This window comes from Mesorhizobium sp. LSJC280B00 (assembly GCF_000502835.1).
In the GTDB taxonomy this organism is placed as follows: domain Bacteria; phylum Pseudomonadota; class Alphaproteobacteria; order Rhizobiales; family Rhizobiaceae; genus Mesorhizobium.
Map to the genome: position 1 here is coordinate 169,919 of NZ_AYVL01000006.1, position 51,232 is coordinate 221,150.

61 protein-coding genes and 4 pseudogenes (1 of these 65 only partly in view) are annotated in these 51,232 nt (G+C 62.3%); 29 read left to right on the plus strand and 36 right to left on the minus strand.

Going from position 1 to position 51,232, the window contains the following annotated elements:
- The 9 genes in view from X773_RS51190 to X773_RS0137655 are tightly spaced (at most 17 nt apart) and all read left to right on the plus strand, a layout consistent with a single transcriptional unit that may run on beyond the window.
- Nucleotides 1-234: the final stretch of a methanol/ethanol family PQQ-dependent dehydrogenase gene (locus X773_RS51190; RefSeq protein WP_156937325.1), read on the plus strand. 1,560 nt of this gene lie to the left of the window's left edge; the window shows 234 of its 1,794 coding nt (coding positions 1,561-1,794); its start codon lies beyond the left edge, outside the window; the stop codon is at nt 232-234.
- Nucleotides 215-1,084, plus strand: coding sequence for a substrate-binding domain-containing protein (locus tag X773_RS51195; RefSeq protein WP_023676151.1), 870 nt, complete (start codon nt 215-217; stop codon nt 1,082-1,084). The genes X773_RS51190 and X773_RS51195 overlap by 20 nt, the downstream gene beginning before the upstream one ends.
- A complete protein-coding gene (locus X773_RS51200; protein WP_023676152.1) occupies nt 1,081-1,614 on the plus strand; it encodes a cytochrome c in 534 nt (177 codons plus the stop codon). The genes X773_RS51195 and X773_RS51200 overlap by 4 nt, the downstream gene beginning before the upstream one ends.
- 17 nt (nt 1,615-1,631) lie before the next feature.
- Nucleotides 1,632-2,627 (plus strand): cytochrome c oxidase subunit II, encoded by a 996-nt coding sequence (gene coxB, locus X773_RS51205; RefSeq protein ID WP_023676153.1) that lies wholly within the window; start codon nt 1,632-1,634, stop codon nt 2,625-2,627.
- Nucleotides 2,624-4,591 (plus strand): cytochrome c oxidase subunit I, encoded by a 1,968-nt coding sequence (ctaD, locus tag X773_RS51210; protein WP_023676154.1) that lies wholly within the window; start codon nt 2,624-2,626, stop codon nt 4,589-4,591. Before coxB ends, ctaD begins: the two co-directional genes overlap by 4 nt.
- Nucleotides 4,588-5,193: a cytochrome c oxidase subunit 3 gene (locus X773_RS51215; protein WP_023676155.1), complete on the plus strand. Its 606-nt coding sequence runs from the start codon at nt 4,588-4,590 to the stop codon at nt 5,191-5,193. The genes ctaD and X773_RS51215 overlap by 4 nt, the downstream gene beginning before the upstream one ends.
- 1 nt (nt 5,194) lies before the next feature.
- Nucleotides 5,195-5,536 (plus strand): hypothetical protein, encoded by a 342-nt coding sequence (locus X773_RS51220; RefSeq protein ID WP_023676156.1) that lies wholly within the window; start codon nt 5,195-5,197, stop codon nt 5,534-5,536.
- Nucleotides 5,533-6,417, plus strand: a complete 885-nt coding sequence (locus X773_RS51225; RefSeq protein WP_023676157.1) for a cytochrome c oxidase assembly protein — start codon at nt 5,533-5,535, stop codon at nt 6,415-6,417. Before X773_RS51220 ends, X773_RS51225 begins: the two co-directional genes overlap by 4 nt.
- Complete coding sequence (locus X773_RS0137655; protein ID WP_023676158.1) at nt 6,398-6,967, plus strand: cytochrome c; 570 nt, start codon at nt 6,398-6,400, stop codon at nt 6,965-6,967. The genes X773_RS51225 and X773_RS0137655 overlap by 20 nt, the downstream gene beginning before the upstream one ends.
- Before the next feature lie 39 nt (nt 6,968-7,006).
- Here the strand turns inward: X773_RS0137655 and X773_RS51230 are convergent, their stop codons facing one another.
- The 6 genes from X773_RS51230 to X773_RS51255 are packed head-to-tail and all read right to left on the minus strand — an operon-like array spanning nt 7,007 to nt 11,113.
- A complete protein-coding gene (locus tag X773_RS51230; RefSeq protein ID WP_023676159.1) occupies nt 7,007-7,480 on the minus strand; it encodes a DUF2269 family protein in 474 nt (157 codons plus the stop codon).
- Entirely contained in the window at nt 7,480-8,766 is a 1,287-nt protein-coding gene (locus X773_RS51235) for an SDR family oxidoreductase (RefSeq protein ID WP_023676160.1), read from the minus strand. The genes X773_RS51230 and X773_RS51235 overlap by 1 nt, the downstream gene beginning before the upstream one ends.
- A gap of 34 nt (nt 8,767-8,800) precedes the next feature.
- Nucleotides 8,801-9,136: a hypothetical protein gene (locus X773_RS51240; protein ID WP_023676161.1), complete on the minus strand. Its 336-nt coding sequence runs from the start codon at nt 9,134-9,136 to the stop codon at nt 8,801-8,803.
- Entirely contained in the window at nt 9,136-9,498 is a 363-nt protein-coding gene (locus X773_RS51245) for a hypothetical protein (protein ID WP_023676162.1), read from the minus strand. The genes X773_RS51240 and X773_RS51245 overlap by 1 nt, the downstream gene beginning before the upstream one ends.
- Nucleotides 9,498-10,718, minus strand: a complete 1,221-nt coding sequence (locus X773_RS51250; protein WP_023676163.1) for a divalent metal cation transporter — start codon at nt 10,716-10,718, stop codon at nt 9,498-9,500. Before X773_RS51250 ends, X773_RS51245 begins: the two co-directional genes overlap by 1 nt.
- A complete protein-coding gene (locus tag X773_RS51255) occupies nt 10,715-11,113 on the minus strand; it encodes a hypothetical protein (protein ID WP_245274675.1) in 399 nt (132 codons plus the stop codon). Before X773_RS51255 ends, X773_RS51250 begins: the two co-directional genes overlap by 4 nt.
- Before the next feature lie 219 nt (nt 11,114-11,332).
- On the opposite strand from X773_RS51255, the gene X773_RS51260 reads away from it, so the two are divergent.
- Genes X773_RS51260 through X773_RS76325 form a run of 3 tightly spaced genes read left to right on the plus strand, consistent with a single transcriptional unit; the run spans nt 11,333 to nt 11,879 of the window.
- The gene (locus X773_RS51260) at nt 11,333-11,548 is read left to right on the plus strand and encodes a DUF2934 domain-containing protein (protein WP_023676165.1); all 216 of its coding nucleotides are present in this window, start codon (nt 11,333-11,335) and stop codon (nt 11,546-11,548) included.
- Nucleotides 11,549-11,553: 5 nt separating this feature from the next.
- Nucleotides 11,554-11,682 carry a hypothetical protein gene (locus X773_RS79005; protein ID WP_280952094.1) on the plus strand — a complete coding sequence of 43 codons (129 nt, stop codon included), beginning with the start codon at nt 11,554-11,556 and terminating at the stop codon, nt 11,680-11,682.
- Nucleotides 11,683-11,690: 8 nt separating this feature from the next.
- Nucleotides 11,691-11,879, plus strand: coding sequence for a hypothetical protein (locus tag X773_RS76325; RefSeq protein WP_156937321.1), 189 nt, complete (start codon nt 11,691-11,693; stop codon nt 11,877-11,879).
- Here the strand turns inward: X773_RS76325 and X773_RS51265 are convergent.
- The 6 genes from X773_RS51265 to X773_RS51290 form a co-directional block, all read right to left on the minus strand.
- Entirely contained in the window at nt 11,865-12,626 is a 762-nt protein-coding gene (locus tag X773_RS51265; RefSeq protein ID WP_084641055.1) for a GntR family transcriptional regulator, read from the minus strand. The genes X773_RS76325 and X773_RS51265 overlap by 15 nt on opposite strands.
- A gap of 70 nt (nt 12,627-12,696) precedes the next feature.
- Nucleotides 12,697-13,479 (minus strand): SDR family NAD(P)-dependent oxidoreductase, encoded by a 783-nt coding sequence (locus X773_RS51270; RefSeq protein ID WP_023676169.1) that lies wholly within the window; start codon nt 13,477-13,479, stop codon nt 12,697-12,699.
- Nucleotides 13,480-13,577: 98 nt separating this feature from the next.
- Nucleotides 13,578-14,492, minus strand: a complete 915-nt coding sequence (locus tag X773_RS51275) for a PfkB family carbohydrate kinase (RefSeq protein WP_023676170.1) — start codon at nt 14,490-14,492, stop codon at nt 13,578-13,580.
- Entirely contained in the window at nt 14,489-15,688 is a 1,200-nt protein-coding gene (gene uxuA, locus X773_RS51280) for a mannonate dehydratase (protein WP_023676171.1), read from the minus strand. Before uxuA ends, X773_RS51275 begins: the two co-directional genes overlap by 4 nt.
- Before the next feature lie 147 nt (nt 15,689-15,835).
- A complete protein-coding gene (locus X773_RS51285; RefSeq protein ID WP_023676172.1) occupies nt 15,836-16,495 on the minus strand; it encodes a ThuA domain-containing protein in 660 nt (219 codons plus the stop codon).
- Between the two features lie 11 nt (nt 16,496-16,506).
- Nucleotides 16,507-17,604 carry a Gfo/Idh/MocA family oxidoreductase gene (locus X773_RS51290; protein WP_023676173.1) on the minus strand — a complete coding sequence of 366 codons (1,098 nt, stop codon included), beginning with the start codon at nt 17,602-17,604 and terminating at the stop codon, nt 16,507-16,509.
- Nucleotides 17,605-17,844: 240 nt separating this feature from the next.
- On the opposite strand from X773_RS51290, the gene X773_RS51295 reads away from it, so the two are divergent.
- The gene (locus X773_RS51295; protein ID WP_023676174.1) at nt 17,845-18,753 is read left to right on the plus strand and encodes a dihydrodipicolinate synthase family protein; all 909 of its coding nucleotides are present in this window, start codon (nt 17,845-17,847) and stop codon (nt 18,751-18,753) included.
- Here X773_RS51295 and X773_RS51300 read toward each other — a convergent pair whose 3' ends face one another.
- From X773_RS51300 to X773_RS51325, 6 genes are all read right to left on the minus strand, one after another.
- Nucleotides 18,754-19,152 carry a DUF1801 domain-containing protein gene (locus tag X773_RS51300; RefSeq protein ID WP_023676175.1) on the minus strand — a complete coding sequence of 133 codons (399 nt, stop codon included), beginning with the start codon at nt 19,150-19,152 and terminating at the stop codon, nt 18,754-18,756.
- Nucleotides 19,153-19,243: 91 nt separating this feature from the next.
- The gene (locus tag X773_RS51305) at nt 19,244-19,714 is read right to left on the minus strand and encodes a DUF1801 domain-containing protein (protein WP_023676176.1); all 471 of its coding nucleotides are present in this window, start codon (nt 19,712-19,714) and stop codon (nt 19,244-19,246) included.
- Nucleotides 19,715-19,718: 4 nt separating this feature from the next.
- The gene (locus tag X773_RS51310; protein WP_023676177.1) at nt 19,719-19,949 is read right to left on the minus strand and encodes a hypothetical protein; all 231 of its coding nucleotides are present in this window, start codon (nt 19,947-19,949) and stop codon (nt 19,719-19,721) included.
- An 87-nt stretch (nt 19,950-20,036) separates the two neighbouring features.
- Complete coding sequence (locus X773_RS51315) at nt 20,037-20,429, minus strand: VOC family protein (protein WP_023676178.1); 393 nt, start codon at nt 20,427-20,429, stop codon at nt 20,037-20,039.
- A gap of 71 nt (nt 20,430-20,500) precedes the next feature.
- Nucleotides 20,501-20,911: an SRPBCC domain-containing protein gene (locus tag X773_RS51320; RefSeq protein WP_023676179.1), complete on the minus strand. Its 411-nt coding sequence runs from the start codon at nt 20,909-20,911 to the stop codon at nt 20,501-20,503.
- Nucleotides 20,908-21,231, minus strand: coding sequence for a metalloregulator ArsR/SmtB family transcription factor (locus tag X773_RS51325; RefSeq protein WP_023676180.1), 324 nt, complete (start codon nt 21,229-21,231; stop codon nt 20,908-20,910). The genes X773_RS51320 and X773_RS51325 overlap by 4 nt, the downstream gene beginning before the upstream one ends.
- A gap of 251 nt (nt 21,232-21,482) precedes the next feature.
- Here X773_RS51325 and X773_RS51330 point away from each other — a divergent pair, with 251 nt between their 5' ends.
- The 4 genes and pseudogenes from X773_RS51330 (at nt 21,483) to X773_RS51345 (ending at nt 22,886) form a co-directional block, all read left to right on the plus strand.
- On the plus strand, nt 21,483-21,725 hold the full coding sequence (locus X773_RS51330; protein WP_023676181.1) for a type II toxin-antitoxin system prevent-host-death family antitoxin: 243 nt from the start codon (nt 21,483-21,485) through the stop codon (nt 21,723-21,725).
- A gap of 50 nt (nt 21,726-21,775) precedes the next feature.
- Nucleotides 21,776-22,151 (plus strand): annotated as a pseudogene (locus X773_RS51335) (type II toxin-antitoxin system VapC family toxin).
- A gap of 107 nt (nt 22,152-22,258) precedes the next feature.
- Entirely contained in the window at nt 22,259-22,489 is a 231-nt protein-coding gene (locus tag X773_RS51340) for an AbrB/MazE/SpoVT family DNA-binding domain-containing protein (protein ID WP_023676182.1), read from the plus strand.
- Nucleotides 22,479-22,886: a PIN domain-containing protein gene (locus X773_RS51345; protein ID WP_023676183.1), complete on the plus strand. Its 408-nt coding sequence runs from the start codon at nt 22,479-22,481 to the stop codon at nt 22,884-22,886. Before X773_RS51340 ends, X773_RS51345 begins: the two co-directional genes overlap by 11 nt.
- Before the next feature lie 87 nt (nt 22,887-22,973).
- On the opposite strand, the gene X773_RS51350 is transcribed toward X773_RS51345, so the two are convergent.
- The 9 genes from X773_RS51350 to X773_RS51385 all read right to left on the minus strand — a co-directional run bounded on the left by X773_RS51350 (nt 22,974) and on the right by X773_RS51385 (nt 31,815).
- Entirely contained in the window at nt 22,974-24,230 is a 1,257-nt protein-coding gene (locus X773_RS51350) for a sigma-70 family RNA polymerase sigma factor (RefSeq protein WP_023676184.1), read from the minus strand.
- 86 nt (nt 24,231-24,316) lie between these two features.
- A complete protein-coding gene (locus X773_RS0137665) occupies nt 24,317-24,757 on the minus strand; it encodes a YciI family protein (protein ID WP_245274676.1) in 441 nt (146 codons plus the stop codon).
- A gap of 165 nt (nt 24,758-24,922) precedes the next feature.
- Nucleotides 24,923-25,705, minus strand: coding sequence for an ABC transporter ATP-binding protein (locus tag X773_RS51355; protein ID WP_023676185.1), 783 nt, complete (start codon nt 25,703-25,705; stop codon nt 24,923-24,925).
- A 10-nt stretch (nt 25,706-25,715) separates the two neighbouring features.
- Nucleotides 25,716-26,513, minus strand: coding sequence for an ABC transporter permease (locus tag X773_RS51360; RefSeq protein ID WP_156937326.1), 798 nt, complete (start codon nt 26,511-26,513; stop codon nt 25,716-25,718).
- A 97-nt stretch (nt 26,514-26,610) separates the two neighbouring features.
- Nucleotides 26,611-27,576, minus strand: a complete 966-nt coding sequence (locus X773_RS51365) for an ABC transporter substrate-binding protein (protein ID WP_245274677.1) — start codon at nt 27,574-27,576, stop codon at nt 26,611-26,613.
- A gap of 261 nt (nt 27,577-27,837) precedes the next feature.
- Nucleotides 27,838-28,569 carry a histidine utilization repressor gene (gene hutC / locus X773_RS51370; RefSeq protein WP_023676188.1) on the minus strand — a complete coding sequence of 244 codons (732 nt, stop codon included), beginning with the start codon at nt 28,567-28,569 and terminating at the stop codon, nt 27,838-27,840.
- Between the two features lie 31 nt (nt 28,570-28,600).
- A complete protein-coding gene (locus X773_RS51375) occupies nt 28,601-29,623 on the minus strand; it encodes an alcohol dehydrogenase catalytic domain-containing protein (RefSeq protein WP_023676189.1) in 1,023 nt (340 codons plus the stop codon).
- Between the two features lie 15 nt (nt 29,624-29,638).
- A complete protein-coding gene (gene hisD, locus X773_RS51380) occupies nt 29,639-30,961 on the minus strand; it encodes a histidinol dehydrogenase (protein ID WP_023676190.1) in 1,323 nt (440 codons plus the stop codon).
- A gap of 80 nt (nt 30,962-31,041) precedes the next feature.
- Nucleotides 31,042-31,815 (minus strand): 3-oxoacyl-ACP reductase family protein, encoded by a 774-nt coding sequence (locus X773_RS51385; protein WP_023676191.1) that lies wholly within the window; start codon nt 31,813-31,815, stop codon nt 31,042-31,044.
- Nucleotides 31,816-32,013: 198 nt separating this feature from the next.
- Between X773_RS51385 and X773_RS51390 the strand changes: the two genes are divergently transcribed.
- From X773_RS51390 to X773_RS51400, 3 genes are all read left to right on the plus strand, one after another.
- A complete protein-coding gene (locus tag X773_RS51390; protein ID WP_023676192.1) occupies nt 32,014-34,080 on the plus strand; it encodes a N,N-dimethylformamidase beta subunit family domain-containing protein in 2,067 nt (688 codons plus the stop codon).
- 315 nt (nt 34,081-34,395) lie between these two features.
- Nucleotides 34,396-35,031 (plus strand): dihydrofolate reductase family protein, encoded by a 636-nt coding sequence (locus tag X773_RS51395; protein ID WP_023676193.1) that lies wholly within the window; start codon nt 34,396-34,398, stop codon nt 35,029-35,031.
- A gap of 102 nt (nt 35,032-35,133) precedes the next feature.
- A complete protein-coding gene (locus tag X773_RS51400; RefSeq protein ID WP_023676194.1) occupies nt 35,134-35,679 on the plus strand; it encodes a dihydrofolate reductase family protein in 546 nt (181 codons plus the stop codon).
- Between the two features lie 46 nt (nt 35,680-35,725).
- Here the strand turns inward: X773_RS51400 and X773_RS79010 are convergent.
- A pseudogene (locus X773_RS79010) lies at nt 35,726-35,986 on the minus strand (hypothetical protein); the annotation flags it as partial.
- 796 nt (nt 35,987-36,782) lie between these two features.
- Nucleotides 36,783-37,679 carry a LysR family transcriptional regulator gene (locus X773_RS51410; protein WP_023676196.1) on the minus strand — a complete coding sequence of 299 codons (897 nt, stop codon included), beginning with the start codon at nt 37,677-37,679 and terminating at the stop codon, nt 36,783-36,785.
- 268 nt (nt 37,680-37,947) lie between these two features.
- Between X773_RS51410 and X773_RS51415 the strand changes: the two genes are divergently transcribed.
- The 5 genes and pseudogenes from X773_RS51415 to X773_RS78065 form a co-directional block, all read left to right on the plus strand.
- Nucleotides 37,948-38,682, plus strand: coding sequence for an SDR family oxidoreductase (locus X773_RS51415; protein WP_023676197.1), 735 nt, complete (start codon nt 37,948-37,950; stop codon nt 38,680-38,682).
- Between the two features lie 120 nt (nt 38,683-38,802).
- Nucleotides 38,803-39,432 (plus strand): NADPH-dependent F420 reductase, encoded by a 630-nt coding sequence (locus X773_RS51420; protein WP_280952096.1) that lies wholly within the window; start codon nt 38,803-38,805, stop codon nt 39,430-39,432.
- 3 nt (nt 39,433-39,435) lie between these two features.
- Nucleotides 39,436-39,942 carry an SRPBCC domain-containing protein gene (locus X773_RS51425; protein ID WP_023676199.1) on the plus strand — a complete coding sequence of 169 codons (507 nt, stop codon included), beginning with the start codon at nt 39,436-39,438 and terminating at the stop codon, nt 39,940-39,942.
- 36 nt (nt 39,943-39,978) lie between these two features.
- The gene (locus X773_RS51430; RefSeq protein ID WP_023676200.1) at nt 39,979-40,791 is read left to right on the plus strand and encodes an SDR family oxidoreductase; all 813 of its coding nucleotides are present in this window, start codon (nt 39,979-39,981) and stop codon (nt 40,789-40,791) included.
- Nucleotides 40,792-40,898, plus strand: a pseudogene (locus X773_RS78065) (alpha/beta hydrolase); the annotation flags it as partial.
- 896 nt (nt 40,899-41,794) lie between these two features.
- On the opposite strand, the gene X773_RS51435 reads toward X773_RS78065, so the two are convergent.
- Both X773_RS51435 and X773_RS51440 read right to left on the minus strand, forming a co-directional pair.
- Nucleotides 41,795-42,658 (minus strand): class I SAM-dependent methyltransferase, encoded by an 864-nt coding sequence (locus X773_RS51435; protein ID WP_023676202.1) that lies wholly within the window; start codon nt 42,656-42,658, stop codon nt 41,795-41,797.
- Between the two features lie 133 nt (nt 42,659-42,791).
- Nucleotides 42,792-43,685: an NAD(P)/FAD-dependent oxidoreductase gene (locus X773_RS51440; RefSeq protein ID WP_023676203.1), complete on the minus strand. Its 894-nt coding sequence runs from the start codon at nt 43,683-43,685 to the stop codon at nt 42,792-42,794.
- Between X773_RS51440 and X773_RS51445 the strand changes: the two genes are divergently transcribed.
- The 3 genes and pseudogenes from X773_RS51445 to X773_RS78070 all read left to right on the plus strand — a co-directional run.
- Entirely contained in the window at nt 43,684-43,872 is a 189-nt protein-coding gene (locus X773_RS51445) for a hypothetical protein (protein ID WP_023676204.1), read from the plus strand. The genes X773_RS51440 and X773_RS51445 overlap by 2 nt on opposite strands.
- A 101-nt stretch (nt 43,873-43,973) precedes the next feature.
- A complete protein-coding gene (locus tag X773_RS51450) occupies nt 43,974-44,621 on the plus strand; it encodes a TetR/AcrR family transcriptional regulator (RefSeq protein WP_023676205.1) in 648 nt (215 codons plus the stop codon).
- A pseudogene (locus tag X773_RS78070) lies at nt 44,614-44,844 on the plus strand (hypothetical protein); the annotation flags it as partial. The gene X773_RS51450 and the pseudogene X773_RS78070, both read left to right, overlap by 8 nt.
- A gap of 727 nt (nt 44,845-45,571) precedes the next feature.
- Here the strand turns inward: X773_RS78070 and X773_RS51455 are convergent.
- Nucleotides 45,572-46,228, minus strand: a complete 657-nt coding sequence (locus X773_RS51455; RefSeq protein ID WP_023676206.1) for a TetR/AcrR family transcriptional regulator — start codon at nt 46,226-46,228, stop codon at nt 45,572-45,574.
- Between the two features lie 87 nt (nt 46,229-46,315).
- Here X773_RS51455 and X773_RS51460 point away from each other — a divergent pair, with 87 nt between their 5' ends.
- Complete coding sequence (locus X773_RS51460) at nt 46,316-46,681, plus strand: VOC family protein (RefSeq protein ID WP_023676207.1); 366 nt, start codon at nt 46,316-46,318, stop codon at nt 46,679-46,681.
- A 578-nt stretch (nt 46,682-47,259) separates the two neighbouring features.
- Here the strand turns inward: X773_RS51460 and X773_RS51470 are convergent.
- The 4 genes from X773_RS51470 to guaA form a co-directional block, all read right to left on the minus strand.
- Complete coding sequence (locus X773_RS51470; RefSeq protein ID WP_023676209.1) at nt 47,260-47,997, minus strand: GDSL-type esterase/lipase family protein; 738 nt, start codon at nt 47,995-47,997, stop codon at nt 47,260-47,262.
- A gap of 37 nt (nt 47,998-48,034) precedes the next feature.
- Nucleotides 48,035-48,982, minus strand: coding sequence for a sigma-70 family RNA polymerase sigma factor (locus X773_RS51475; protein WP_198023550.1), 948 nt, complete (start codon nt 48,980-48,982; stop codon nt 48,035-48,037).
- A 19-nt stretch (nt 48,983-49,001) separates the two neighbouring features.
- Entirely contained in the window at nt 49,002-49,934 is a 933-nt protein-coding gene (locus X773_RS51480; protein WP_023676211.1) for an alpha/beta hydrolase, read from the minus strand.
- 331 nt (nt 49,935-50,265) lie between these two features.
- The coding region (guaA, locus tag X773_RS51485; protein WP_023676212.1) for a glutamine-hydrolyzing GMP synthase at nt 50,266-51,232 on the minus strand (967 nt) is incomplete at its 5' end.

Consider the following 51,232-nt stretch of genomic DNA (forward strand, 5'->3'; position numbering starts at 1 on the left):
TGGCAGTTCAAGACGTCGTCCGGCATCATCGGCCAGCCGATCACCTATCGCGGCCCGGACGGGCACCAATATGTCGCGATTCTTTCGGGCGTCGGCGGCTGGGCCGGCGCGATCGTATCCGGCGATCTCGATCCGCGCGACGCCACCGCCGCGCTCGGCTTCGTCAACGTCATGAAGGATCTGAAGGATGTAACCACGCCGGGAGGTACGCTGTATGTGTTCCGGCTCCCTTGAGACGACCGGTCGAGTTGCGCGCGCACGGAGAAAATCTTCCCGGCGGTTTGGCGCCGCGGTCGGCGCACTGGCACTCTCGCTCGTCGCCGCCGTTGCCGATGCGCGCGAATTGAGGATCTGCGCCGATCCCAACAACATGCCGTTCTCCAATGCCGCCAGGCGGGGCTTTGAAAACAAGATCGCCGAACTCATCGCCCGGGAGCTTGGTGCGACTGTTTCCTACACGTGGTGGGCACAGCGGCGCGGCTTCGTCCGCAACACGTTGAAAGCCGGCTTGTGCGATCTTGTGCCCGGCACGCCCGCCAATCTCGAGATGCTGCGCACGACCGCGCCCTACTACCGGTCTTCTTATGTGTTCGTGACACGCCAAGATGTGCCCGAAATCACGTCCTTCAACGATCCTCGCCTGCGCGATCTGCACATCGGCGTCCAGCTGATAGGCGATGATGGCGCCAACTCGCCCCCCGTCCAGGCGCTTGGCCGTCGTGGCATCGTCGGCCATCTCATCGGTTTCCCCGTCTATGGCGACTATTCGGCGCCGAACCCGCCAGCACGCATCATTGAGGCGGTCGCGAATGGCGACATCGATATGGCCGTCGTCTGGGGACCGTTGGCCGGCTACTTCGGTGCCAGGCAAAAAATGCCGTTGCGGATTACGCCGGTTGCGCCGCGCATCGACGGTCCGCTGCTGCCGATGATCTACGACATCTCGATGGGTGTGCGCCACGACGACGATGCGCTGCGCAGCGAGGTAGACGCAGCGCTCGCCAAGCACCGCGCCGAGATCGATGCAATCCTGGCGGAATATGGCGTGCCTCGCCTCGACGTCGCCGGGGCGGCAGTGCGATGAACCGCTGCCTTCCATGCTTGCTGTCGGCGATGCTCGTCCTTGCCGCTTGCCAGCGTGAGGAACGCGAAACGCGTCCACAGTCGGCGCTCGGCTCGGGCGATCAACCGGCAGCCGTGACGGCCCTCGAGCCGGGCGGCCAACGGCCGACCTCGTCCGACAACAAGGCCGGCGTGTTCGAGGCCAACGCCTTCCACCTCAGCGAGGGCAAGCGTCTGTTCAACTGGTTCAACTGTTCCGGCTGCCATGCCAATGGCGGCGGCGGCATGGGCCCGGCCCTCATGGACCAGAAGTGGCTCTATGGCAGCTCGATCGAAAGCATCCACGCCACGATCAGGGACGGCCGGCCAAACGGCATGCCGAGCTTCCGCGACACGATCCCGGATGACCAGATATGGGAGCTTGCTGCCTTCGTCCGGGCACTGAGCGGCAACGCACCGTCCTCCGCCGCGCCGGGCCGCGACGACGACATGATGCCCCATCCATCCGAGAATCGCCTGCCGGACGCCGCGACGCTGGGGAAGTCGCCGTGAGCCGCGGTGTCTGGACGATGTGCTGGTGCACGGCCTGCATCCTGCTCCTCGCAGGATGCAGCGGCTGGCAATCCGCGCTCGACCCAAAGGGCCCGGCCGCGAACGAGCTCGCATGGCTGATCTGGTTCTTCACAGCACTCTGCACGGTGGTCTGGCTTCTGGTGATGGCCGTGCTGATCGTGCCATTGGCCCGGCGCCCGGCGCCGGTCGGCGATCCGCTTGTCCTCGACGCTGCCGCCGAGCGCAGCAAGATGCGAATTGTCGTCGCCGCACTCGCCGCTACCGCCCTGATCCTGGTCGGCCTTACGCTGCTGAGCTACTTCGCTAACCGGACGCTCGCTGCTATCGGCTCGGATGCGGCGCTGACGATCCGGGTGACCGGGCATCAATGGTGGTGGGAGGTGCGCTACGAAAACGACCAGCCGAACCGCATCCTGACGACCGCCAATGAAATCCACATCCCGGCGGGCGAGCCGGTGCGGCTTGTGGTGACCTCGACCGACGTTATCCATTCCTTCTGGGTGCCGAACCTCTCGGGCAAGCTGGACGTCATTCCAGGCCACGAGAACGTTCTCGATCTGAAGGCGGACAAGCCCGGCGTCTATCGCGGGCAATGCGCCGAGTTCTGTGGCGCACAGCATGCCAATATGAGCACCTTCATCATCGCCGAACCTCGGCCCGTCTTCGATGCCTGGCTGAACGATCAGCTGCGGCCGGCGGCCGCCCCCGTGTCGGCCGAGGCCAAAACCGGCCACGACCTGTTCCTCAAACGGCCATGCGTGATGTGCCACAAGATCGGCGGCACCATCGCCGGCGGCACGGTCGCCCCAAACCTCACCCATATCGCAAGCCGGCAAACGCTCGCTGCCGGCACGCTGACAATGAGCCGCGGCAATCTCGCAGCCTGGATAGCCAATCCGCAGGGGATCAAGCCAGGCGCCCACATGCCCGTGGTGCGACTGGACGGGGACGAACTGAATGCGATCGTCGCCTATCTCGAGGGCCTGAAATGAGCAGCGCCCGTGAGCGTCGGCTCGCCGGCGAGGGAGCAGCGGCCGGCAAAGGAGACCTGGCCCCCGAGCGCGACGGTCCTCGCGATACCAGCCTCGACGACTCCAGCCTTGACCGCTGGCTGGCGCGGACATGGCAGACGGCGCCGGGCATCATCGGTGCGCTCTCGAGCGTCGACCACAAGATTGTCGCGCGGCGCTACCTGATCACCGCTTTCGCCTTCCTATGCCTCGGTGGCCTCAGCGCCGTTGCCATGCGCATCCAACTGTCGGGGCCGGAGCGCGGGCTGATCGGGCCCGACCGCTACAACCAGCTGTTCACCATGCATGGCGTGACGATGATGTTCCTGTTTGCGGTGCCGATCGTTCAGGCGACCGGCATCTACCTCGTGCCGCTGATGGTCGGCACCCGCAACATCGCCTTTCCGCGCCTCAATGCATTCAGCTTCTGGATTTATCTCTCCGGTGGCCTCTTCGCCTGGGTGTCGTTTGCTCTCGACATGGCGCCCGACGTCGGCTGGTTCTCCTACGTGCCGCTGTCCGGTCCTGAATTCGGGCCAGGCAAGCGTTCCGACGTGTGGGCGCAGATGATCACCTATACCGAAGTGTCATCGTTGGCGGTCGCGGTTGCCACCATCGTCACCGTGCTGAAGCAGCGTGCGCCGGGCATGTCGCTGGACAAGATTCCGCTCTATGTCTGGGCGATGCTGGTCACCTCCTTCGTCATCGTGTTCGCCATGCCGGCGGTCATGATCACGTCGACGTTCCTGATCCTCGACCGCCTGGTCGGCACCCATATCTTCAATCCCGCCGAGGGCGGCGACGTATTGCTGTTCCAGCACCTGTTCTGGTTCTTCGGCCACCCCGAAGTCTACATCATATTCCTGCCGGCTACCGGCATGGTGTCCTCGATCATCACCGCTTTCGCCCGGCGTCCGGTATTCGGCTATCTGGGCATGGTACTGGCCTTGATCGCGGTCGGCTTTCTGTCGTTCGGCCTGTGGGTTCACCACATGTTCGCAACCGGTCTGCCCAAGCTCGGCGCGAGCTTCTTCACCGCCTCGAGCATGCTGATCGCCATCCCGAACGGGCTGCAGATCTTCTGCTGGCTGGCGACATTGTGGGACGGACGCCCGATAATCAGAACGCCGCTGCTGTTCGTGTTCGGCTTCTTCTTCACGTTCGTCGCGGGCGGCCTGACTGGGGTGATGCTGGCGTCGGTGCCATTGGACCTGCAAGTGCACGACACCTATTTCGTGGTCGCGCATTTCCATTACGTGCTGATCGGCGGGTCGGTGTTCCCGCTGCTCGGCGCGACCTATTTCTGGTTCCCCAAGATCACCGGCCGGATGATGAGCGAACGTCTCGGACGCTGGCACTTCTGGCTTGCCTTCCTAGGCTTCAATGCGGCGTTCTTTCCGATGCACATTGTCGGCCTGTGGGGCATGCCGCGGCGGGTCTACACCTATCCGGTGGAACTCGGCTGGGGCAACATCAACCTGTTCATCACAGCCGGCGCGGTCATCCTGTTCCTAAGCTTCGTTCTGTTCACTATAAACCTGGTGTACAGCGCCTCGAGGGGCGCCCCGGCCGGGGACAATCCCTGGAATGCCGGCACGCTGGAATGGGCGACGAGCTCTCCACCGCCGAGCTATAATTTCGCTCGGATCCCGGTGGTTACCCACGCCGAGCCGCTCTGGGCCGAACGTGACACGCTGCCTGTCGCGACCGGGCTTCGCGTCGACGCGCGCGAACTTGTCATTTCGACCGTGGCAGAGGCGCATCCAGATGTGCGCGAGAAGTCGGCGACGCCGTCGATCTGGCCATTGTTCGCCGCGCTCGCCGTCGGCGCCACCTTTCTCTATTCGATCTTCAGCCCGTGGGCGGTGGTCTGGGGAGCCGGGCCGATCGCCATCACTTTGATCGGTTGGTTCTGGCCGAAAGGCGATCCGGAGGATGAGGAATGAAACAGCGTCCTGTCGCCGATCTTTCCAAACTCCCGACCTTCGGGATCGGACCGCGCAGCCCGACCTGGTGGGGCACTCTCGCCTTCATGGCGCTGGAAGGCACCGGCTTCGCGCTCGCCGCAGGCACCTATCTTTACCTCGCCTATCTGTCGCCCAAATGGCCATTGGGCGTGCCGCCGCCCAACCATTGGCCGGGCACCATCGTCACGCTGTTGCTGCTCGCCAGCGTGGTGCCCAATCACATACTGAACCGCTACGCCGAAGCCTGTGCCATGGTGCCCGTGCGCATCGGCCTGATCGTCATGTCGCTGCTCGGCATCGCACCGCTTGTCGTGCGGTGGTTCGAATTTCCGGCCCTCAACATTTATTGGGATACCAATGCGTACGGCTCGATGCTGTGGGTCCTGCTCGGCCTTCACACAACGCACCTGATTACCGACGTCGGCGACACGATGGTGCTGACGGTCCTGATGTTCACGCGCCATGGCTATAGCGGCCGGCGTTTCGGGGACGTTGGCGACAACGTCTTCTACTGGGATTTCGTGGTCGCGACCTGGATCCCGATCTACCTGTTGATCTACTGGATGCCGAGGCTTGACTGAGATGCGTGCGCTTCGCTTGGGCACATCATGGGGCGGGCTGTTGTCCGGGCCTTTGGCCTGGGCGATGTCGACGCAGCTGAATTATGCGTTCGTGGAGTGGCAGTGCGCCCACGATATTCCCGTCATACCGGTCATTGCGCTGGTGCTGACAGTGCTGGCCTTGCTCGGCGGCGTGCTTTCGTGGCGGGCGCGACAGCAAGGTGGCGCCGCCTTTAAACCGGATCGTACGCGCGGCACCGAGCATTTCGTCGCCAATATCGGCATTCTCAGCGCGGTGCTGTTTGCGCTGGTAATCGTCATGCAAGGCGCGGCTTCGCTCATTGTTGACGGCTGCCTACGATGAGCTTCGACGCGCTCTTCTCGACCTCGATCTGCTACGGTGCCGGCGCCCCGCAGGCCGGCTGGACGCTGGCGTTGCCGATCACGCTGCCGCTAACCATGGTCGCACTGCTTTACGCGGCAGGCGCCTTTCGGCTGTGGCGGCGGAGTGCCCGCAGCCGCCCGTTGCGGTTGCGGCAAGCCCTGCTGTTTGCGACCGGCTGGGCCATTTTGGCGGCAGCACTGGTCAGTCCGCTCCATGCATTGGGTGAGCGCGTTTTCACCGCCCACATGATCGAGCACGAGCTGTTGATGGCGGTGGCGGCACCCCTGCTGGTCGCCTCCCGTCCGGCGGCGGCGATGATGTGGGCATTGCCGACCAAGCTGCGGCTGGCATTTGGCGCAGCCGGGCAGGCGAAGGTGCTTCGAACCGTTTGGGCCGCCGTCAGCCGCCCTCTAGCCGCGACCTTCCTGCACGGCGTCGCGATTTGGGCGTGGCACGTTCCGGCGCTGTTCGAGGCGGCGCTTGCACAGGGTGTCCTGCATTATGCGCAACATGCCAGCTTCTTTGGTACGGGGCTGCTGTTCTGGTGGGTGCTGCTGCCGCGTTCAGGCCGCGAACAAGCCTACGGCAGCGCAGTCATGCACCTCTTTTTCACCTCGCTGCACACCGGCCTGCTCGGGGTGCTGCTGCTGGTCTCGCCAAGGCTGTGGTACCCGGTAAACGCAGCCGGCGCGGAATTGTGGAGCCTTAGCCCGCTCGAGGACCAGCAGCTCGCCGGCTTGGTGATGTGGGTTCCGGCCGGCCTGATTTATGGCGGAGCCGCGTTGCTGCTGGCCGGTCTGTGGATTCGCTCAAGTGGACAGAGAAGATGGGAGGCGTCGCATGCGCTCCAGGCTGTCTAAGCTGGTCATTGGTGCCGGGACGGCAATTGCCGTGCTGGCCGCAGCTTGGGCGGCGCTGACGTTGTGGCCGGAGCGGCTCGTCAGGGTCGCGCATAAGACGGACAATGCCCCTGGCAGCATCGGCGTGCGCGCAACATCGCGCTTCACTCCGTCCGGACCCATCCTCGGCGCCGCGGCAATTGTCGTGCTTGTTGCAGCCCTGGCCGGGATCGCGTTGTACTTCGAGCAAAGCCGTCGAGTGGAGCAGAAGGCCGACAATGCAACCGGCGGTGTTGGCGCCCGCGCCATACCAATCATCATGGCCAATGGCTGTGCCGGATGCCACACGATCACCGGCGTGCCCGGCGCGCAGGGACTGGTCGGTCCACGCCTCGACGCCAGCTTGGCCACCCGGGTCTATATCGGCGGCGTATTGTCCAACAACCCGCGAAACATGGTCCGTTGGATACGCGCCGCAAGAGAGATCAATCCGCACACGGCAATGCCTTCGACCAGAATTTCCGAGCAGGAGGCGCGGGATATCGCGGCCTATCTCTATTCGCTGAAATGAAAGTCATCGCTCATCCCGGCAGCTGCACGCGGCCTGTCTTCACCAGTCGATCGCAGGCCGAGTGATCATCAGCCAGAAAATCCCGAGTACCGCGGCGAAGGCGGGGAAGCCGAAGGCGAACCACAGCCAGAAGAGCCGATGATAGCGCGGCGGCAACGGCGCGCCTGCAGCGGCGGCTTGCGATGCCAGCTTGCGCATCTGCATTTGCATCCAGACGACCGGGAGCCAGAACATTCCGGTGAAGATATAGAGCGCGATCGAAAGTACGATCCAGCCCTCCGACAGCGAGTAGCCTGCCTGCCAGGCGAGCGCGGCTCCGGTCAAAGGCTGCGCGACCACGGCCGTCGCGGTGAAAAGGAAGTCGGCGACGACGACGATACGCGCCACGGCCGCAACCGTCGCGGCATTGCCGGTCCTGTGGGCGAGCAGCATGAAGAAAGCGATACCGGCGCCGGTACCAAGCAGCACGGATGCGCCGATGACATGCAGAAATTTCAGCAGGAAATAGAGCATCAACGCTCCTCCAGCACTGCCAAGGCCACAAAGTGCAGCACCAGGATCGGCAACACCTTGAGGAACGGCCCAAGCGGGTCGTTCCACAGATCGGGGCTCAGGAGGCTTCCGACGACCAGGTAGAAGAGCGAGAGCGCGATGCCGCCATAGAGGCCTTTTCGCGTCGCTGGCCGCCAGGCTAGGAGCGCGCCGACGGCGATGTCGGCAAGAGCACCGGCTATCACGGTCGGCGCCGACAAGATGCCAGCCCCCGTGCTTTGCATCAGCTCGATGCCACCGTTATAGCCGGTGGTCAGCGACACAATACCCGTCACGATCCAGAAGAAGGGCAGGACGACGAAGATCGCAGGCTTGATGAAATACAGCCGGGCAAACCATTTTTCCTGCACCGTTGCCGGATTGAGCGCGAGGAGGCCCGCCAGGGTTTGCGGGCGTATGCCGGTCGCGGCGGTCCAGTCCGAGGGATCTCCAACCGCTCCTCGGGCGATCTCTCTGGCCGCGTTGGTGCGCATCGGTGGACGCCAGCCGAACATCGCGGCAAGGTCGCCGAGGCGGTAGAGAAGCCTTGCAACAGCCGCCGGCAAGACAAACCTGGCTGCAGGAGCCCAGCCGAGCCATCGGCGATAGCTGCCGACGACCTCGTCCATGCTCAGCTGTTCGGGACCGACAAGTTCCAACACGACGCGAGACGGACTGTCGGGATCGAGAAGGAAGACGACTGTTGAGACCACATCGTCGAGTAGTACCACCTGGAGCCGGCCGGTGCCGGGCATGGACGGTAGCACCGGCAGCGAGGCGAGACCCCTAAACAATGCGCTGGCCCCAAACACCGGCCGGCCGAGCACCACGGACGGGCGCAGGATCACCCAATCCAGATCAAGCGCCATAAGCGCTTGGTCGCCGGCCAGTTTCGTCGCCGAGAATGCCGAAGGCTGCGCCCGATCGACGCCTATCGCCGAGAAGTGGATTACCCGGGCAACCCCTGCCCGCGCACAGGCGAGGAAGAGTGCTGCCGCCGCATCGCGATGGACTTCGCGCGTCTTTTCGCGAGGGCTGTCCTGCAGGACGCCGGCACAATTCACGACGGCGTCGACACCCCTGAGATGCGGTAGCCAGTCTTCGGGCTGCAGCGCCGCCGCCATGTCCAGCACCAGCAATTGATAATTGCCGGCCCGGTTTGCGCCGGGGCTGCGGACCAATCCGATCACCTCATGCCTTTCGGAAAGAAGGCGTGCCACGACGGAGGCACCGATCAGGCCGGTGGCGCCGGTAACCAGGACTTTCACTGGACCCCATTCTCCGACGGCGGGAAAGTATCGTTCATTCCGGTTTATCGCCCTCGATACTCCCCTTCATACCGGAAAGTTCTTCCGTCGTGCATAACAACCGCGGCCGCGCCGGGTCGGAGATGTCGAGCTTGTCCCAGGGAATGCGGTACACGCTGTCGCGACTGCGCAATCGAAAGACGTCGAGGACCGCAATGCCGATAGCCGAAGCGGACAGACGCTCGAAGGCCGCGTAGATGCCGACATGGTACTCGGTGACCACCAGGTCGTCGCCATCCGGTTCGGCGCGTATCTCCTCGATACGGCCGATGCTTTTGCCGTGCGAAAGCACATTCCTGCCAGCCAATTGCTCAAGATTGACGGTGGCCATCATCCAGCTCCCGGAATACGCCCAATGACATGATCGCGCAGCCAGTCCTGCCAGTCGAAAATCGCCGTTTCGCGGACGTCGATATCGAACTCGATGTCGACGCCGATGTCGCGCACCTTGTTCCAGGCGATGCGGTGCGGCTCGGCATGGCGCTTGCCGCCGAGCCTTGCCGCAACCCGCGCCATCCAGCGCCCGGGTCGCTCGCCAAGCCGACGCCCCAGCGTGATCGAGCCGAGCTCGACCGCAACGATTTTAGGCGGCTCGCCTGGCCTGAGCTCGGCCACCAGCCCGTCGACCTTGCCGATCTTGACCTGCTCGCGGTCGACTACTTGCTTGTCCAGGATGTCGCGCAGCAACTTCATCACGTGCCTCCGAATATCTGCAAAGGAATGGTCACGATCGCGAGCACGAAACCGAGCGCGATGATGAAGATGACCGCGGCATTCGCTATCATGCCATTGCGGTGCTCGCCGACATAACGCTCGTCATTCAGCAGGAAGAGGAACGGCACCACGGTCAGCGGCAGGCTGGCGGCCGTCAGCGCCATGGAAAAGATGGTGAGCTTCAGCGGATCGAGGCCCAGTGCGATCGGAATGGCGGCGAGAACCAACAAGATCGTATAGACGGTGCTGAAACCCGGGTCGTCGCGCGGTTTCAGGTTCTCGCCCCAAGTCCAGCCGAAACCCTGCGCCACAAGGTAGGCTTGCTGCAGGCCGATTTCGAGCGCGGCACCGAAGCAGGCAATGCCTAGTGAAGCAACGAACAGGACAAATCCCCAGAAACCGAAGATCGGAATCAGCATCAGTGGCAGTTGGTGGTAGTCATCGACCTGCTCTATGCCGTGCGCGGCCAGCACGAGCGCCGCCACAATCAGCACACCGATAGCGATTGTGCCGCCAAAACTCATGCCCAGGCCGGCAATGGCCCGATTGGCTCCGAGATAGCTCTTGTCCCACTCGTCCTCGATCGCTCCCGACGAATAGAACATGAACAGATAGGGCGAGATCGACGCACCAAGAATGCTGACCGCCATGAACCAGTAGTTGGCCGCGTCGTGATCCGGCAGTGTGGGCACGGCCCCGGCCGCGACCTGCTCCCAATCGGGCTTCAGCATGACTGCGCCAACCACGAAGCACAGCGTGACCAGCCCGAGGATCGCGACGCCTTTTTCGATGAATCCGAACGTGCCTTTCCAAAGGAACAGCCATGCCAGAAAAGCGACCGGCAGCGCCCACCACTGAAAGCCGATGCCGGTGGCGAGCTCGAGCGCAATGGCAACACCGCCGATTTCGGCTGCCATGACCAGGAAGTTGACCAGCAAGGTCGCAAGCAACGGCCACAGAAAGGCGTTGAAGCCAAACCGTTCCCGGATCCCGTCGGCGATGGTGTGATGGCTAACTGCGGCGAAGCGTCCGGCCATTTCGACCAGGAAGATGATGCAGAACGTGCCCAGGACGACGGCCCATATCAGCTGAAACCTGAACGCCGCGCCGGCCTGAGCGGCGGTCGCCACTGATCCGACCTCAAGAAAGCCGCCAACGCTGGTGACGACGCCGAGCGATATTTCGAGCAGCTTCTTCATGATTTCGGCGCGAAATATTTCGCGTAGGACGTGCTCAGATCGGCGGCGGCGGCCCGCAGATCCTGCTGCGCGTGTTCCACTTCCGAGCGGTTGCCGTTCTGCACGGCCGTCGCCGCGCGAATTACCGCTGCCGAAAGCCGTCCAACCGCCATCGTCAGACCGGCTTGCCCGCTGGGCTCAGGCGACTTGGCGGACTGGATTTGCGCACCGGCATCGGCGAGCGCCTTGCCGGCCGATTGCAAAGTGCGCGACGTGTATTCCGACGGGGCTCCCCCAGCGATCCAGCTCTCCAGGACCAGCGATGCAGTCTGTGTGGCGGAAGCCGCGGTTTTCGACTGCTGCTCGACCTGGTCGGAAGGCGAGCATGCCGTCAATACAAATATTATCAGCAGCAAGCACGGGCGGTCTGGTCGAAGACCGACGGCTGTAACGGCATTTACAATACGTGCTTGTAGCGTTGCTGCCACACGATTGTTCTCCCCGCACCAAGCGACTTCGGCGCGAAGTTTGATCTAGAGCGCTGGGTGATCAGGTCAACTGAACCGCGATGAACGGCGCTGGCACCGCGGAACAAACCAGCGATCGCCGGATTAGGGGCTGAGGAGGCAAAGGCCATGGATAGGGAAGAGCGTATCAGGCAGCGAGCCCATGAGATCTGGGAGCGCGAAGGCCGTCCGCAAGGACGCGAGCGCGAGCACTGGGATCAGGCCGTGCAGGAGATCGAAGCTGAGGGTTCCGAGGCCGAACGCGGCCCGGTCGTGCCCGATCCAACGGTCGAGGCCGGCTCCGATCCGGAGGCACGCGGCAGCAAGCGGCGGCGAGGGACATGAGGCCGATGCCTCGTTTCGTCGCCTGGATCGTGGTCGTACTGGTCGTGCTGTTCGCCGCCTGGCTGATGATCGGGCGCGACAGAACCGGCGGCGGAGGTCAGCCCACGCCGCACGCAATTGATCAAAATGGATAGGAGCCGACATGACGGGAACCGATACTCATCCTGAACAAGACCCGGCGGAAGGATCGCGATCGGTAGTGGAAAATCAGCTCCGCAAGGAGCAAGGCGGCGAGGGTCAAGATCGCAAAGCCGAGCCAGCTTCCGACAAATCCGGCAGCAAGACCAAGACGCCTTCGGAAGCGCGCAAGAAAGGCTCAGGCTTGGATTGAGCCGGCCGAAAGCGGGCTCACACTGCCGTTTGCCTCGAAATAATGGGGATAGCGCTCCCGGACGATTTCGAGCACCTCGAAGATGCGGCGAAGATGCGTTCGCATCGCCTCTTCCGCGGCAAGGGCGTCGGCCTGCTCGAGCGCATCGACAATCCGCCGATGCTGGCCGAGGACCACCGACATGCTGTCGAGGCGCGGAAAAGACAGGAAGCGGAAGCGGTCCATGTGCAGCTTCGCCGCGCTGATGTCGGCCCAGATTCCGGGAAACCCGGCATGACTGGCGATATGCTGGTGGAACAGCTCGTCCGACTTGAAGAAGCGCCTGTCGTCCGCGATGGAGGCGAACGTCTCCTGGACGGCCAGTTCGCCTTTTAGCACGGCAAGCAGGTCAGCACGGCGCGGGCTCTCGACCGCGCGCTTGATCAGGCCGACTTCGAGCGCTTCGCGCAGAAACTGCGATTTCTCGAGATCGGCAATCCGCAGCGGTGCCACCATGCTGCCGCGCTGCGGATAAATGTCGATCAAGCCAAGACCGGCCAGCCGGGCGAGCGCCTCCCTGACCGGCGTGCGGCTCACGCCGAGGGCTTCCGACATCGCCTTTTCAGAAATCAGCTCGTGCGGCTTCAGGCGGAAGGTCAGGATCTGGTCGAGCAAAACCTCGAACGTCCTAGCCGCAACCGAAGCGCCAGGGGCGGTTTCGCCGAGCCGCCCCTCGGTGATGGTCCGCATTCCCAAAAGCCCTGCCATCGGCGACCCCTTATAGGCTCTGCAGCTTCAAGCCGTTCATGAAATGCCTGCGCAAGCAGCAGCGCCGACGTTATTCCTTGCGCGGAGAACCGCCGATGCGCGCCAGCAGGCCGCCATCGACGCGTACGACCTCGCCGGTGACGAAGGAGGCATCGTCGGACAGCAGGAAGGCGACGACTGCGGCAATCTCTTGCGGCCGGGCGGTACGGCCGAGCGGATGCATATTGTCGAGGATGCGCAGGATCTCGTCGGGCTTATCGTTGAGTTTCACCGCATCCCGCAGCATCGGCGTGTCGACCGCACCCGGAGCGACGGCATTGACGCGCACGCCGAGCGGCGCATAGTCGACGGCCATCGATTTGACCAGGCCGATCAGGCCGTGCTTGGCCGTGCTGTAGGCCAGAACCCCTTCCTGGCTGGCCAGACCCTGCACCGAGCTCATATGGACGATGGCGCCGCGGCTTTGCCGCAGCAGCGGCATCGCCGCGCGGGAGAGCAGGTAGGCAGCCTTGAGGTTGACGTTCATCACCTCGTCCCAAAGCGCCTCGTCCGTGGTCTCCACCGTTCCGTAACGCTGGATGCCGGCATTGTGGGAGAGCATGTCGAGCCCGCCGAACGCGGACCGGGCAAGCTCGACGGCGCGGCCACAGGCCTCAGTGTCGGCGGTCGAGCCAAGCACGGTGTGCACGGTCACGCCGCGCGCCGAAAGCTGCGCCGCTACCTCATCCAACTGATCGCCCGCCCGGTCGAACAGGATCAGGTCGACGCCTTGCTCGGCCAGTCTTTCGGCGACAGCACGGCCAATGCCCATGGCCGCCCCGGTGACCAGTGCGCGTTTTTTGAACTCAGCCATTTATCCTCCCTCGAACAGTTGCGCAGCGACTGCCATGGTAGTCGACGGGCGCCACTTGACGTGCTCTTTCCACCGAGCCGGCCCAAGCGTGTTCGGCATCATGTCGATCCTTGCATGAAAGCCAGCGTTTCCGCGCGCGTCGGTGCGCCAAGACGTCCGCCAAAGCGCAGGCATTTCAGGGCGGCGGCGGCGCTGGCCACTGCTATCGCCCGCTCTTCGTCCCAACCTTCGGCCAGGCCGAGAGCGAAGGTGCCGTGGAACACGTCGCCTGCCGCCAGAGTGTCGACGGCTTCGACCCGCGGCGACGGCAGATGACGGACGTCATTGCTGCCCGAGTAGCGGAACACGGTGCCGTTCGCCCCATCGGTGACCGCCACGAAGGCGCCGGTCCGTTCGCCGAGAATGGCGACGGCAGAACCGGCGGATATCTCCGGACCGCAAAGGATGCGTGCCGCCGGCAGCGAAGCAACGACATGCGAGGCGAGCGGCAGCAGCCGGTCGAGCACCGGTCGCGACGCGACATCGGCGTCAAGGATCGCCGGGATGCCGCACTCGCGAGCCTTCGCCAGCGCCAGGGCCGCGGCTCCGGGCCAGCGGACATCAACCAGCACGGCGTCGAAGCGGGAAAAATCCGCGGGCGGAAGACGGTCAGGATCGGCTTGCGTGACTGCATCGTAGAAGGGCACAATCATACGCTCGCCGGCGGCATCGACCAGGATCGTGGCAATGGCCGAGCGGCCACCTTCAACCCTGCGCACCAGCGAACAGTCGACCCGCTCCGCCTCCATCTGGCCGATGACATCGCGGCCGACAGCATCGTCGCCGACGCTTGCCCATAGCCAGACCTGCCCGCCCTGGCGGCTGGCCGACGCGGCCGCGCTTGCTGCCATGCCGGCCGCGATCTGCACGGCCTCGCTTGGCAGGAACTTGCCGGCGCCGGAGGGCAGGACATCGAGGCGCAAGATCGTGTCGTAGGTGAGCGCGCCGACGCAGAGCAGGCGGGGCGCCGTCATTGCAGCCGGTAGCCGCGCTGATGGGCAATCGCCGTCATCACGCCTCTCAATTCGGCAAGGCCGCGAAGACGGCCGATCACGGGGTAGCCGGGATGGGTGTGCCGCGCGGCGTCATCGATCAGCTCGTGGCCATGATCCGGGCGAAACGGCAGCAGCGCCGCCGGTTCCCCGGCGTCGCGGCGGCGTTGCTGCTCGTCGAGCAAGATCGAAACCACCGAGACCATGTCGACATCGCCGCTCAGATGCTCGGATTCCATGAACGAGCCGTCCGGGTCCTTGCTGACGTTGCGCAGATGCACGAAGTTGATCTTGTGCGCAAAGCGCCTGGCGATGGCGGGCACGTCATTGGCCGGGTTGGCGCCCAGCGACCCCGTGCACAAGGTGAGGCCGCTATGGGCCGATGGCACGGCGTCCAGGATAAGGGCGATGTCGTCGGCGTTCTTGACGATCCGGCACAGGCCGACGAGATCGCGCGGCGGATCGTCCGGGTGGATCGCCAACGTGACGCCCGCCTCTTCGGCCGCCGGCAGCACGTTTTCGAGAAACCGGACGACGTTCTCGCGCAGCCGGTCGTGCGACAGGCCCGACTGCTCGGCCACCACTTCGCGCAATTCCGCTATGTCATAGCGCTTGAAGGCGCCCGGCAGGCCGGCCATGATGTTGGCAAGCAGACGCTCTTTTGACGCATCCGGCGTCGCCTCGAACCATTCGCTCGCCCGCTGGAGAACATCGGACGCATAGTCGCGCTCAGATCCCTTGCGCTGCAGCATGTAGCAATCGAACGCGGCAAGCTCGTGCATGTTCATCCGGAGCGCCCGTCCGCCGCCCGGCAGCGGCGCAGCCAGGTCGGTCCGGGTCCAGTCGAGGATCAGCATGAAGTTGTAGCAGACCGTGCGCACACCGCAGGCGCCGAGATTGCGTAAGGTCTGCCTGAAATTGTCGTAGAGCCGGTCGAGATCGCCGCGGCCGAGCTTGATGTCCTCGTGCACGGGCACACTCTCGACGACGCTCCATTTGAGGCCCATCGCCGGATCCGCCTCGATAAGCCCCTGGCGCTGCCTGATGGCGTCGATCGGCCAGACTTCGCCGTAAGGGATGTCGTGCAATGCCGTCACGATGCCGGTTGCGCCGGCCTGCCTTGCGTGGGCAAGCGTTGCCGCGTCACTCGGACCAAACCATCGCCACGTCTGCTTCATTCGACCTCCAGCTACGGAATTTTCGATGAGACTACAAGTATTGGATGCTACCATGGCAGTCAATTGCCGCAGTCCAGTGCCTGTGTCCGCGTTCGGGTGGCCGCCCTATGAGAGATTACAACGATACGTGGCGTTCAGATTGAACGGCTATCCAAGGTCCGAGTTTCGGCTGGCCCAAATCGCGCCGCGTTCGAACATCGTGCGCATTTGCGGCACGGCGAACTCGTCGGCGGTGTGCCCGAGCGCGCTGTAGAAGACGCGGCCCCTGCCGTAGCGGCGCTTCCAGACAACCGGCATGACGACGCCGGCGATGAAATCGAGATGCTCGCCGGTGAAAGTAGTCGTCGCCAGCACCTCGTTGGTCGGATCGACATGCATGTAATACTGCTCTGAACGGTAGGCGAAGCCGTCGATGCCCTGCATGACCGGATCGCCTGGCCTGGTGATGTCGACGTGATAGTCGATGATGTTGCCGGGATGGGCGACCCACTGGCCGCCGGTCATGAACTGGTATTCCGGCTCGTTGCGGAAGCTGTCGCACATAGTGCCGTGAAAGCCCGCAAGGCCGGTGCCGGCCCCGACGGCGCTGGTCAGGTTTTGCAGCTCCGGCTTTTCGATTGTCGACATGGTGATCACCGGGACAATGAGATCGAGCTTGTCCAGCTGCGGATCGGCAAGTGCCGAAGTCCCCTGCTCCAGCTGCACGTCGAAGCCGTTGCCGGCCAGCATCTCCTTGACGATTTCGGCGCTTCGGGCCGGGGTGTGACCTTCCCAGCCGCCCCAGAAAATCAGTGCCGTCTTGCTCATCGCATTATTCCCTATTCCAGAATTCCGAAAGGCAGGTCGGCGCGCATCGGCGCCGGCCGGGCGCAGCGATATCTGAGATCGATACCCTGCCCTATCTCTGCTGAAGAGATGATCGATTCCATGATTTCCAGGACATGGAGGGAAAGATCGAGACTGGCGCGGTGTTGCCTGCCCGAGACGACCGCCTGCGCCATGTCGGCAAGGCCGAGGCCCCGGTAATTGCCGTCGCCATACGAATGGATCTGATCGGCCACCGTCCAGTCGCCCTTGCGCTGGCTGGTCCTGATGTCGCCCTGAAACTGGTTGGGATCGGAGACGATCATCGAGCCCTTGGTTCCGTAAAGTTCGATGTGATTGTGTTCATGCTTCCAGACGTCGAAGCTGGTGGTGATCGAGACCGCGGCGCCATTCTCGAATGCGAGCAGGCCGGAAATATGGGTCGGCACCTCGACCCGGATGGTTTCGCCCTGGCGCGGTCCAGAACCGATGGTGCGGGTGGCGTAGGAAGACTTCGCCTGCCCGGTCACGGATTTTACCGGACCCAGGAGATTGACCAGGCAGGTCAGATAGTACGGTCCCATGTCGAGCATTGGCCCACCGCCGGGCTGATAGTAGAAATCCGGATTGGGATGCCAGAGCTCGTGGCCGGGCACCTGCATGAAGGCAGAGCCGGCGACAATGGTCCCAGCCGTATCCTCATCGACCAGCCGCCGCGCCGTCTGGTGGGAGCCGCCAAGAAAGGTGTCGGGTGCGCAGCCGACGCGCACGCCCTGTTCGCGCGCCGCCGCGACCAGCCGCTCGGCGTCGCTGAGCGTCGTTGCCAGCGGCTTCTCGGAATAGACGTGCTTGCCTTGCCCGACAGCCTGCAGGCCGACCGGCACATGATGCTGCGGCGTCGTCAGATTGAGCACGATCTCGACGCGCGGATCGGCCAACAGCGCGTCGACCGGCATGGCAGCCAGGCCGTAGGCCGCTGCCTTGGCCTCGGCTGCCGCCCGGTTGATGTCGGCGACGCCGACAATGTCGAGCACCGGGAATTGTGGCGATGCCTTCAGATAGGCATCCGAAATGTTGCCGCAGCCGATAATGCCGACACCGATCCTCCGCATGGGCTTCTCCTCAAAAGGCGGCATTGATGAAACAGCAGAACTCGTTTGTCACCCCCCTTTCGGCCAGACGACGTTATCCCGTGACAAGGATATACCTCGAGAGCCTCAGAACCGCCGCCCGATCACAATCGCGCGCCTATGCGCGAGCCGCTTGCTTTCGAGGTCGAACGGCCGGTACTCAGCAACATTGCTTCATGTAGCTTGCTCGACATTTTTGATGCCGGCTTTAGAAGGACGCAAATGATCCGCCCACAAGGAACCATCGCACCGATCCTGACGCCGTTCGAAAACGACGGCCGGATCGCCCGCGATCTCTGGATATCCCACGCCAAATGGGTGCTGGATCAGGGAGCGCATTTCCTGTCGCCGTTCGGCACCACGGGCGAGGCCTTGTCCGTCTCGTTGCGCGAGCGAATGCAAGCGCTGGAGTGGCTGGTCGAGGCCGGCATTTCGCCAAGCCATCTGATGCCCGGCACCGGTGTCACAGCACTTGCCGAGACCGTCGAGCTGACGGCGCATGCCGTCGGGCTCGGCTGTGCCGGGGTGATGGTGCTGCCGTCGTTCTTCTATACGGCCGCCGGCGACAACGGACAGGCCCGCTACTATGGCGAGCTGATCGAACGGGTGGCGAACCCGGCGATGAGGATGATCCTCTACCACATCCCGCAGAATTCCGGCGTACCGGTGAGCCCGGCGCTGACCGCCCGCTTGAGCCAAGCGTTTCCGGATGTCGTGGTGGCTTACAAGGACAGCGCCGGCGATTGGAACAACACCGCGGCAGTCATTGCGGCAGCCCCAAGGGTCGCGGTGTTCCCGAGCTCGGAAGCACAGCTGACGAAAGGCCTCGCCAACGGTGCTGCGGGATGCATCTCGGCGACGGTCAATCTGAATGCCGCAGCGATCCGGGCCCTCTACGACGCAGCACTGGCGGGAGAGGACATTACTGACGCGGATGCCGCCATCAAGGCGTTCCGCAAAATCATCCAGGACGCCGGCCTCATCTCCGCGATGAAGGCAGTGCTGGCGGTACGGTCCGGCGACAGACGCTGGCTGAACCTGCGCGCGCCGCATGAGAACGCGACGCAAGCCACCGGCGAAGCTTTGCTCGCCGCTCTCGGCCCGCTAGCCGACCATATCGGCCGGAGCTGACTATCGGGCCGCGTTCAGGGCGGCAGCAGCGCGTATCAGCGCCTTGAACGCATTCTCATCTATATCTTCGCCCTCACGGATATCGATGGCGCGCCTGGTGTTGCCTTCGAGACTGGAGTTGAACAGGCCTGAAGGATCCGGCAGGGAGGCGCCCTTTGCGAAGGTCACCTTCACGACGTTCTTGTAGGTCTCGCCGGTGCAGATTATTCCGGCGTGCGACCACACCGGAACGCCTCGCCACTTCCACTCCTCGACCACTTCCGGGTCAGCCTGCTTGACGAGAGCGCGGATATGGGAAAGCGTCTTGCCTCGCCAATCGCCCAGCTCACTGATCCTCGCATCTATCAGCTGAGAGGGAGAGCTTTCTGCATTTCCTTCCATAGAGCCACTCTTCATCATCATTGTCGCTTTCCCTAGGGTTGTTGCCGCTCGCCCGTCACATGAATACCGCTAGTCGGCACCGGGTTTGCGGGAATGACTCGCATTCCACTCACATTCGCTCGCCAGGCAACTGGCTGGCTTGCTTTACCCAGTCGGTGAGTTGAGCTTCGTCGAGCTGGTCGTCCTCGCGGATGTCGAGGTAGCGCACGTCCTTGTGCTTGGACTCGCCTGGAGGGACAGGATGCAGCGACGTGCCGCGGAAGAAAGCCAGCTTGATGTACTTTGTGAAGCAATGGAAGTTGAGGAACCAGCCTTGACCCTCTACGCCATAGAAGGGCGAGTTCCATTTGACGGCCTTGCGCAGGTTGGGAACGTTGCGCTCGATGAGTGCGTCGAGGCGGCGGCCGACGTCGCGTTTCCAGCCCGGCATGGCCGCGATGTAGGCCTGCACAGGAGCGTCACCATCACCCTTCGGGATCTGCGGGTTGCCGCCTGCGAGGAGGACCGGCTTGGCGGCTGCAGGCTTGGCGGCGGGCTTCTTCGCGACCGCCGCTGACTTGATGGACGTCTTGTTGGCCATGCGTTCACTCCAATGCGCCGGTGCCCCCTGCGTTGCGCCACTTGGGCGCGTAAGGCAGCACGAACATGTACAGACCGGTAAGCAGGAGCAAGCCGAGTGGAAACAGCGGCAAGAGGTATACCCAGTAGGCGGGTTCCTTGCCTGCTCCCAGCCTGATGAAGATGGCGGCGACGACCGCCGCAAAGATAATCGACAGCCAGCGGTGGATCTGCCGAACCCATTTGTTCCAATCCATTGAGACCTCCTCTGAAGACGAACCGAAGCGGATCGGGCGGCCCGTTTGGCGACTCCCGCCGGGCAGCCACGCCACTGAACGCATGCTTTACCAGCGCGCCAGTTGGGTGATTTGAACGAGATTGCCGCAGTTGTCGTTCAGCTGGGCGATGGTCGAGCCGGTTACTTCGGTCGGCGGCATCGTGAACTCGGCGCCGCGCGCTTTTATGCGCTCGTAGTCGCCCTTGACGTTATCGGTGAAGAACATGACCGCGGGCTGGCCCTGCTGGAAAATGGCTTGCTGGTAGGTCTTTGCAGCCGGGTTGTCATTGAGCGCGAGTTGCAGCTCGGCACCGTCCGGCTCGTCGGGTGATCCAACGGTCAGCCAGCGAAACGGCCCATTGCTGAAATCGGCCTTCTTGGTAAAGCCGAGCGTTTCGGTGTAAAAGCCCAGTGCCTTTTCCTGGTCGTCCACGTATACTTTGGCCAACTTGATCTTCATTGGCTTGCCTCCATTATCGCCTCGTGATGTCGCTCTGTAACAGAGCCCTTGCTTGGATAGCCCAGCGGATCTCAGTCCGTCCGCGCCAGAACCTGCTCCAGATCGTCAAAGAACCTCGGCCAGCCGACTTTGGCACCCCGGAAGTAAGGCTGCTGATCCGGCCGGAAGCCCGACTGTTCCATGCGCAAGCGGGCTCCGGTGCTCGTGGGGGTGAGGGTCCAGGAGACGACACTCTTGAGATCCTTGGTATCCCACGTGTAAGTCAGTGTTCTGTTCGGCTCGACCGTCTGCACCTGACACTCGACAGAGCCCCAGTCTGCGTGAAGATTGAAGCGGTGGTTCGCGACAGGTTTGAAGTCATTTTTCATGAGCCACTCCTCGATCAAGTGTGGTTGCGTGAGCGCGCGCCAGATCTTCTCGGGCGGATAAGCGATTTCCCGTTCAACAATGACGGAGAGTGTTTCGGTCGACGTTCGGTTCACTGGTCCATCCTTTTGAGCAGGTCTTCGAGGTCGTCGAACCGGCTCTGCCAGAACCCGGTCATCTGGCTTGTCCAGTCAATCAGGGGGGCAAGCGCAGCAAGCTGCGCGCTATAATGGGTCTGTCGCCCTGCATGGCGGTCGCGCACGAGCCCGGCCTGCCTCAAAACGCCGAGATGTTTTGACACGGCCGGTTGCGAGATCCCGGCCTGAGCCGTCAGAGCCCCGACCGTCTGCTCTCCTTCGCGACACAGCCGCTCAAAAATAGCGCGCCGAGTCGGATCGGCAAGCGTTCTGAAGAGTACATCGTGAGCCTTTGGCATTGGGATCGATAACCCTTCGGCTATTGATCGATGTATAACCACCGGGATATGTGTGAGTCAAGCGGGAAGCGGCACAATTCTCGTTGCAGGAGCGATCACCTGCTTCGCTCACACAGCGGTCTGCTTCAAGAAGTGGAACGAGCGCCGCGACGGTCGCTGACCTGGGGGCAGCCTGGTGTGCCAAAGTACTCTGCGCTGGAATCGTCAAGTGTGATGCGCTATATGACTATCTACATGGTCAGGAGCGTGACATGGACGCGGTCAATCTGGCGGACGCCAAGGCACATCTGAGTGAGCTCGTCGACCGGGTTGAAGCTGGAGACTCGATCGACATAACCCGGCGTGGCAAGCCGGTCGCCAGGCTCACGGCCGTGGCCCGCCCTCGCAAACGGATCGACGCCGTCCTGCTCCAATCCCTGACCGCAACCATGCCTCTGCAGGCTCAGGCTGCCACCGATCTGGTGCGATCGATGCGAGATGGCGATCGCTATTGACGTCCTATCTCGATACTTCGCTGATCATCGCGGCGCTATCCAACGAAGCCATGACCGCGCGCGTTCAGGGCTGGGCTAGCGGAGCAGGACCCTGCGCAACTTGTGATCAGCGACTGGACCATCACCGAGATGTCCTGCGCCATGGCGATCAAGCTTCGGACCGGACAAATCGACCTGGAGCAACGCGCGGCAGCGCTCGCGATGTTCAATAAGCTTGTCGCTGAGAGCTTCACCGTGCTGCCGGTGACGGGCGGGCATTTTCGGGTCGCCGCGAAATTCGCCGATCAGCATATGCTCGGGCTTCGTGCTGGCGACGCCCTGCACCTCGCGACGGCATCGGAGCATGGCGCCACGGTGTGGACCCTCGACCAGCGGCTCGCCGAGGCAGGACCGATTCTCGGCGTGCCGACGCAGTTGCTGGCATGATCGAGGCCCTCTCCTCCAAAATGAATAAACCGATTGGCTGCAATTCTTGACCTTGACGACTTGTGGATATACATTTCTTCCAGCGTATATCTAAGAGAGGAAGTGGCATGCAGGTCGCCAAATGGGGAAACAGTCTTGCGGTCCGCCTTCCCGCCGCTGTGGTCGAAGCGCTTGAACTCAGGGAAGGCGATGAGATCGAAATCCATGTCGCTGACGCCCGCCAGCTTGGCGTCGCGCGGAAGCCCGGGCGTGAGGAGTTGCTGAAGCGTCTCCGCGCCTTCCGCGGTCGGCTTCCCGCTGACTTCAAATTCGATCGGGACGAGGCAAATGCCCGTTAGTTTTTTCGATACCAATGTCCTTCTTCATATCGCGTCAGGCGACACGGCGAAGGCGGATCGGGCCGAGGCGGTCATCGCCGATGGCGGGGCGATCAGCGTGCAGGTTCTCAATGAACTCACCAATGTCGCGCGTCGGAAGATGCAAATGTCATGGGACGAAACGCATGCGCTGCTGACCACGCTGCGCGGCCTGTTGACGGTTCATCCGCTCACGCTCGAGACCCACGAAACAGGATTGAGGCTCGCCGAGCGGTACGGCCTTTCCACCTATGACGCGATGATCGCCTCCGCGGCGGTTCACGCTGGCTGCGATACACTTTGGTCGGAGGACATGCAGCACGCAATGGCGCTCGACGAAGGCTTGCGCATCGTTAATCCCTTTCGCGTTGCGAGCTGATCACGCTCATTGAAGGGGGCTGGCCGGGAGCGAACTGGCGGCTTTCGATGTTGCCGAGCGGCGCGTCGGGCACGGAGAGCGATGCTGTCAACCACAAGCGTCTGCGCGGGCGAGGAGAAAGGCCGCTTCGCGCACGTTGCGGGTGAGCTTGGCCGCAGCCTCGAATTCGGCGCGGGCCTCGGCCAGCCGGCCGGCCCGAAACAGAAAATCGCCCCTCGCCGCCGGCAATGGCGCATAATTGCGCAAGGCGGCGGCGTCGGCAATCTCGTCTACCAGCCGCAGGCCCGCTTCGGGCCCGAAGGCCATGCTGTGGGCGACCGCTCGATTGAGATCGACCACCGGCGAGGGCATCACTGCACGCAGCCGGTCGTAGAGCGCTGCGATACGGGGCCAGTCGGTATCGGCCGGACTGCGCGCCCGCGCGTGACAGGCTGCAAGCGCGGCCTGCAACACATAGGGGCCATCGCCCCCGAGGGCTTCGGCACGGGCCAGCGCGTCAAGGCCTCGGCGGATCAGCAGCTGGTCCCAGCGCGCGCGGTTTTGCTCGGTCAGGGTCAAGAGGGCGCCGTCCGGCCCGATGCGTGCCGGCAGGCGCGATGCCTGGATTTCCATCAGAGCCAGCAGGCCGAACACCTCGGCATCCTCGGCCATCAACCCCGCCAGCATGCGGCCGAGCCGTTGTGCCTCCAGGCACAGGCTCGGGCGGACAAGGTCGTCGCCTGCCGTGGCAGCATAGCCTTCATTGAAGATGAGATAGATGACCTCCAGCACCGAGGACAGACGCGCCGCACGCTCGGCGCCGCGCGGCACCTCGAAGCTGAGCCCGGCCTTTCCGATCGTCCTCTTTGCGCGGACGATGCGCTGGGCGATCGTCACCTCGCTCGACAGGAAAGCACGGGCGATCTCGTCCGTCGTCAGGCCGCCGATGACACGCAGCGTGAGGGCCGCGCGGGCGTCGGCCGAAAGTATGGGGTGGCAGGCTGTGAAGATGAGGCCCAGCAGCTCGTCGCCAAGATCGTCGTTCATGGCCATTTCGTTTCCCTCGGCCGTACCATCGCAGTCGCCGTCCAGCTCCCGCGCGATCTCCTCATGCTTGCGCTCGCGCATCTTGTCGCGACGGATCGCGTCGATGGCGCGGCGTTTGGCGACCGTCATCAGCCAAGCGCCGGGATTAGCCGGAACGCCGGTCCTGGACCATTCGGATAGGGCTATGACGAGGGCGTCCTGCACCAGTTCCTCTGCAAGATCGACATTGCGCACGAGGCGGGCCAGGCCCGCGATGAGCCGGGCACGTTCAATGCGAAAAATCGCCTCGATCGCCTGCTGCGTCTCGCCTGCCGTCATGCTGCCTTATCGGCCAAAGCCATAACGAAGGCAAAGCAGGTTGCGGCCGACAGGTTCAGTTGCCGCTGAGCTTCTCGCGCGTCCGGTCATGGATTTCCGTGACCTCCGGCGTCAGATTCCCATTGCCAATCAGCCATCTCGTACAGCGGCCGGATTTCAATCTCGCTCGGTCCGGGCATGGGATTGGGGCAGCGCTTCACCCAGGCGACAGCCTCGTCCATGTCCTTGACTTCCCAGAGCCAAAAGCCGGCGACCAGTTCGCGGGTCTCGGCGAAAGGCCCGTCGATGACCGTCCGGCGGGGACCATCGAACGCAACGCGCTTGCCCTGCGAGGAGGGCTTGAGGCCATCGGCGTCGAGCAAGATGCCGGCATTGCGCAGCTCGTCGTTGAACCTGCCCATCGCCTCCATCGCCTCCTTCGCCTCGGGCGTGGGGACAAAGCCCTTTTCGCTGTCCTCGGTAGCCTTCACGAGCACCATCACACGCATCGTCTGTCTCCTTGTTGAGCCGGACTCACCGGCCGGCATCGAAACGACGAACGGAGTTTAGGAAATCGACATTGTCCTGCAAATTTTTTTCGAGGTTGAGGAGAAAGCCGCCGATCGCGGCTCCCCTGGTCAGGAATCGCGATGGCGCGATATCGAGATTGGGCGCAACGGTGGTCGCCGATTGTAAGTAATTGAGTGGCCCGCCTAAACCATTTCGGGACGTTTTGAAGCCTCGCGGATCGCCTTGTGTACGCTGCGCTGCAAATCCATGAAGGCCGGGGTTTCCATGACCTCTTCCCGGCGCGGGCGCTCGATGTCGACATTGAAGGTCTGCATGATGCGTCCCGGGCCGATCCCCATCACGACGATGCGGTCCGACAGGTAGACGGCTTCTTCCACATCATGGGTGACGAAGAGCACGGTGAGCCTGTGCTCCTCCCAGATCTGCGTCAGGAGTTCCTGCATCTGATGCCTGGTCAAGGCATCGAGCGCGCCAAAGGGCTCGTCCATCAGAAGCATTTTGGGTCGATAGGAAAGGGCACGCGCTATGGCCACCCGTTGCTTCATGCCGCCAGAAAGCTCAGACGGATAGCGATTGGCGCTGTGCGGGAGCTTGACCAGATCGAGATGCTCGCGTGCTATCCTGCGGCAGGTCGCGCGATCATGACCCGCGGCCTTGAGCGCGAACTCGATGTTCTGCTGCGCCGTCAGCCAGGGAAGCAGGGTGTAGGACTGGAAGACGACGCCGCGGTCGAGGCCCGGCTGCAGGATCGGCGCGCCATCGATGGCAAGATCTCCCGCGTCGAAATCCTGCAGTCCGGCAACGATCGACAGCAGCGTGCTCTTGCCGCAACCCGACGTGCCCACCAGCGAGACGAACTCGTTGTCGGCAAGATCGAGATTGATATCGCGCAGCACTTCCGTGCGCCGCGCGCCCGTGCCGAAGCTCTTGTGGAGACCTTTGATCCCCAATTTGGGCAAACTCATCGGCCCGGCCTCATTGCACGTGGCCCTCCTGCCGGAACAGCACTTTTCCCAGTGCCTTCATGACCTGGTCGGTAATGAGGCCAAGCACGCCCAGTAGCAGGATGTAGCCGATGATGGTGTTTGTCTGGAAATAGCGTTGGGACACGGTGATGCGGTAGCCGAGGCCTGATGTCGCCGCGACAAGTTCCGCCAACACCAGCCAGGTCCATGCCCAGCCGAGACTGATGCGTAACGTATCCCAGATGCCTGGCAAGGCGCTGGGAACCACAATGCGCGTCAGGATCCTGCGATCCGGCAGGCCGAGTGTCCTGCCAAGGCCAATGAAATCAGCGGGAACCCGCTTCACATTGTCCATGATCATCAGCACCTGCTGAAAGAAGGTGCCGATGAAGATGATCAGGAACTTCTGGGCATCGCCGGTCCCCGACCACAGGATGGAGAGGGGCACGAAAGCGACCACCGGCATGTAGCGGATAAAATCCACAAGCGGCTCGATCGCCGCTTCCCAGGTCCTGAAGCTGCCGATCAGCACGCCAATCGGAATCGCCAATGCCGAGGCGATGAGGAAGCCAATGGAAATACGGTATATCGAGGCTCTGACATCCAGCCACAGCGTGCCGTCACCCGAGAGCTTGCCGAGCTGGGTCACCACGCTCCCCGGCGAGGGCAGGAAAATCGGCTTTACCAGCCCCAGCCCCGTTGCCGCCCACCAGGCGAGACCGAGGCCGGCAAAAACCGCCACTGCTATCATCAGGAAGCGCGAGCGTGCGATGGGCGCGCCGATCCCGGAGGATCGGCGACGGCGCATCGGCTGTTTGATCACCGGCCCCGGCGCTGCGTGAGACGGGCTTGGCTTGGTCGCACGCTGCTCGGACATTTGCGTCACCACCGCGAGCCGGCCCTCGTCATTTCGCGGCCTTGACGAATGACGGGTCGATCATCTGCTCCGGCGTCACGTCCGCCTGAAGCAGCCCGGCGTTCTTGGCGGCTGCCTCGACATCGGCGAATGTCTTGGTGGAAAATTCGCCCGTCAGCGCATCCTTGTTTTCGGCGAGAGTATAGTAACGCACGCCATCAAAGGCGGTGTTGAGGTCTTCGACGCTCGAACCGACTGCCTTGGAGATGATCGCCCGGCCGTCGGGCGTGTCGGCATTGTAAGCCTTCAGGGCCGCATCCCAGGTTTTGATCATGGCAAGCACCTGGCCGGGACGCGACTTGATCACCTCATCGCGCACCACGAACACGTCGCTGATCAGGCCGGGATCTTCGCCTGCGGTGAAGAGCAGCTTGACGTCCTTGTTCTGTGCCCTGGCCGCGGTGAGATAGGGCTCATAGGTCACCGCCACCGGGACCTGGCCGGCGATCAACGCACTGCCGGCATCCGCCGCCGGCATTGGAACCGGCTGGACATCGGCGATGGACATGCCATTCTTGGCGAGCGCGTATTTGAGCAGGATGTCGCTCGTCGTGCCTTCCTCAAAAGCGACCTGTTTGCCCTTGAGGTCGGCGACGGAGGCGATGTCCTTGCCGGCGATCATGGCGTCCGCCGTCATGCTGACGTCGAGCAGAAGCACGATCTTCACCGGCAGGCCGGCCGCTACCATGCCCATAGCCGTGTGGGTCGCGATGTTGGCGGCATCGAGCTGGCCGCTCGCCAGGGCGGCGTTGATGTCCTTGTCCTCGGCGAAGTTCACGATCTGTACGTCGGACAGCCCGCTTGCCTTGAACAGACCCTTGGCTTCGGCGACGTGCCACTGGCCGTAGCCAAGCCATGGCTCGATGCCGATCTTGAATGTTCCTGCCTCAGGCGTCGCCGGAATTGTCGTGTCGGCCGCGTAGACCGCCGGGGCAAACCCGACGGCAGCAGCCATAACGAGTGCCCGAAATTGTCCTGCTAGGTTACGCATCATCTTGTTCCCCTTGATGATCAGGCCGCTTTTTTGAACCAAACATCCGGCCTGGTGAGAATGCGGGCTTCTGCCCTTGCGGCACCGTGCCTCGGCATCTTAGCTGTTCGTTCAACGAAAGTGCGACGACACTTCAACGTCAGCAACAGCGGATGTCAAGGCTAAATACATACATGCATATACAAGTTAGCCCCCTCCTTCCGACTCTGATTCGCTTCACTGCGATCAGGTTTTTTTGGATGGAGAATATCGACTGCCAAGCGAGTAGCGGCTGCCAACGTAAGTCAGCTTGCTGATCGTGGCAACGACGGCGCCCGTCCATGTCCGGCGATGCAGAAACAGGCAGCAGCTGCCGACGTCGATGCCCAGATACCGCGCCGTCTCGGCATCGGCAGGGGTCGCCGAGATGATGTGCTCGACCTCCGTCACCGGGGTTTTCTGCATGAGATAGTCGTAGGTCGCTGTCCTGGAAAAATCCTGCTTGTCATAGTCGGGTATCAGGCCCGGGTTGACGAAGCGCTCTTCCAGTTGCACAGGCAGGTCGTTCTCGAAGTTAACGACGATGGAATGATAGACCGACACGCGCTTTGCAAACTCGAACGAAAGCGCGAGCTCCTTTGTCGGCATGATCTTTTCGAGGACGATAACCTCGGAGCGATGCCTGTTTCCCCGCGCGACAATTTCCGCCGCGATGTTGTTGATCTCGATCAGTGCGGATTGCGGTCGAGGTGGCGCGATGAATGTGCCGACGCCCTGGAGCCGGATCAGAAAACCCGCAGAGGTCAACTCCCGCAAGGCACGATGGACCGTCATCCGAGACACGCCGAGTGTCGCCACGAATTCATTTTCGGAAGGCAGCTTGCGGTCCTTGCTCCATCGCCCCGTTCCGATGTTCGTCAGGATGTAGTCCTTGACCTTCTCGTAAAGAGGGCTGGCGGTGTCGGGCAAAGTTATCATTTCAAAAATCCTTTCCGGCAAGGTTCGGAAATCACACGCGCCCGGCACACCGCATCCGGACGATCGTTTTCAAGCCGTCACCCTGCCCCGCCAACAGCCGCTCATAGGCTGCGGGAACATCATCCAGGCCGATCTCGCGGTCGATCAGTTCGACCATGGGCTCGGTCAATTCGCCGAGCATCCGAATGGCGTCGGGAAGCTCATCGGCAAAGGCGTGGCATCCCAGCAATGCTATTTCGCGTTCAACCAGGATGTTGGGATCGATATCGAGGCGGCCATGGAATATGCCGACCATCGCAACGGTGCCGCCGGCATCGAGAACGCCGAGCAACTGGCCGAGTGCTGCGACGCTGCCGGTTGCTTCGACGGCAGCGAGCAAGGGGGCATCCGCGGTGGCGGCGGCAATGGCGTCCCGGTTCAAATCGACGATGCTGGCGCCGGTCACACGCGCCACGCGGGCGCAGCGGCCAGGGTTGCGATCGGCGACGAGCACGGTACCTGCGAATGTCCGGGAAAGCAGCAGTGCGGCAAGCCCGCCGATAGTCCCGCAGCCGACGACAAGAACGGAGCCGGCCGTTTTCGGCAGACGCCGCACTGCGTGCAACGCTACAGCCAGCGGCTCGGCCATCGCCGCGACCCGTTCGTCAAGCGCGGCATCGACGACGTGCAGCAGGCGTGCGGGCAGGACCGCCTGTTCGGCAAATCCGCCGTCGCATATCTCGCCGACAAAGCCCAGCGACGTGCAAAGATGCCGCCTGCCTGCATGGCATTGCGCGCATTCTCCACACCAGAAACGGGAATCGGCGACCACGCGGTCGCCAACAGCGACGGTGTCCACGCCCTCGCCGATGGCGATCACCGTGCCTGTCAGCTCATGGCCAGCCGTCGAAGGCGATCGGCTTATCCATTGGCCCGTGCGGAAGTTGTGGAGATCGGAACCGCAAATGCCTGCGGCATCGACCCTCAGCTTCACCCAGCCCGGCTCGGGAGCGCCTGGCGCGGCGATATCCTCGACGCGCAAGTCGCCGGGTCCATGGAGTCGCGCCGCCCTCATCGTCATCGTTTCCGCTCAGCCGGCGAGATAGCGATCGCGGATCTCCGAAACCGCGTTCTCATGCGAGCTGAATCCTTCGTAGCGGGCGAGCCTGCGGGCATGCAGGGCGAGTTCCGGATAGGCCGCCGAGGTCACATAGCCGACCGACGATCTCTTGACGAAATCCGTCACGGAAAGCGGTCCAAAGGTTCGCGCCCACCGGCTGGTCGGCAGCACCGCATTGGGTCCCAGGACGAAGTTGGCGAGGGTCACCGGCGTATGCGGACCCATGAGGATCTCGGCAGCTTCCGTGATACGTCCGAGATGCGCAAATGGCTCCGTTGACAGAATCTCGAGGTGCTCCGGCGCATAGTCGTTGATGAAGCGGTAGCTGTCCTCCAGCGACTCGGTCAGCACGATGCCGCCGCGCTTCCCAGTCAGCACCGCGCGTGAGAACTCCACACGCTGTTCGCTCATCCGGGACCAGTGTTCCGGTATCGCAATCAACGCGGCTTCGGCGACCTTGCGGCTGTGCGTCACCAGGTAGGCCGAGGAATCCGGCCCGTGCTCGGCCTCGATCAACAGGTCAAGAGCAGCCAGGCCGCCGTCGACGCTGTGATCGGCAAAAATGATCGCTTCGGAAGGACCGGCGGGCAGACCTGTGTTGATGATCGGGGACAACACGCTCTTTGCCGCCACCACCCACGGGCTCCCCGGCCCGACGATCTTGACGGCAGGCTTCACGGTCTCGGTTCCATAGGCGACGGCGGCGACCGCATGGGCGCCGCCGCACTTGTACACGGTCTCCACGCCGGCGAGGCGGGCAGCAACCAGCGTCGCGGCGTCGACGGAACCATCCGAAGTCGCAGGCGTCACGATCGCGATCTGGGGAACCCCGGCAATCACCGCCGGAACCGAGGTCATCATCGTCACCGAGGGAAAGGCGCCTTTGCCGCGCGGAACATAAAGCGCAACGGAAGCAATCGGTGTGTATCGGTCGCCCGCATAGGCGCCCGGCCGAACTTCCTTGAGCCACATCGTTTCCGGGCGCTGCTCCTCGTGGAAATGCATTATGTTCTCGATGCCGAACCGGATACTCTCCACGACATCCTTCTCGACCTTGTCGAATGCCGCGTCGAACTCCGCTTCCGAAACTTTCAGTCCACCGTCGGCAACATCGGCTTTGTCGAGTTCGCGTGCAAACCGGAGCAATGCCGCGTCACCTTCATCCTTGACGGCCTGGATGATTGGACGGACCTTTTCGATGAAGGAAGACAGATCTCCTTCGGCGCGTTTCAGTAAACTGGCCCGCTGATCGACACTGAGGGATGACAGGCGGTGGAAGCTGACGTCAGACATGGCGGCTCCTTTTCTTAGAACGCAATTACGATTAGCGCTTGTCGATCACTTCTGGGACACGTCTCCGGCCCCTGAAGCCTTCAAATCGATGCGAGAAAGCCTCCATCCACGGGAATGGACTGGCCGGTTATGTAGGCTGCCGCATCCGAAGCGAGGAACACCGCGATTCCGTGCAGGTCCGAGAGATCACCAAAACGGCGCTGCGGAATCTTGGCGAGCATCGATTGCTGCCATGCCTCGTTGCTGTAGAACACGTCTGTCATCGCTGTCCTGAAATAGCCAGGCGCAATGGCGTTGACCCGGATCCCGAGATCGGCCCACTCCGCTGCAAGCGCCCGCGTCATGCCGAGGAGGCCTGATTTCGACGAGCCGTACGGCACCGCCGTGGGAACCCCAACCTCGGAGGTCAGCGAGCAGAGATTGATAATGACGCCGGGCCGTCCGGCGTCTCTCATCTGCCGCGCGGCGGCTTGGGCGCAGAAGAAGGCGCCTTTGAGATTCGTATCGACAATCCTGTCCCACAAGACCTCGTCGACATCGAGTGAAGGCCGGACCTCTTCCGTACCTGCATTGTTGACGAGAATATCGAGACCTCCGAGCAGGCTGCCGGCCTCGGCTGTCGCCGCCAGGCAGCGGTCGACATCGGTGACGTCCAGGGCGATGGCGTGCGCGACCCCGCCGGCGGTGCGGATGGCGGCCATCGTCTTCTCGAGCGAGGCCACGCTGCGCGCCGTGACCGCGACGTCGGCGCCGGCCGCGCTGAGCGCCTCGGCGATGCTGCGCCCGATGCCACGGCTTGCGCCGGTTACAAGCGCCTTCCTGCCTGACAGATCGAAGAGAGATGCGTTGCGCATGTCATCCTCCTTGGTAATGTCGCGCTTGGACCGATCGCGTCGAGACTATCCGAATGCAGCTTATCTATACAAGCATGTACATCATGGCTGTAGTGCGCCATGCGGAACTTTGCTTGTCAGAGCGGCAGCGCATTGGCCGACATCGGACCGGACTACGCGGTTCGCCCCAGCCCATCTGGAGTTCATCGGGAGGGATAGATGAAGCGCGCAGTAGACCACGACGCGATGAGCGTGGTTGGCTATACCACCCCCTGGAGTGCCAAAGCAGGCCAGCGGATCAAGCTCAGCCTGTCATGCGATCGGCCGATAAAGGCCACACGAATTTGCCGGCTCGACAAGCCGGCTCCGGAATTTCTCGCCTGGCCCATCGAAACGGTAGGTGAAGCACGGCGTCGGCATTTCGACCAAGGGTCGTTCCTGTTCGTGCGAGCCGGCGAACTGGCCAAAGTACAAGCCGTCCACGGCATACGTTTTGAGCTGTTCCTCACGCGCAACGAAGGTGCGCGCACGATCCTGGAGGCAGGCGCCCTCGGGCTGCGCCTCCGCGACGGCGCATTTGTCGTGGAAATCGGCGGCGAAACCCTTGTCGAGAAGAAGGCGCCAACTGGTGTGTGGCTCACTGTCGAGTTGGACCTGCGGCAGGAGCAGTTGCGCCTGCGCATCAAATCCCATGACCGTCTCGCGCCTTACGAACTCCACGAAGGTTTTGCCAGCCCTGAGCGGACCCTCCAGGCGCACGACATCCATTTCGGCGCAAGTGCCACCAACCACGAACCTACTCTCAACGCGAAATTTGCTGCGATCCGGCTCGACACCCCACAGGGGACCATTGCCTGGGATTTCCCGACGCTGTTACCAACGCAGCCGATCCTGTCGTCGGGCGGAGCAGATCCGTTGCTCCTCGACGTGATCAATCAGCCAGCCTTCTGCGTGACTTCGGCACGCTGGGACGGATCGAGCTTCGAGCCTCGCTTGGTGCCGTCGCACTACGACGCTATCCATTGCCACGACGACGACATCGGCCCGCTTGGGTGGCCGGTCTCGCACCGCGCGACGATCCCCGAAAACGCACACCCAGGCGTCTACGCGTTCCAGGTCGAATGGGAGGGTGGCTACGAACGCGTGGTGTTCTTCGTCACCTCTTCACAGGTTTCGTCGCCGCTGTTGTATCTCGTGCCGACGGCCACCTATCTCGCTTATGCGGACGAATATCTCCCGGATCATCTTTATGAATGGAAAGGCGACGACCGGGGACATCGCTTCGCGATCTCCAACAATCTGAAATCCCTTTACGACTACCATTCCGACCTTAGCGGTGTTTCCATCTGCTCCTACAAAAAGCCGAAAGTGACGCTCAGGGACGATTACGATTATCCGCTCTGCGGCTGCCCACACAATTTGCCGGTCGATCTGCACTTCCTCCGATTCTGCCACGACAATGGAATCGTGTTTGACGTCATGACCGATCACGATTTGCACGAATGCGGCATAGACGGTTTGCGTCGACATCAAGCCGTCGTCACCGGCAGTCATCCCGAATATATGTCGATCGAGATGGAGCAGGCGCTGCGGCAGTTTGTGGCCGAAGGCGGCAGCATCGCCTATCTCGGCGGAAACGGCTTTGCTGCCACTGTGGCTTTCAAGGACGATCTGATGGAGTTGCGGCGCTCGCCGCTGGAGGCCGGCCGAACCTGGGACGGCCCGGTCGCCGAACAGGCGCTGTCGATCACCAACGAACCAGGCGGCTATCTCCGTTGCCGCGGCCGAGGCGAATTCACGCTGATCGGTGGCGCGATCTCACTGATGGGTTTCGATGGCGCACGCCCCTTCACGCGCACTGAGGAAAGCCATGAAGCAGGATGCGCATGGCTGTTCGAAGGCGTTGAAAATGCGACCTTCGGCACCGACGGCATCGTGCTGGGCGGTGCCGCGGGCTACGAAGTGGATGCGACGGATCCAGCCCTCGGCACTTCCGCTGACACCGTCGTGATCGCGCGGGCGACGGGATTTCCCGACAGCTTCTTCCAGGATCCGACGCGCTGGTATGAGGGCGGGGATAGGCAACGCATCGCCCGCCGCTGCGCCGAAATGACCCTGCGAAAGCTCGCAGCAGGCGGCTTGATCTTTTCCGCAAGCTCGGTTGCCTGGTGCGGCGCGCTGCCAGCCGCAGGCGCCATGAACGATGTCGGCAGGATCACGCTCAATCTGCTTACCCGCCTCGGTGCCACGAAAGGAGAACCCGGCCGAGAAAAATGGATAAGCTGATTGGCGCCGTTACGGAAAGACCCGTATCCGGTTTTGGGAATCAAATCAGTCGGCGTGCACCGGCTTCGTCTCACATGTCTCTCGCCACCTGGCGGACGGCAGTTGCCTCAGCCGCAACCTTCAGGTGCGCTGCTTTGACAAACGGCGCTGAACCAGAATTTGGCGCGGCATCAACGACACCCTCGCCGACCAGGCAAGGAAGCTAGGTATCCCTTCTTCGGCGGCGCGCAAGCGTTGTCGGACTATCCCGCAACGAATTGTCGGAACTGACCGATCTGGCCCGTCCTTGGGTCTCACCAGCGCAAGGAAGAAGCGATGAGAGACCTGATCTTGAAGATGTCCATATCGATCGACGGCTTCGTGAGTGACCTGGATGGCCGAAACACATGGATGTTCGGCGCCGATCAAGAGGCGAAGGCCTGGGGCGTAGAGTTCATATGGAACTCGAGCCTGCACATCATGGGCAGCCGCAGCTTCCGTGACATGGCCGCCTGGTGGCCGATCTCCTGCGACCAGTTCGCGGCGCCGATGAACCAGATCCCCAAGGCCGTCTTCTCACGACGGGGACCGGAGATCCTGAGGGAGGTGAGCAAGTCGGCGGCGCTCGATGAGGCTCGCGCCGTCAACGCGGGAACCGGACAGCCGGCGAAGTTGCAGCCCGGTGGTGAAAGTTGGGCGGAGGCCTATGTGGCGAGCGGTGACTTGGCGGAGGAAGTCGCGAAGTTGAAAGCCCAAGAGGGCAAGCCGATCATCGCCCACGGCGGAGTGAGCTTCGCCCGCAGTCTCGTCGCCCAAGGACTGGTCGACCAGCTCGCCCTGACGGTGGCCCCCGTGGCGCTGGGCAAAGGCCTGCCGCTGTTCTCCGAACTGGTCGCGCCGATGTCTCTCAAGCTGGTGAGCTCGAAAGCCTTCCCGGGGGGCGCGGTGGCGCAGATTTACCGGCCAACGTGAACACGTCAGAGAATGTGTGCAACCAACGAACCGACGAAGTGAGGGCGAGGTATAAATGAATGCGATCCCTTCGGATCGTCGTCGATCGATAGGAGCCTGTGCATGGCGAAGCTTGTATTCGGAATGATGCAGTCGCTCGACGGCTATGTCGCTGGCGCCGAGGGCGGGCCCGGGCTGCCGATGCCCGGAGAGGCGCTCCATCGCCACTTCAACGCCCATGTGCGCGGGATCGCCGGCAGCCTCTACGGCCGGCGCATGTACGAGGTAATGCGCTATTGGGACGAGGATCAGTCGGGACAGGACCAGGTCGGGCGCGACTTTGCGGCGGCCTGGCGGGCGCAGCCGAAATGGGTCGTCTCTCGCACCCTGAAGTCGGTCGGGCCGAACGCCACGCTGGTGGACGACGATCTCAAAGGGTTCGTTAGGGCGCTTAAAGCCGAACACGAGGGCGAGATCGAAGTCGCCGGACCGGAGCTTGCGGGTAGTCTGACCGAGCTTGGCCTTATCGATGAGTACCGGCTCTACTTCCGTCCCATCGTGCTTGGTCGCGGCAAGCCATTCTTCGCCGGCCCGCGGCCGCCGCTGCGTCTCGTGGCCAGCGACCGGGTTGGCGAGGACGCGATCAGAGTGACGTACGTTCCCGCCTGATCACAACCCACCCGACACCCTAACGTCCGTCGGACCGAATTTGAGCTCATTCCCACTCGATGGTGCCTGGCGGTTTGCTCGTCACGTCATAGACGACGCGGTTGATGCCGCGCACCTCGTTGATGATGCCGGTGGCGGCTGCGCCCAGGAATGCCATGTCGTGACGGTAGATATCCGCGGTGCCGCCATCTACCGATGGTGATGCGCGTACATACCGATAAGGGCAGCGGTCACGAGCCGCGCTGTCCCCACGGGCATTGCTCTACCTGCGCCCTTCAAGGAAAAGGAGCATTGTGACGGGGCTTAGCTATAGACGCTGTAGCATTGATCTAATGCGATTTATCGCAGCATCGACACCTTGCCTAGGCAGACTTTCAACCTTGTAAAATGAAAGGAACGTAAGCGAGGCTTGAGGAGCACAGGTATTCAGAATAGCTGTCTTGAGAACACGCCGCACTGGCCGCCTGAGGATCAGCCAATCGACCCACCAAGGTGAGCCCAAAGTTGTTATTGCAACCACCTTCCTTAACTGGCGAAGTCGCGGTTGTATGGCACCAAGATCGGCTGCGTGATGGTATGCAATACCAGGCACCCATACCCTGTCGAATCAGCCCTTCAATATAGCTGGAGGTCCGAACCACCACGTGGGAAAAATCAAGACGATAGTCTCGGCCCAGAGAAGATCCTCAATCTCTTTAGCTACCTCTGTAGTCTCGAATCCGGAATAGTAGCTCGCGCGCTCCGCCGGTGTAAGAGCCGGGAAGAAGCCAGATCGATACAGATCAACATGTCGGCACTGGTGCTTCGCATCCATCAGGGTGTCGATAGCTGCGTTCGAAAGCGTTTGGCAAAGGCTTGGATTGAGTGGATGAGCCGTGACAATCAAGCATCGCATACCAATATTTTGAATCCTCCCCAATTTGGTTGCGCTGCGCGTCATCATTCGTGCGGCGCGGTGCTCGGGCAAAGCTTCTCATACCAATCATGGATTTCGAAATAGCTGTACGCGCCACAGTCTTCAAAGAGCAATTGTTTTTCAACGCCGAGAATGGCCCTTCTACAGCGGTACGCTCGAGACAGCGCCATCGGCGACCTGCCAGGCGTCAGTCGCGCGATATGGACAGCCCCGCGAGAAGCGGCGCGTACGCGGCGAGCCTGCGGGATACGAACTCCGTGAAGAGCCGTACGCGCTTCGTCTTGCGTGTCTCCCCCTGTGTGAGAAGCCAGAGCGTTCCGTACATGTGCAGGTCGGTGCCCGGCACCCTCACCAGTAGGGGGTCGGCATCGCCGACGAAGCAGGGCAGTGTCGTGATCCCGAGCCCTTGCCGTACAGCAACGATCTGCGCCTCGGCGTCCGTGGTCCTGAAGGGAACCCCCGTGGTGCGAACCTCACCCTCGCTGGCCCATTCCGGAATTCCATGAATGCTTATGACGATCCACCGGATGGGATCAGGCGCGCCCGCACGCCACGCGGCTAGTCGATCACAGGACATATAGACGCCGCCGAACACCTCCGGTCCCTTCAGGCCATGAAGATTGAGCGGCAGGGTTTTGCGGTCGTAGACGACGCGGATCGCGACGTCGGCCTCTCGGTTGGTCAGATTTGCCAGCTCGCCGGACGACAAGATTTCCATCTCGATGTCCGGATGCAGACGCGCGAAATCGGCGAAGTCCGGCATGAGCAGGTGTGTCGCGAGGGGCGGTGCCAGCGTCACCCGCAGAAGCCCGCGCACGCTCTGGTCGCGCCCGAAGACGCGCGTCTCCAGCAGGTGCGACGACACTTCCATCTGGTCCGCGAACTCGAGGACCTCCTCGCCCGCAGCCGTCAGGCGGTAGCCCGAAGGCAGCTTTTCGAACATCTGCACCCCGAGGCGTTCCTCGAGCTGGGCGACGCGTCGCAGCACGGTCGAGTGGTTCACACCGAGGCGCTCGGCAGCGGCCCGCACCGAGCCTCCGCGCGCGACGGCAAGAAAGTAGCGAACGTCATCCCAGTCGATCATGGTGCAATCCGGCACCGCGCGGTGCGCCTTCCAAAGCCCGTATCTAACACATCGAACAGCAGTACGGGCGGTCATCATAGCCTATGTCGACGAGCGCGGCTCAATTCCGAACGGCGGACGCCGATCGTCGCGGCTGGCGTCAGTCGTCCAGCCGGATCGATTTCGCACCACCGATGTGCGCGCTTCCGCACTCAACAACTGACGCCGGCGGACCCATTTCGAGGTTCTCGGAGGCAGATGCCGTCCCGACACCACGAAAGGAGAAGTCATGGGAAAGCTTGAGGGTAAGGTTGCAGTCATCACGGGTGGATCGAGCGGCATGGCGCTGGCGAGCGCCAAGCGGTTCGTTGAAGAAGGCGCCTATGTTTTCATCACGGGCCGGAGACAGGAGGCGCTGGACGAGGCCGTCAAGCTGATCGGCCGGAACGTGACCGGCGTGCGCGGCGACGCGGCCAATCTCGACGACCTCGACCGCCTGTTCGATACAGTCAAGCGGGAAAAGGGCAGGATCGACGTCCTGTACGCGAGCGCCGGCACGGGCGAAGCCGTCCCACTGGGCGAGATTACCGAGCAGCACTTCGATGCGGCCTTCGGCCTGAATACGCGCGGCACGCTGTTTACGGTTCAGAAGGCGTTGCCGCTGTTCAACGATGGCGGATCGATCTTCATGACCGGGTCAGTTGCTTCGGTGAAAGGTTTTCCTGGTTACAGCGTGTATGCGGCGAGCAAGGCGGCGCTGCACGCATTCGCACGCGGGTGGCTCAACGAACTCAAGGGCAGGAATATCCGGGTGAACGTGCTGCACCCGGGGCCGATCGCCACACCGATGCAGGACCAAGTTCTGACCGAGGAGGCGAAGCAGATGTTCGAATCCCTGATCCCGCGGGGAAAGATGGGGCGTCCTGAGGAAATTGCGACGGCCGCGCTGTTTCTTGCTTCCGACGATTCGAGCTTCGTGAATGGGGTGGAGTTGTCCGTCGATGGCGGCTTCTCGGCCATCTGAAATCGCGCCGGATCGCGGGAAGCGGCTGACCGGCGGGAACTAGCGTGTCCATGGTGGAACGACCACGCAAAGGTCGCCACACAGCGGAACGAATAACCCAGCGCCGTTGAAGGCCGGGGAATCAATACCAACACGGATCGGAGAAGCATTATGAGCTACGCAATTGTAGGATTCGGTAAGATAGGCCAGGCCCTCGCCCACGCCTTCGCCCGTAAAAACATCGACGTGGCCGTCGCGAGCCGCCGGCCGCCCGAGGCGTTGGCGCCGCAGGCTCGGGCGATTGGACCCACGGTCGTCGCCAAGTCGCTGCGGGATGCACTCGAGGCCGACACAATCATCTTGGCGGTCCCGTTCGGGGAGCATCGCGAGGTTGCGAAGGCTCTGCCGAGCTGGGAAGGCAAGATAGTCATCGACGCGATGAACGCGTTTCCAGTCCCTGAAGAGCTGGACGGTCTCCCGTCCTCCGCCTTCGTCGCGAAGGCGTTCACCGGCGCCAAGCTCGTCAAAGGGTTCAATCATCTGGTTGCGGCCACCCTGGCTGCCGATCCGATCGTCCAGGGCGGGCACCGTGTCGTCTTTCTGTCGAGCGACGACGAGGACGCGACCGCTCCCGTGGCGGCCTTGGCCAAACAACTTGGGTTCGCACCCGTCAAGCTGGGAAAGCTCAACGAGGGTGGCGCGCTGGTGCAGGCACGCGGCCGCACTTGGGGCCAGCTCATCTTCCAGGATTTGTTCAAGAAGGAGCAGTAATCGATGTACGACCATGTGACTTGGCCCAAGCGATATGATCCGAAAACGTCGGCCATCTACGCACTCAACGACATTGACGTGAAGGCGCCGCCTGAAGCGGTCTGGAAGCTGCTCGTCGAAGCCGAGAATTGGTCGAGCTACTTTCCCGCCGAGGATCAGGTCAAGATTCTGACGGGGGAGCCGGAACTGGCGCTCGGAACGCGATACAGCCGTGTGACGGTTGGATTTCCGATGAGTCTGGTCGTGACGGAATGCGAGCCCCTTCGCAGGCTCGCATGGGCGACGACAGTTGATGGCGACGAGACCGGCTCAAGCGCATACCATGGCTGGGTCATCACGCCTACGGACCATGGCTGCCATGTGCTGACTGAGGAAACGCAGCAGGGCCCCTTCTTCCTCGATGAGCTCGGGCGCAAACATCCCGGCGCACTCTACCGGTATCACCAAGACTGGGTCGAAAGCCTCGCCCACGCAGCGGAGGCGGAAACAGCGAAGACGACAGTGGATTGATTGCGCTTCCTATTTAATTTTTTGGAGATGAATGAGATGAATATCGAACTCCAAGGCCGCAAGGCCATTGTTACCGGATCCACCGCCGGTATCGGCCGCGCGACGGCGGAGGGGTTGGCGCGTGCCGGTGCATCGGTCGTCGTCAACGGCCGTGGAAACGCTCGGGTCGATGAGGCGGTGCGGCAGATGCGGCAGGCCTTCCCCGGCAGCGACATCTCGGGTATCGCCGCTGATCTTGCGACAGCGGAGGGGGCAAAGGCCTTGATCGCGCATGCGCCAGACGCCGATATCCTTGTGAACAACGTCGGTACAGCACACATCCGGAGCTACAACGGCGTCGAGGATATCGCAAATATCCCCGATGAGGACTGGCTTGACCTCTTCCAGTTGAACGTAATGAGTGGCGTGCGCGCGAGCCGTCATTACCTGCCGCGGATGGTGGCGAAAGGCTGGGGCCGCGTCGTGTTCATAAGTAGCGAATCCGCAGTCAACATCCCTAAGGAAATGCTCGACTATGGCATGACCAAGACCGCTCAACTCGCGGTCTCACGCGGGCTTGCCGAGGCGGTCGCGGGCACGGGCGTCACCGTCAACGCCGTCCTGCCGGGACCTACCCGCTCTGAGATCCTGGGCAACTTCATGGCGAAACAGGCTGACGCAAATGGAATCACGCAGCACGAAGCCGAGCAGGGCTTCCTGCAGGCGATGCGTCCGACGAGCCTCATCCACCGCTTCGCGACCACCGATGAGGTGGCCAACATGATCATCTACACATGCTCGGAGCAGGCTTCGGCGACCACCGGCGCGGCTTTGCGGGTGGATGGTGGCGTGGTCCGCTTCGTCGCGTAGCAGGACGACCAAATTGTTCCGTTCGCCAACTCGGGTCCGCTGTCGGCCAAGCTGCTGAAGCATGGCACGCTTAAGTCTACAGGGATCTGGCGCACGGCATGCGCACGGTCCACGCATTGCGGGAGCACTCTGAAACTATGCGAGGCACGAGAACGTATTCAGCTACGGCGCCGTCCCCGCTGTGCTCGGCGGCCGTGCGCTCGTCTCGTTGGTCCCGCCCCGGGGCTTAGACCATGATACAAATCCACGGAACATAATGTCTATTGTCCGAGGAATTGGATCGGCGCTCCAACCCCAATCCAAAGCATGTGCTGTGGACGGCGCGGTGTATCGATCCCTTTGAGCCTCTCTACACATAATCGAAGGTCTATCGCCGACCTGCAAAACGGCTGCTTGTTCTTGCAGAATCGCCCGCGAACTATCGCCTCCTATCGTTGACCAACAATTTCCGAATATATCCGACAGTACTCCAACCTCATTCCCACTCGATTGTTTTAAGTGATCGTAACGCATTGAATTCCCTGCACAAATTCTTTCTGCACGCAATGAAGAACCGTCTCCCCGATCCGTCAGAAATTTGCGCTCTTGAATTCAAAGGAGAATTTCGGCGATTCAAAATCTGCTCGGTTTCAGCGACTATCGGCATCGATTGGTCGATTTTCGACATTCTTTAGCTGTGCCTTCACGATCCCGTCGGCAAAAAGACCGTCACGGCTCGCAAGAGCCTGAACGACACGCAGTTCCTCTCATGCCTTGATCCGTCCCGGACTTACGCCTTGGCGGCGTTCTGTGCAGCCTCGAATACATCGCGTGCGGACGTCGTACCCGCTACGTGCTCCGTAAGCACGTGCACCAACGTTTTCGAGTGTCGTGCAAACGCTGTACCCCGCCATCAAAGCCTCTAGCTCGCTAATGGCGGCTTCCAAGCCAGAAGGGACATCAATCTGACCGGCCAAAGACGCCCCGCTCCACCGAGCGGGGGCGTCTCCCCTGTTAATCCCTGTCAGCTTGCCGGATTGCGTGCCATGACGATCCACGCCGCGCCGTCGATCATCACCGACCGCTCGCCGGGGAGGCCCGCGAAGGCGGCACGAACCGCGGCCGAGGCGCGGGCGCGGATGTCGTCGGGCTGATCAGCGAGAGCGCGCGACAGCGGGCCGACCTCGAGTGTCATCTCCACCGCGTCGTCGATCGCCGCGTCCCGCGTCCCCCCCTCGCCGAACGGGATGGAGGCATCGAATGGCGCGATAGCGACATCGGTGAAGCCAGCCGCCGTTAAAATACGCGCCACCCGCCCCTGGTCGCCAAACGAGAACGGGCCGGGCGCTTCGGGATCGGGCGGCGCCGTCGGCGGGACGATGCCCTTGATCGCGCCCATCGGCAAGCGCACCCAATCGTTCTCGGCCATGCCGCGCCAGCAGACGAAAGCGACCCGCGCGCCCGGCTTGAGCGCACGGCGCATATGAGCGAACGCCGCCGTAGGATCGTCAAAGAACATCACTCCGAAGCGCGAGAACAGGATGTCGAACGCGCCCTCGGGCAACGCGGTGCTGCTGGCGTCGGCCACCTGGAACAGGGCCGGCGTATCCTGCGGCGCTAGCGCGCGCGCTCTGCCGATCAGCGGTTCGGATATGTCCACGCCTAGCACATGGCCCCCCGCGCCGACGCGGGCGGCCAGATCCAGACTAGACGCCCCCGCGCCGCAGCCGACGTCCAGCACGCGTTCGCCCGTGGCGGGCGCGGCGGCTTCGATCGCGGCCTGGCCGAACACCGCCATCATGGCATCGAGCCGGGCCTGGTAAGCGACCCAGCGCTCCCCGCTTTGGCCATTCCAGTCGGCTACCTGATAAACATTTTTCTCTGCCATGCCATATCCTTGTTCTGATTCTTTCTTTGCTAGGCTCTCCCCTCAGGGGAGAGGGGGCCCGCGTTCCGTGGCACCGGCCCGCAACCTTCAGAATATGATAGCCCGCGGCAACCGGAGAAGGGAATCTGTGCTCTCAAACCAGCATCGACTGCTGGGAGAAGATGCCCGCCATCGCGCCGTGCGATGATGCCGTGGTGACCGAGGCCATGAGGGGGTTGGCGAGGTCGCCGGCGGCGTAGATGCCGGGAATGCTGGTTTCGCGGCGCTCGTCGACCTTGAGGACGATGCCGAGGGACGTATCGACCGTGGCGAGGCCCAGTGATTCATGCAGGCTTGCGGACGGCTTGTTGCGCGGATGGGCGAACAGGATGTCGACCGCGACATTGCGGCCGGTATCGAGATTGACGGTGGCGATATGGCCCCCGTGATGGGCGATCTCGGTGATCCGGCCATCGACGACAGGTATGTTGCGGCGCGCCAGATCGGCCCGGATATCGGGTGGAATGTCGTGACCATCGGCGAAGAGCGTCAACGTGTCGGTCCAATCGTGGTACAGCCTGACATAAGTATGCGACTGCGGGCCGGACCAGACGAGGCCCCAATGCTGGCCGGCGACTTCAAAGCCGTCGCAATAGGGGCAGGGTACGATGGACGTGCCCCAGCTTTCGGCAAAGCCCGGAACATCAGGCATCTGGTCGGCGACGCCATAGCTCAGGATCAGGCGCCGCGCCCCAAGGCTTTCGCCATCGCCAATGAGGACGGAGAAATCGTCGATGGCGCCGGAGACGCTGTCGGCCCGGGCACTGACCAGCCTGATCGTGGGATAACGCGCCAGCTGCTGCCGCGCCTCGGCCAGGATGTCCAGCGGTGGCTTGTGATCGTGACCGAGCAGGCCATGCGAGTGGCCGGCGAAGCGATTGCGCGGCAGGCCGGTATCGAGAACGGTGACCTTGCGGCGGGCACGGCCGAGCTGCAGGGCGCCGGCGAGACCGGCAAAGCTGCCGCCGATGATGATGACGTCATCCATGGTGATAAGCTCCGTGTTGTGGATGGAGGGGGTTGGGCCGGGCCTGGCGCGAAATATCGTCCAGCGATACGCGCTCGAGACGGGCAGCGAGCAGGGCTTCGGCATCGACGAGAAAGTCGCCCATCACTGTGTTGACCGGCCGGACAATGCCGCATTCGATATCGCCGGGCGGCCCGGGGAAACTTGATTTGGAGGACAGGTTGAAACCTATCCATTGGCTTGCACATTTCAGATACTACATGGTATCGTAATGCAAGAATTAGGATACTGTCAAGTACTGGAATTGTCGTGACCGAAAACAGCCAGGGCCGGCGCGGCCGGCCCGCCAACGAGGCGCTTGGCCAAACGATAGTCGACGCCGCGTGCGAACTCTTTGTGGAATTGGGTTTTCAAGCGACGACATTAGACAAGGTCGCCCAGCGGGCGAAGATATCCAAGCTCAGCATCTATCGGCACTTCGAGAACAAGGAGGCGCTGTTCAGCGCGGCCATCGCGGCCCGCTGCCATCAGTTTGCACCACAGGCCCTTTTTGAAGGCGTCGACGGTTCGGCCGAAGATCAGCTCATGGCGGTGGGATCATCCCTGCTTCGCACGCTGTTGAGCTCGGACGTCCGCAGTGTCGAAGCCATGATCATGGCCGACAAGACGAATCAAAAGTCGTTAAGCAAGCTCCAATACGAAGCCGGCCCCGCCCATGTCATCGCCCAAATCGAGGCCCTGTTGCGTCAGTTGCACGCGAAGGCGGTTCTGAACGTGCCCGATCCTCTCCGGTCCGCCCGCTTGTTTGCCGCGCTTTTCAAAGGATCCGATCTCCTGATTATCGCACACTTCGATCAGGCGAGAGCAGAGGACGACAACGAAATCGAATCCTATTGCCGGTCGGCCGTCGCCATGTTCATCGCCGCGCACGGTGGCAACGACCACGCGGGCGGATAAGCATTTGATTGCTCCGGGCAGCTTGGCCGGGACCGTCGTCCAGGCGCTTCGTCATATTGGGCCGGCGCGCGCGGCCGAGCTTGCACAGATCGCGGCACCTCATCTTTCTCCCAACGATAAAAAGACGCTCGCATCTACCGCGGTCCAAGCTCCCGCCTGGATGCGGTCGACGCTTCTCTCCATCGCAGATCCGGCAGCAGTCGGGACAACATTTGATAGGTGATGCGACGGTGCCATCCGACGATATGCGATCGGGTCCGGAACATCGATCGGTACCGCAGCCAAAGCTGAAACTATGTATGTCGATAACTAAAGTACCGTCAGCGCGGAAATGTCATGCTACGGGTAATTTTCGTTATATATTTCAAAGCGTTGACACACAGAAAAGTACCGTCAAACCCTAAAAAGGAATGACGGTACTTTTTAGAATGCTCTGTCGGATACAAAAGCACCGTCAAAAGTACCGTCAGAGTGATCTGCTACAAGCTGCGAGCCGCGCCAGGCGCTCCGATAAACTTAACGATTTCAATGGCTTGATAGGTTTGTCAATTCCATTGATAATGTGCCCTGGCTAGCAGTCTGCCCTGCCCGCAAATCATTGTATTTTCTGCGAAATTCTACGCTAGAGCCGCCTATCATCGCCGTTTCCCTCACTCCCACTCGATCGTTTTGAGCCATGGTAACGCGTTGACGCGGCAGCACAAACTTTTCTGCACGCCCTAAAGAACCGACTCTGCGATTCGTCAGAAATCTGCGCTCTTGATTTCAAAAGGGAATTTCGGCGATTCGGGATCGGCTCGGTTTCGGCGACTATCGACAACAATCGGTCGATTTTCGACAGCCGCGCCGCAACAAGCCGCGACCCACTGGGGACCAAAAAAAGGACCGTCAAACACGGCCGAACGGTCCGCACGGTAGCGCCCGGCATTCGCTCGTCGCCGTGGCGTGCCTCACTTGCCGTATGACGCAAGGAACACCCGTACGCCGGCCGCGGCGTGCCGTCGAAGCTTCGCCGGTTTCGGAATCGACTCGTCACCCAACAGCATGGCCCTGTTCAATGGCTCGCCCATAATCAACCAATTGAACTGGGAAGCGGCGACGGCCGGATCATCGATCGCAAGCAGGCCGCGATCAGCCAAGCGCTCGAACAACACTGCCATCGCCGCAATTGCGCGCCCGGGTCCGCCATCGAAGAGCGCCTTTGCCAGTTCTGGGAAGCGGCCGACCTCGCCGATCACCAGACGGCGCAGCTGCATGACGCGCGGCGTGAGTACAGTGGTAAGCTGTCGGTACGCATAGCGCTGAAGATAATCGGCAATATCTTCGCCCTCGGCGAGTTCGGGCATTTTACTGTGGACCCTATCGCTGGCTCGATTGGTCACGCTGCTCACGATCTCCACGAACAGCATCTCCTTGTTCGGAAAATTCTTGTAGACGGTCTGTTTCGACACCGCCGCAAGCGCCGCGATCTCGTCCATATTGGTGGCCAGATAGCCCTTTTGCAGAAACACTTCTGTCGCCGCCTCGAGGATGGCCCGCCGCTTTTTCGCCGACCGGCCGTGCGGTTCGAGTTCTTCTGAAACACCTGCTGAACGCGTCGTGGTCATGCTCCTGGCGTGTCCGCTGCCGATTGATTCATGGTACTGGACCGTCTAGTTTGATTTGGACCGAGATGCAATGGGGAGAGATCGACAATGCACATCCAGTTCGCGGAGCTTCCGGTGTTCGACCAGGAACGCGCCAAGGCGTTCTACATCGATCACCTGAACTGCCGCGTCGTCGCCGATCAGCCAATGGGCAATGATGGGTGGCGATGGATCGAACTCGGATTTCCAGGTGCCGAAACCACCCTCCACTTCCTAAGGCGCAAGGACGAAACACCATCTGAGGGGCCCGTCCTCGTGCTGGTTGACAACGAAATCGAAGTCACCGTTCAGAGACTCAAATCGCGAGGCGCCGAGATCATAGCAGAACCGCGCCCCGCGCCATGGCAACCGGGGCGCACGATCGCGGAATTTCGGGACAGCGAGGGCAATCGCATGATGATCACCAGCAGATGACGCACTCACCTATCATGACCGCAACTTGCTCTTGCGGTGGCGTCGAACTCAAAGCCTTTGGCAGGCCGATCGTGAGCAGTGCCTGCTACTGCGACGACTGCCGGAAGGGAGCTGATCAGATCGAAGCTTTGCCAGGTGCTGGCGCCATACGCGATCCCGATGGCGGCACCGCATACATCCTCTATCGAAAGGACCGCATCGAGTGCTCCAAGGGGGCCGAATTGCTGAGGGGTTACAAGCTTAAGGAAACTTCAGCCACGAATAGGGTCATCGCCATGTGCTGCAATTCAGCGATGTTAATGAACTTCGATAGAGGTCCGCATTGGGTCTCGGCATACAGAGCGCGGTTTCACGGAGAACTCCCGCCACTGCAGCTGCGGATTTGCACTAAGTTCAAGTCGGACAGCGATGTCATTCCTGACGACGTGCCGAGCCACCGGGGTTATCCTCTAGGGTTCGTCGTTAAACTTTTGGCATCGCGCGTGGCGATGTTGCTAGGTCGATAAACCGGCCGCCAGCCTGCGCGATAAGACATTCAGATAGGTGCGCAAATCGGATACAGCCTTGCCGCTCAGGGTTCAGGCCTGAACGAATTTCTGTAGGCGATCCGCCACGATCAGCCCTGCCCGGCTGTTCAAGTGCACGCCGTCGGTGTGAAATAGCCAGCCATTTACGCGGGCGACATCATCCGGACGCTGCCGCAGCACCAGTACGCGAAAAGCATCGCGATAGAATGGAAGAAAGTTGAACGCCGTGTAGGCCCGGCCAGGCGAGGCGCGAACCGCCTCGGTGAGCGCCTCATGGAGCGGGACATAGCCGCAGCGTTCCTCGTGCGCGATGGCCGCCACGATCGCAGAATATTCCTTGATCCGCCGGTTGAGCTCGCTCTGGAACGGGTCGTCCGAATCCGGCGCTTCTCCTATCGGAGGGAGCGAGCAAAGGCCGATGTCCGCCGCCGTCTCGCGCTTCAGCCTGCGTGCTATCTCGGCCAGATTCTCGTGGAACCAATCGGGCGAAGGCGTGCGGGGCAGACGCTTCCAAAACGTAAAGAACCGCCGCACTTTGCGTGACACGAGCGTGAGAACATCATTCCCGCCGACCCAGACGATGACCTTGTCGGGACGACAGGCGAGCACATCCGGCAACCGCTGCAGCGCGTTGTAGGCCAAGTCGCCGCCGACGCCAAAATTCCGGAACTCAAATTGCCCGTTGCCCGGCCGCCGGCGGAGCTCCGCCATCCAATCGAATGCCTGGCCCTTGCCCGCCGTGCTGCTCGACCCGAGGCACGCCACGATTTTTCGTTGAGGACGCACCATCGTAACTCCGCCAGGCCAGAAGTGAGAAATCGTCGCCTTATGCTCTTCCCAAAACGGCTGGCCCAGTCATGAGTTTCAGGTCGGATTCCGCGGCGTTTTCCAACATCCATGGACAGGCATAATAATCTTCGATGCGATCGATGACGCGACCGGCGACATGGACACGAACCGGCCACGCGACCTGCCACCGGTCGCCTCGCTGGAAGAGCACGATCAGGACAGGCTCTCCGTCGATCGCCCCCAACACCATGGTCCACGTCTCCGGGTTTCGCTCGTATTCGACGAAATAGGGAGAACTTCTGAGCAGGCCGTCGAAGCAGTCGGCGACCCGCAACCGAGCATCGGCGCTGGTGAGGCTCCGCACGCCATCCCAGTCATGGCGGTTGAAGAGGTCAACATAGCGCTGCAAGAGCCGCGCGGTGTCGGGATCAAGCGGACGGTTCGGTTCACCGGCAGGTTCAGGGGGCAAGTCGGCGAGCTTCGCCCGTCCGCGGGAGAGCGCGGATTTGACGCCCCCAACCGTCGAGTCCACGAGTTCTGCGGTCTCTTCCAGCGAATAGTCGAACACGTCCTTCAGGAGGATGCAGGCGCGCTCCTTGGGCGGCAAGCGGCCAACCAGCCGTTCGATGGCGCGGCGTGCATCGGTCGCTGCCGGCTCTGCAGAGACAACGCCGATGTCGTCCGAATAGGCGTGCTCCGCGCGCTCGCGCACATCGCGTCGCCTCAGAAAGTCGATGCAGCGATTGTGAGCGATGCGAAACAGCCAGGGCTTCAGCCGGCGGGCATCGTCGAGGGTCTCAATCTTCGTGTAGGCCTCGAACAGCGTCTCCTGCACGAGATCCTCACCGTCGAGGCGTGAGCCCGTCATGCGGGCGCAGTAGCGATGCAGTTGGGCGCGGACGCCTGACACCGTCTCGAGGAAGGCGCGATATCGCGCATCGAACAGGCCGGTCGGTCGCTCGGGCATGTCCTTCAGCTGCCACATCTTGGTTTCAATTTGCCAGTCATGCGACCTCCTGACCTTCAGCGCGTGTTGCCGCGGTTGCGGCCAGACCAAGCTTGGGGCGAACCCATTGTGCCGACCGCGCGATCGCGTCGTCGGCTTCGGGCGCGCGCCCAGCCATCATCTGGAACGAGTGCAGCATCCCCGGAAATACGTCCAGGCGCGCCTCGACGCCGGCGGCCTTTGCGCGATCGGCAAGCGCTCGGCTGTCGTCGAGCAGGGTTTCGTCTCCACCCACTTGCAGATAGATCGGCGGCAGGCCCTTCAGATCGGCAAAGATCGGGCTGGCGAGTGGATGCCGGGGATCGGTCCCTGCAAGGACTTGCGATACCAGCATATCCACGACCGCCCTCTGGAAGAAGGCGTCCTTCTCGCGGTTGCTTTCGTAGGAGTGCCCGCTCGCCGACAGATCATACCAGCCAGAGATGCTGAGAATCGCGGCCGGCAGCGGCCGCCCCGCATCGCGGAGTTTCATCGCCGCCGCAACGATCAGGCCAGCACCAGCGGAATCGCCTGCAGCTATGGTGTGCTTCGGCGCGACACCCTGCTCGGCGAGCCATTCGAACGCGGTCACGGCCTGCTCGATTTGGCGCGGAAACTTGCTCTGGAAAACGTAGTCGTACGTAGCGAGCAGAGCGTAACAGCCGATCGCCTTAGCAAGGTGTCCGACCATCTTGCGATGGGTCCAGATCGATCCGCCGACATAGCCACCGCCGTGCAGGTAAAGCATGACCCGGTCTTTGGCCGCCGTTTTTGGCTGAACCCACAGCGCGGTCTTGTCGCCGAGGTTGGTCTCGACGTAATCGACGCCGCCCGGTTCTGCCGTCAAAACGGACCACTCGGATGCTTCCTGTGGCGATTCTCGACCGCTGCGCCAGGCCTCCGCAAGCGTTTCGTAGTGTATCTTGTTCGCCAGGCTCTGCTTGCTGTTCATGTCACGCTCCAATTCGTCCAGGAGGGCGATGTCAAGGATGACCGTGCCCATGAACAGCTAAGACGGATGAACCCAGCGAAAGGATACGTGGCCGGCAGATGCAACGCCTCGCCGGTGGCAGTTGCCGCGGACCCCGGGTGTCAAACCCAGCAAGGCTAGGCTGCTCCACCCTTCTCTGTGGGACGTTCGTTCCAGACATTCGCCGATCGGCCAGATGCTTCGTCTATGCCGTCGCCGGGTGGCCGGGGGCTGGGACTATTGACTATTATCGCCGAGCCAACATCGCCTTAAACATGCTGCTCTATCCTCTTCTACTCCGCAGTACTCCTCGTCACTCCCACTCGATGGTGCCTGGCGGCTTGCTCGTCACGTCGTAGACCACGCGGTTGATGCCGCGTACCTCGTTGATGATGCGGGTGGCGGCTGCTCCCAGGAATGCCATGTCGTAATGGTAGAAGTCTGCCGTCATGCCGTCGACCGAGGTGACGGCGCGCAGCGCGCAGACGAACTCGTAGGTGCGGCCGTCGCCCATCACGCCGACGGTCTGCACCGGCAGCAGCACGGCGAAGGCCTGCCAGATGGCGTCGTAGAGACCGGCCTTGCGGATCTCGTCGAGATAGATGGCGTCGGCCTCGCGCAGGATCTCCAGCTTTTCGCGGGTGATGCCGCCCGGACAGCGGATGGCGAGACCGGGACCGGGGAACGGATGCCGGCCAATGAAGCTGTCGGGCAGGCCGAGCTCCTTGCCGAGCGCCCTCACCTCGTCCTTGAACAATTCGCGCAGCGGCTCGACCAGCTGCATGTTCATGCGTTCGGGCAAGCCACCGACATTGTGATGCGACTTGATGGTCACCGACGGGCCGCCGCTGAAAGAGACGCTTTCGATGACGTCGGGATAGAGGGTGCCTTGTGCCAGGAAATCGGCGCCGCCGAGCTTCTCGGCCTCCTCCTCGAACACTTCGATGAACAGCCGCCCGATGGTCTTGCGCTTCTTCTCGGGGTCCGACTCGCCCTCGAGCGCGCCGATGAAACGGTCCGAAGCGTCGACCAGGATCAGCGGCAGATTGTAATGCTGGCGAAACATCTCCACCACGCCTGATGCCTCGTCCTTGCGCATCAGACCGTGGTCGACAAGGATGCAGGTGAGCTGGTCGCCGACCGCCTCATGGATCAGCAAGGCCGCGACCGAGGAATCGACGCCGCCCGACAGCGCGCAGATCACCTTGCCCTTGCCGACCTGTTTGCGGATCGTCTCGACCGCGTGCTCGCGGTAGGCGCGCATCGTCCAGTCGCCTTCG

Coding starts and splice junctions, on each gene's coding strand:
- X773_RS51195 (WP_023676151.1), top strand. CDS start 215: ATGTGTTCCGGCTCCCTTGAGACGACCGGTCGAGTTGCGCGCGCACGG.
- X773_RS51200 (WP_023676152.1), top strand. CDS start 1,081: ATGAACCGCTGCCTTCCATGCTTGCTGTCGGCGATGCTCGTCCTTGCC.
- coxB (WP_023676153.1), top strand. CDS start 1,632: ATGTGCTGGTGCACGGCCTGCATCCTGCTCCTCGCAGGATGCAGCGGC.
- ctaD (WP_023676154.1), top strand. CDS start 2,624: ATGAGCAGCGCCCGTGAGCGTCGGCTCGCCGGCGAGGGAGCAGCGGCC.
- X773_RS51215 (WP_023676155.1), top strand. CDS start 4,588: ATGAAACAGCGTCCTGTCGCCGATCTTTCCAAACTCCCGACCTTCGGG.
- X773_RS51220 (WP_023676156.1), top strand. CDS start 5,195: ATGCGTGCGCTTCGCTTGGGCACATCATGGGGCGGGCTGTTGTCCGGG.
- X773_RS51225 (WP_023676157.1), top strand. CDS start 5,533: ATGAGCTTCGACGCGCTCTTCTCGACCTCGATCTGCTACGGTGCCGGC.
- X773_RS0137655 (WP_023676158.1), top strand. CDS start 6,398: ATGCGCTCCAGGCTGTCTAAGCTGGTCATTGGTGCCGGGACGGCAATT.
- X773_RS51230 (WP_023676159.1), bottom strand. CDS start 7,480: ATGCTCTATTTCCTGCTGAAATTTCTGCATGTCATCGGCGCATCCGTG.
- X773_RS51240 (WP_023676161.1), bottom strand. CDS start 9,136: ATGGCCACCGTCAATCTTGAGCAATTGGCTGGCAGGAATGTGCTTTCG.
- X773_RS51245 (WP_023676162.1), bottom strand. CDS start 9,498: ATGAAGTTGCTGCGCGACATCCTGGACAAGCAAGTAGTCGACCGCGAG.
- X773_RS51250 (WP_023676163.1), bottom strand. CDS start 10,718: ATGAAGAAGCTGCTCGAAATATCGCTCGGCGTCGTCACCAGCGTTGGC.
- X773_RS51260 (WP_023676165.1), top strand. CDS start 11,333: ATGGATAGGGAAGAGCGTATCAGGCAGCGAGCCCATGAGATCTGGGAG.
- X773_RS79005 (WP_280952094.1), top strand. CDS start 11,554: ATGCCTCGTTTCGTCGCCTGGATCGTGGTCGTACTGGTCGTGCTGTTC.
- X773_RS76325 (WP_156937321.1), top strand. CDS start 11,691: ATGACGGGAACCGATACTCATCCTGAACAAGACCCGGCGGAAGGATCG.
- X773_RS51265 (WP_084641055.1), bottom strand. CDS start 12,626: ATGGCAGGGCTTTTGGGAATGCGGACCATCACCGAGGGGCGGCTCGGC.
- X773_RS51270 (WP_023676169.1), bottom strand. CDS start 13,479: ATGGCTGAGTTCAAAAAACGCGCACTGGTCACCGGGGCGGCCATGGGC.
- X773_RS51275 (WP_023676170.1), bottom strand. CDS start 14,492: ATGACGGCGCCCCGCCTGCTCTGCGTCGGCGCGCTCACCTACGACACG.
- uxuA (WP_023676171.1), bottom strand. CDS start 15,688: ATGAAGCAGACGTGGCGATGGTTTGGTCCGAGTGACGCGGCAACGCTT.
- X773_RS51285 (WP_023676172.1), bottom strand. CDS start 16,495: ATGAGCAAGACGGCACTGATTTTCTGGGGCGGCTGGGAAGGTCACACC.
- X773_RS51290 (WP_023676173.1), bottom strand. CDS start 17,604: ATGCGGAGGATCGGTGTCGGCATTATCGGCTGCGGCAACATTTCGGAT.
- X773_RS51295 (WP_023676174.1), top strand. CDS start 17,845: ATGATCCGCCCACAAGGAACCATCGCACCGATCCTGACGCCGTTCGAA.
- X773_RS51300 (WP_023676175.1), bottom strand. CDS start 19,152: ATGATGAAGAGTGGCTCTATGGAAGGAAATGCAGAAAGCTCTCCCTCT.
- X773_RS51305 (WP_023676176.1), bottom strand. CDS start 19,714: ATGGCCAACAAGACGTCCATCAAGTCAGCGGCGGTCGCGAAGAAGCCC.
- X773_RS51310 (WP_023676177.1), bottom strand. CDS start 19,949: ATGGATTGGAACAAATGGGTTCGGCAGATCCACCGCTGGCTGTCGATT.
- X773_RS51315 (WP_023676178.1), bottom strand. CDS start 20,429: ATGAAGATCAAGTTGGCCAAAGTATACGTGGACGACCAGGAAAAGGCA.
- X773_RS51325 (WP_023676180.1), bottom strand. CDS start 21,231: ATGCCAAAGGCTCACGATGTACTCTTCAGAACGCTTGCCGATCCGACT.
- X773_RS51330 (WP_023676181.1), top strand. CDS start 21,483: ATGGACGCGGTCAATCTGGCGGACGCCAAGGCACATCTGAGTGAGCTC.
- X773_RS51340 (WP_023676182.1), top strand. CDS start 22,259: ATGCAGGTCGCCAAATGGGGAAACAGTCTTGCGGTCCGCCTTCCCGCC.
- X773_RS51345 (WP_023676183.1), top strand. CDS start 22,479: ATGCCCGTTAGTTTTTTCGATACCAATGTCCTTCTTCATATCGCGTCA.
- X773_RS51350 (WP_023676184.1), bottom strand. CDS start 24,230: ATGACGGCAGGCGAGACGCAGCAGGCGATCGAGGCGATTTTTCGCATT.
- X773_RS0137665 (WP_245274676.1), bottom strand. CDS start 24,757: ATGCCGGCCGGTGAGTCCGGCTCAACAAGGAGACAGACGATGCGTGTG.
- X773_RS51355 (WP_023676185.1), bottom strand. CDS start 25,705: ATGAGTTTGCCCAAATTGGGGATCAAAGGTCTCCACAAGAGCTTCGGC.
- X773_RS51360 (WP_156937326.1), bottom strand. CDS start 26,513: ATGCGCCGTCGCCGATCCTCCGGGATCGGCGCGCCCATCGCACGCTCG.
- X773_RS51365 (WP_245274677.1), bottom strand. CDS start 27,576: ATGGCTGCTGCCGTCGGGTTTGCCCCGGCGGTCTACGCGGCCGACACG.
- hutC (WP_023676188.1), bottom strand. CDS start 28,569: ATGATAACTTTGCCCGACACCGCCAGCCCTCTTTACGAGAAGGTCAAG.
- X773_RS51375 (WP_023676189.1), bottom strand. CDS start 29,623: ATGAGGGCGGCGCGACTCCATGGACCCGGCGACTTGCGCGTCGAGGAT.
- hisD (WP_023676190.1), bottom strand. CDS start 30,961: ATGTCTGACGTCAGCTTCCACCGCCTGTCATCCCTCAGTGTCGATCAG.
- X773_RS51385 (WP_023676191.1), bottom strand. CDS start 31,815: ATGCGCAACGCATCTCTCTTCGATCTGTCAGGCAGGAAGGCGCTTGTA.
- X773_RS51390 (WP_023676192.1), top strand. CDS start 32,014: ATGAAGCGCGCAGTAGACCACGACGCGATGAGCGTGGTTGGCTATACC.
- X773_RS51395 (WP_023676193.1), top strand. CDS start 34,396: ATGAGAGACCTGATCTTGAAGATGTCCATATCGATCGACGGCTTCGTG.
- X773_RS51400 (WP_023676194.1), top strand. CDS start 35,134: ATGGCGAAGCTTGTATTCGGAATGATGCAGTCGCTCGACGGCTATGTC.
- X773_RS51410 (WP_023676196.1), bottom strand. CDS start 37,679: ATGATCGACTGGGATGACGTTCGCTACTTTCTTGCCGTCGCGCGCGGA.
- X773_RS51415 (WP_023676197.1), top strand. CDS start 37,948: ATGGGAAAGCTTGAGGGTAAGGTTGCAGTCATCACGGGTGGATCGAGC.
- X773_RS51425 (WP_023676199.1), top strand. CDS start 39,436: ATGTACGACCATGTGACTTGGCCCAAGCGATATGATCCGAAAACGTCG.
- X773_RS51430 (WP_023676200.1), top strand. CDS start 39,979: ATGAATATCGAACTCCAAGGCCGCAAGGCCATTGTTACCGGATCCACC.
- X773_RS51435 (WP_023676202.1), bottom strand. CDS start 42,658: ATGGCAGAGAAAAATGTTTATCAGGTAGCCGACTGGAATGGCCAAAGC.
- X773_RS51445 (WP_023676204.1), top strand. CDS start 43,684: ATGGTGATAAGCTCCGTGTTGTGGATGGAGGGGGTTGGGCCGGGCCTG.
- X773_RS51440 (WP_023676203.1), bottom strand. CDS start 43,685: ATGGATGACGTCATCATCATCGGCGGCAGCTTTGCCGGTCTCGCCGGC.
- X773_RS51455 (WP_023676206.1), bottom strand. CDS start 46,228: ATGACCACGACGCGTTCAGCAGGTGTTTCAGAAGAACTCGAACCGCAC.
- X773_RS51460 (WP_023676207.1), top strand. CDS start 46,316: ATGCACATCCAGTTCGCGGAGCTTCCGGTGTTCGACCAGGAACGCGCC.
- X773_RS51470 (WP_023676209.1), bottom strand. CDS start 47,997: ATGGTGCGTCCTCAACGAAAAATCGTGGCGTGCCTCGGGTCGAGCAGC.
- X773_RS51475 (WP_198023550.1), bottom strand. CDS start 48,982: ATGTGGCAGCTGAAGGACATGCCCGAGCGACCGACCGGCCTGTTCGAT.
- X773_RS51480 (WP_023676211.1), bottom strand. CDS start 49,934: ATGAACAGCAAGCAGAGCCTGGCGAACAAGATACACTACGAAACGCTT.